A 57,671-nucleotide genomic window follows, 5' to 3' on the forward strand; every position below is an offset into this window, starting at 1 on the left:
AGTTCGGCGAGCGCTTCGGGCTGAGCTTCCAGATCGCCGACGACATCAAGGACGAGGTGGCGCCCACCGAGATCACCGGCAAGCGTGTCGGCGGCGACCGCCAGAGCGACAAGACGACCTATCCCTCCGTGTACGGCATCGAGCGCTCGCGCGAGCTCTTGCGCATCGAGCTCGCTGCCGCGCTGCGGGCCTTGCGGCGGCTGAATCGCGACACGTCCGTGCTCGAGGCGCTGGCGCAGGACTCGGTGTCGCCGGCCATGACGGCCACCGCGCGCGCCGATGCCGCCGGCGGCGGAGCCTGAGCCCTGGCATCGCGCGTTCGTGCCGACGACCGTCTGATCGCGCTCGGGCTGGTTGCCTCGCGCGCCGAGGCCGCGCCGCTCTTTCTCGCCGGCCTCGTCTACGAAGGCACGCGGCGCATCGAGAAGGCGGGCGACATGGTGGCGGCCGGCGCCGCGCTCAGCGTGCGCGAGCGTGCGCGGTTCGTCTCGCGAGGCGGCACCAAGCTCGACGCCGCGCTCGAGCGATTCGGCGTCGACGTGCAGGGAGCCACGTGCCTGGATGCTGGCTGTTCCACCGGCGGGTTCACGCACTGCCTGCTCGAGCGCGGCGCAGCGCGCGTCTACGCAGTCGACGTCGGCTACGGCCAGTTTGCGTGGGAGCTGCGCCGCGATCCGCGCGTGGTGCTGATGGAGCGTACCAACATTCGCTCGGTCGATCCCCAATCGCTCTCGCCGGCGCCGTCCATCGTCGTTGCCGACCTGTCGTTCGTCTCGCTGAGGAGCGTGATGCCGTTCCTTGCCGCGCTGGCGGCGCCGGGCGGCGCGCTGATCATGCTGGTCAAGCCGCAGTTCGAGGTGGAGGCGCGGCATCTGGAGAACGGCATCGTCCGAAGCGAGGAGGCGCGGCGGCAGGCGCTGGCCGACGTCGAGGCCAGCGCCGCAGCGTGCGGCCTGCAGGTGCGCGGCAGCATCCCCTCGCCGATCCAGGGCGCCGAAGGCAACGTGGAATATCTCCTCGCCGCGGATAAGAGTGGGGTCAGGTCTTGCATTTGAGCATTCTGCCGCCCCCGCCGCGGCCGGCGGCAACCGGCAGCGTTCTGCCGCCCCGTCGCGGCCGGCGGCAACGGGTGAGCGTTCTGCCGCGCGGCGGCCGGCGGCAACCGGAGGATGAGATGAGCGTTGCGGTGACCGTCGATGACCTTCGCGCCGAGATCGGCCGCTTCGGACCCACGCCGTACCTGCTGACCGTCTCCGACGACGGCCGCCCGCACTCGGTGGCGGTGACGGTAGCGTGGGGAGGCGAGGAACTGGTCATGAAGTGCGGCCGCCGCACCGCCGCCAACCTTCGCGCACGGCCGCTGGTCAGCCTGCTGTGGCCGCCCATCGAGCCCGGCGGCTACAGCCTGATCGTCGACGGCGATGCACGCATGGAGGGCACGGGAGACGCAGCCGTCGTGGCCGTGGCGCCCACGCGTGGCGTGCTGCATCGGCCGTCGGCCGAAGCCCCCAGGCCCGGCGCCAGCTGCGCCGACGACTGCGTGCGCCTGCGCTGATCGGTCACGCGATGACGTTTCCGATCGAGCCGCCCATCGAGCCCATGCTCGCCAAGCTTGCCGACGACATCCCGTCCGGCGACGCCTTCCTCTACGAACCGAAGTGGGACGGCTTTCGCGCCATCGTCTTTCGCGGCGGTCCCGGCGACGTCTACATCCAGAGCCGCGACTGCCGGCCCTTCGACCGCTACTTCCCCGACCTGCACGATGTCTTTCTGGCGCGTCTTCCCGATGGCTGCGTGCTCGACGGCGAGATCGTGATGCCGGCAGCGGGCGGCCTCGATTTCGACGCGTTGCAGCTGCGGCTGCATCCGGCCGCTTCGCGCGTTGCCAAGCTGGCCAGGGAAAAGCCCGCCTCCTTCGTCGCATTCGATGCGCTGGCCGCCGGCGGCGAGAGCCTGATGGAGCGGCCGCAGCAGGAGCGGCGCCAGCGTCTCGAGAAGCTGCTCGGAGCGATCGAGCCTCCCGTGCACGTGACGCCGGTGACCGGGGATCGCGCGCTGGCCGTGCAGTGGCTCGAGCAGTTCGAAGGCGCCGGCCTCGACGGCGTGATCGCCAAGTCGAAGGACGCGCCGTATCAGCCGGGCAAGCGCGCGATGATCAAGATCAAGCACGCTCGCACCGCCGAGTGCGTCGTCGCCGGCTTTCGCTGGCACAAGCAGGGGAAGGGGCTGGTGGGCTCGCTGCTGCTCGGTCTCTACGACGGCAAGGGCACGCTGCATCACGTCGGCGTCACCTCGTCGTTCACCATGGACAAGCGCCGTCAGCTCGCGCAGGAGCTCGAGCCGCTGCGAAAGAACGCCTTCGACGATCATCCCTGGAAGGAGTGGGCGCAGGCGCAGGAAGGCGTCCAGCGCATGCCCGGCGCGCAGAGCCGCTGGAGCGCCGGCAAGGACCTGTCGTGGGAGCCTCTGCGCATCGAGCGTGTGTGCGAGATCAAATACGATCACCTCCAGGGCGATCGCTTCCGCCACGCCGCGATCTTCCTGCGCTGGCGTCCGGACAAGCAGCCGCAGGACTGCCGCTACGACCAGCTCGAGGTCACGACTCCTTACGAGCTCGCGAAGGTGTTCGGCGCTTCGGTGCGGCGCTAGGCGGCTTTCCCTCCGCAACCTCTTCGTCCGGATCGAGCGCCTCCTGCTTCGGCCGCAGCCCGGGCGGCACATGCTGCAGGTTGATCCGCACGCGCGTCCAGGTCGAGGACTTGCCGCGCATCGCGTCGACCAGAACGTCGGCCGGCTGGAGATACGCAGCGGCCTCGGCATGGCGCTGCTTCCAGCGCTCGAGCCCTTCGAGCGCCGCCTCCTTATTCCAGGCGCGGCCGATCTCGAGGAGCGGATGCCGGGGCGCGCGCCTGCCCGCCGTCGACGTGGCCGACGCGCGGCTCTTGGACGGCTGCACGCGCGGCGGCTCTCCTTCCTGCTTCTTGTAGTGCGGAGGCCACGGGGCATCGCGGAGGCCATCGCGCGCGTGCCGCTCCGACAGCTCGAGCAGCGCATCGAGCGAGCACGGGTGCGCGTCGATGTCGGCATGGCGATCGCCGATGCTCGCGTGGCGTTGCGGCATCGTCTTCAGCGTGAAGTCGGCCGGATCGCAGCTGTCGATCTCGTCCCACGACAGCGGCGCCGAAACGCGTGCGTCGGGACGCGGCCGCACCGAATACGCGGAGGCGACGGTGCGGTCCTTGGCATTCTGATTGTAGTCGAGAAAGACGCCGTGACGCTCTTCCTTCCACCATTTGCTGGTAGCGATGGCCGGCGCGCGCCGCTCGACCTCTCGCGCGAACGCGACCGCAGCACGCCGCACGTCGTCGAATGGCCAGCGCGGATGCAGGCGCACGTTGACGTGGATGCCGCGCGATCCCGACGTCTTGGGCCACCCCACCAGCGAGAAGTCGGCCAGCGTCTCGCGCACGACGCGCGCGACCTCGACGATCTGCGCCCACTCCACGCCCGGCACGGGGTCCAGATCGATGCGCAGCTCGTCGGGATGATCGAGATCCTCGGCGCGCACCGGGTGCGGATGCAGCTCGATGCAGGCGAGGTTCGCCATCCATGCAAGGGCGGCCGCATCGCGCGGCACGATCTCCTCGGCGGTGCGGCCGGACGGGAAGCTGAGCGTGACGACGTCGAGCCACTCGGGCCGCGCCTGCGGCGCCCGCTTCTGGAAGAAGAACTCCTCGCCGATGCCGTTCGGATACCGCACCAGCACGTTGGGTCTTCCGCCCGCTCCGCGAAGCGCGCCGTCGGCGACCGACAGATAGTACTGCACCAGGTCGAGCTTGGTGCAGCCGGCGTCGGGAAACAGGATCTTCTGCGGATTCGTGATCGCGACCTGCCGTCCGCTGACGTCGATGATCTCGGCCTCGGCTTTCTTCGGCACGGGAGCCTCTAGCGGAACAGCCAGTCGTGCAGCTGGTAGAGTATCGTCGACACCACCACGCCCACCGCCAGCGCGATCCACGGCATCTCCGAAGGCACGAATCGCGTTCGTCCCTGCGCGATGGCGACGAACGGCAGCAGCGATGTCTCGGCGAAGAACGCGTCGAGCGTGCCGCGCTCCGTCACCCGCTTGCGTGCATCCTGGTGCATGCAGCCGACGAGGCCGATCAAGAAGACGCTGCCGAAGAACGCCACGTCGGCCGCGAACCCGTTGACGAGCAGGTGTCCCAGCGCCCACAGGCCGAGCGACATGAACAGCGGGTGGCGCGTGATGCGCGTCAGGCCGTACGCGCGCACGTGCTTGCGCGGCCCCAGCGATGCCGGGCTCGGCTGGACCAGCGCGGCGATGACCATCGAGAACATCGCACCCGAGAACAGCATCGACAGCCAGTGGATGGGCGCGGAGCCGCGCAGGCTCCACAGCAGCGGCCCGTCATGAATGTGCGCAAGATATACCGATACCATCGGCACGAACGTCGCCGCCGCCACCAGGGAATACAGGCCGAGGTAGGGCCCTTCGCCCAGCCTGCCGACCAGCATCGGCCGCAGGCGCACCGAAGCGATGGCCATGTGCGTGACGCCGAACAGGAACGCCCACACCAGGATCCACGCCCACGGCGGCATCAGCGCTCCCTCGATGTCTGCTGCATGCGCACTTCCTCCGTTGCCGGCGATGATGTCGGACGCGCCGCGGCCGTGGGCGCGGCGGCTCTCGAGGTCAGGCCGCGCCGACGCGCTCGCTGCCGAGGCCGCAGGCGGCCTCGTGGCCGACGGCTCGCGGGGCGGTCGCCGTATCGACACGCTTCATCCACTCGTCGACGACCGGCCGCTCCGCGCGCAGCGCCGCGCCTTCCTTGGCGCCGCAGATGCACGCGAACTGCGCGTAAACGGCGATGTCGGCGAGCGTCATCGAGGTGCCCACGAGCCACTCACGTCCCTGCAGCATGCCGGTCAGCGAATCGAAATGCCGGCGCACGTCGGCGAACACCTGCTTGCGGCTCTTCCGCCCGAGTCCCTGTTTGACGAGGATCGCCTTCATGTGACGCGGCACGAGGAACCGGCCGGCGCGGCGCACGATCTCGGTGTCCTTGGCGCATAGGATCGGCACCCACTTCTCGGCGTTGTGTCCGAGAGTGAAGCGAAGGAACACTTCGTAGAAGTACAGGCTCTCGTCGGCCCAGTCCTCCAACGCATGGACGAGGCCGCGCTCGCGCGCGTCGTCGGGGATCAGGGGAGGGTCGGGGAATTTCTCTTCGAGGTAGTAGGCGATGTCGGTCGAATCGCCGAGGCTCTTGCCGTCGTGCTCGATGGCCGGAAGCTTGCCGACCTTGTTGACCTTGCGAATCTTGGTCACGGCCTCCTGCATCGAGATCTCGCGCACCTCGTACTCGACCCCCTTGTACTGGAGGATGCGTCGAACCTTGTCGCAGAAGGGAGAGATCTCGAACTGGTAGAGCGTGACCACATGTGCCTCCTGAGCGGCCTCTCCTGGTCGCCACCGCGCGCTTCCCCCGGCGCGATCGCCCGCCGTCTACATTGACTTCCGGCAGGGCCCTGTCTAAGGTCCGCCCGGGTTCAGGCGATGGCAAGAGTAACCGTAGAAGATTGCTTAGAAAAGGTTCCGAACCGGTTCCTTCTCACGACCGTCGCCGTGCGCCGGGCCAAGCAGCTCCTGCGCGGCGCGCGGCCCCTCGTGGAGACCGACAACAAAGAGATCGTCACGGCGCTGCGCGAAGTGGCCGCCGGCACGGTCAAGCAGATCGAGAGCGAGCCCGGGAGCTGACGCCGCGGCAGCGCGCCGCGACCGAGACATCCGCTGCCGCCCCGCGAGCCGGCGCGATCGGCGGTCCGGCCCGAACTCATGGCCGACCGAAGAACGACCGACAGCGAATCCCACGACGGCACCAGCGGTGCCGACGCATCAGCCGGCAAACGCCGCCGTTCCACCGACACCGACAAAGAGGCGCCCGAGGGCACCCACCAGCCCAAAACGCGCAAGCGTTCGTCCCGCGCCGCCAAGGCTTCTGCCAAGACCGTGCCGCCCAAGGACGCGGCGCGCGAGCCTGCCAAGGCCCGCGCCGACGAGGCGGCCACGGACGAGGACGACGCCATCGTCCTGGAGCCCGAGGTGCTGGAGGCCGAAATCCTCGACGACCTCTCCGCGCCCGACTTCGCCGCCGATCCCGACCTGAGCACCGATGCCGAGCCGGCCGGCGAGCCCGTCGTCATCACCGATGATGCCGACGACATGCTGGCGGCCAGCGAGGGTATCGGCGAGCGCAACGTCGAGGTGCAGCTTCCGACGCTTGCAGCCGCGCCGAGCGCAGGCGCGCTCGTGCCGGCCGATGCGCTGTCGCGCTACCTCGCCGAGATCCGGCACTATCCGCTTCTGTCGCGCGAGGAGGAGCACGAGCTTGCCGTCCGCTACGCCGAGGAAGGCGACCGCGACGCGGCCGTCAAGCTCATCACCTCGAATCTGCGCCTGGTGGTGCTGATCGCGCGTGAGTACCAGCGCGCGTTCCACAACCTCCTCGACCTCGTCCAGGAAGGCAACGTCGGCCTCCTCGAAGCGGTCAAGCAGTTCGACCCGTACCGCGGCGTGCGCTTCCCGTCGTACGCGGTGTGGTGGATTCGCGCCTACATCATCCGCTACGTCATGAACAATTTCCGCCTGGTCAAGGTCGGCACGACGCAGGCGCAGCGGCGGCTGTTCTTCAATCTGAACAAGGAGAAGGCGCGCCTGGAGGCCGCCGGCTTCAAGCCCACGAGCAAGATGATCGCCGAGAACCTGGGCGTGAAGGAGCGCGAGGTCATCGAGATGGACCAGCGGCTGGCCTCGTCCTCGGAGATGTCGGTGGAGACGCCGCTGACGCGGGACGAGGACGCCGGGACGATGCTCGACGTGCTGCGCGCCCCCGGCGCCAGCGCCGAGGAAGAGGTGGCCGAGGGAGAGTTCTACGCGCTGATGAAGGAGAAGCTCGGCGAGTTCGCCGAGACCCTCAAGGGGCGAGAGGCGGAGATCTTCCAGGAGCGGCTGGTCGCGGAGAACCCGCTGACCCTCCAGGAGCTGGGTGACCGCTACGGCGTCAGCCGCGAGCGCGTCCGCCAGATGGAGGCGGCGGTCAAGAAGAAGCTGCGCGAGTATCTGGTCAGCCAGGTGCGCGACCTCGACGAAGATATGGTCGTTTGATACGTTTCCACCGTGCGCGAGACTCCGACGGCAGGGTTGGTCGTGATCGGCAACGAGATCCTTTCCGGGAAGGTGACCGATGCCAATACGCCCTTCCTGGCTCGTGAGCTGCGGTCTCTCGGCGTCTCGCTCGAGCGCGTCACGATCATTCCGGACGAGATCGACACGGTGGCAAGCGTCGTCGCCGACTTCGCCGCTCGCTTCGACCTCGTGTTCACCTCCGGCGGCGTCGGTCCCACGCACGACGACGTGACGATGGAGGGAATCGCCAAGGCGTTCGACCGCGAGGTCGTCGAGCATCCCGGCCTGCGCGCCGCGATCGAGAAGTTCGTCGGCTCGCGCGTCAACGACGCGCATCTGAAGATGGCGCGAGTTCCCGACGGCTGCGAGCTCGTCACCGGCGATCACGCGGCCTTCCCGACCATCGTCGTCGGCAACGTCTACGTGCTTCCGGGCATTCCCGAGATCTTCCAGGACAAGATCGTCTCGCTGCGCGACCGCTTCCGCACCCAGCCCTACCACCTTCGCCAGGTTCTGGTGCGGGAGAACGAGACGGGGATCGCCGAGTTCCTCAACGCCACGCTGGCGGCCTTCCCCGAGCTGCTGCTGGGCTCGTATCCCAAGCTTGCGCATCCGGAGTATCGGGTGCGCCTGACGCTCGAGTCCAAGGACGAGAGCTATCTGGAGCGCGCGCTGGCCGATCTGATCGAGAGGCTGCCCGACGGGTACGTGGTTCGAATCGAGCCCTGAGCCGCCGGCGGCGGCGGCGCCAACATGCTGATTTCCAAGGGCAGCGGGCCACGATGCGCGCCGGTGCGCGCTTGTCAGCGCACAGGGGGTCGGGTAGCTTCGGCCCGCTCCCAGCACCCGAGCTGGTCCATCTCCGGGCTTTGTAACGAAAGATCGAGTCGGCGCGCTGCGCCGGGTTCACGAGAGGTCACCGACATGAACAAGAACGTTCGCTCTGTTGCTCTGGCCGCGGCCGTCCTGAGTCTGGCAGGCCTTGCCGGCTGCGACATGATCTCGGGCTACTTCCGCGCCCAGAAGGCCGCGGTCAAGTGGGAGGGCCAGATCGAGGAGATCGCCTTCTCCAAGCTCGAGAAGGACGGGAAGGTGTTCGACATCGAGATGCACTCGCGCATCGACGCTCCGCCCGACAAGGTCTGGGAGGCGATGAAGCAGCCGCAGCGCCTGTCCGAGTTCAGCGACCAGTACAAGAAGAGCGAGGTGCTCAAGGACGAGGGCAACCACAAGGAGCTGGAGCTCCACGTGCTGGCGCTCGACAACCTGCAGACCTTCACGGTCTCGATGGACTTCGACGACGCCACCAAGACGCTGAAGATCAAGACCATCACCTCCTCGATCGCCGACATCGACGGCAGCTATCATCTGGAGCCGTCGCCGGACGGCACCAAGACCGCCTACATCTACAAGGCCAAGCAGACCGACAAGGTCGCGCTGCCGATCTCCGAGAGCGTGCAGGCCAGTGCGATCAAGGAGAGCTTCGTCAACCAGGTGCGCGCGATCAAGAAGCAGATCGGCGTCGAGAAGCCGGCAGCCGCCGGGTGATCCCGAGCCGCCGCAGCGGCGTGTTTTTCGGCGAGGCCGTCTCCACAGAGGCGGCCTCGTCTGCTTCTGCCCCATGAAGATCACACGTGCCGAGTTCCGCGCGGCGGCCACCAGCGTCGCATCGATCCCGCCCGCCCGCCATCCCGAGATCGCGCTGGCGGGTCGCTCCAATGTCGGCAAGTCCTCGCTCCTGAACCGGTTGACCAACCGAAGCTCGCTGGCTCGCACCAGCCGCACGCCCGGCTGCACGCGCGGGCTCCTCTTCTACGACGTCAATGACGCCATCACCCTCGTCGACCTTCCCGGCTACGGCTACGCCAGCCGGTCGCAGGCCGAGCGGCGCCAGTGGAAGGTGCTGGTGGAGCGCTACCTGGAGACGCGCGAGGAGCTGGCCGGCGTGCTCATCCTCGTCGACTCGCGGCGCGGGCCCGAGCAGGAAGAGTCCGAGCTGGCCGAGTATCTTCAGGAGGTCGGCCTGCCGTTCGCATTCGTCCTGACCAAGGCCGACAAGCTGACGCGCTCGGCGCTGGCCAGGCAGACGGCGGCCGTTTCCAAGGCCATGGCGCCGGCCGTGGTGCTGGCCACCTCCTCGCAGAGCGGCGCCGGGATCGACGGCGTCTGGAAATGGATCCGCGCCGCCATCGCGGTCGAGAGCGAGCTCGACGAGAGCGATGGCGACAGCGGCGGCGGCGAGCGCGGCGGCGGCGGCGAGCGCGACGGCGGCGGCGAAGATGGCGGCGAGGACGAGAGCGGCTCGTGAGGCGCCACCTGTTCGAGCTGCTGCGGCCCACGCACTGGGTCAAGAACGGTTTCGTCCTGGCCGCGTTCGTCTTCTCGCTCAATCGCACCAGCGAGATCGCGCTGGTGCGCACCGTCGCGGCATTCGTGATCTTCTGCCTGGCCTCCAGCAGCGCCTACGTCCTCAATGACGTCCTCGATGCGTCGCGCGACCGCCTTCACCCGGAGAAGCGCCTGCGCCCGGTGGCCTGCGGCGCCGTCTCGCGCCGCGACGCGCTGGTGCTGGCGCTGGCGCTGGCCGTCGCCGCGCTCGCCGGCTCGCTGCTGGTCGACCTGCAGCTGTTCCTGTGCACTGCCGCGTTCCTGACCCTGCAGGCCGCCTACAGCAGCGCTCTCAAGCGCGTCGCGGTCATCGATGCGATGGCGATTGCCGGCGGTTTCGTGCTGCGGACCATGGCGGGCGTGATTGCGGCGGGCGCGCAGATGTCGGCGTGGCTGTTCCTGTCCACGTTCCTGCTCGCGCTGTTCCTGGCGCTGGCCAAGCGCCGTCACGAGCTGCTCGAGCTGGGCGATCAGGCAGGCGATCATCGCGACGTGCTCGAGCGCTACCGGCAGACGCCGCTGGATACGCTGATCGTGCTGCTGGCGCTGGCGGTCATCGGCGTCTACGTCCAGTACACGCTCAGCAGCGACGTCGCGGCCCGCCTCGGGACCACCCGCTTGTACGTGACGGTTCCTTTTGTGGTCTTCGGGGTTTTTCGCTACCTATTCCTGGTTTACGGGCACGAGAAAGGCGGCAACCCCACCAACGCTCTGCTCGATGACCACCCGCTGCAGATCGGGGTCGCCTTGTGGGCCGCGACGGTGGTCGTTCTCCTGTACGCGTAGCCCTTCCGCGTCGACGGACGCGACGCCGCATTTCGCGGCACGCGCGATGCGGAAGCCGGAGCGGGCGGGTCGCGGCTCGCCGGCTTGAGTAGCCCGCTCGCCAGAGCGACCCTTGGGACAGAACCGCCGGCAACATGCTCGAACGCATCCGTAAAGTGATTCTGGGGGACATCAGCACGCGCTTCATCAAGCGCCTGCGCCCCATCGTCGTCCGCATCAACGAGCTCGAGCCCAAGATCAAGGAGCTGTCCGACCAGGAGCTGGGCGCGCAGACCGCGCGCTTTCGCGAGCGCCTGGACCGCGGCGAGCCGCTCGACGACATGCTGGTGGAGGCGTTCGCCACGGTGCGCGAGGCGGGGCGGCGCGTCCTCAACATGCGCCACTTCGACGTGCAGCTGATCGGCGGCCTGATCCTGCACGCCGGCCGCATCGCCGAAATGAAGACCGGCGAAGGCAAGACGCTGGTGGCGACCCTGCCCATGTACACCAACGCCCTTCTGGGCAAGGGCTGCCACCTGGTCACCGTCAACGACTACCTGGCGCGCCGCGACGCCGAGTGGATGGGCCGCATCTACAAGTTCCTGGGCATGTCGGTGGGCATCATCTACCACGACATGGACGACGCCGAGCGCGCCCGCGCCTACCGCTCCGACATCACCTACGGCCAGAACAACGAGTTCGGGTTCGACTACCTGCGCGACAACATGAAGTTCTCGGTGCAGGCCTTCGCCCAGCGCGACCTGCACTACGCCATCGTCGACGAGGTCGACTCGATCCTGATCGACGAGGCGCGCACGCCGCTGATCATCTCGGGCCCGGCCGAGCAGTCGACCGAGAAGTACTACGCCATCAACCGCATCATACCGCGGCTGAAGAAGGAAGAGCACTTCACGATCGACGAGAAGCAGCGCTCGGCCATGCTGACCGACGAGGGCGTTGCCGAGGTCGAGAAGATTCTCGGCGTACCCAATCTCTACGATCCCTCCGCCATCGAGATCCTGCATCACGTCAATCAGGGCCTGCGCGCGCACGCGCTCTACAGGCGCGACGTGGATTACATGGTGCACGAAGGGCAGGTGGTGATCGTCGACGAGTTCACCGGGCGACTCATGCCCGGGCGCCGGTGGAGCGACGGCCTGCATCAGGCGGTGGAAGCCAAGGAAGGCGTCAACATCGAGCGCGAGAACCAGACGCTCGCGACCGTCACCTTCCAGAACTACTTCCGCATGTACCGAAAGCTGGCGGGCATGACGGGAACCGCCGAGACCGAGGCCGAGGAGTTTCGCAAGATCTACGGCCTCGACGTCATCGTGGTGCCCACCAACCGCCCGATGATCCGCAAGGACCATCCCGACGTCGTCTACAAAACCCAGCGCGAGAAATACAAGGCGGTCATCGAGGAGATCAAGGACTGCCACGAGCGCGGCCAGCCCGTACTCGTGGGCACGATTTCGATCGAGAAGTCGGAGATGCTCGGCGAGATGCTCAAGCGCGACGGCGTGCGCCACCACGTCCTCAACGCCAAGCATCACGCGCGCGAAGCCGAGATCGTCGCGCAGGCGGGCCGCAAGGGCGCGGTGACGATCTCGACCAACATGGCCGGCCGCGGCACCGACATCGTGCTCGGCGGCAACGCCGAATTCCTCGCGCGAGCCGAGTGCATGCTCGGCGAGGAGGACGCCAAATGGGCCGCCACGCTGGAGCGGCTGCGCGAGCAGTGCGCCGCCGAGCGCGAGGAGGTCGTGGCCGCCGGCGGCCTGCACATCCTAGGCACCGAGCGTCACGAGTCGCGGCGAATCGACAACCAGCTTCGCGGCCGTTCGGGCCGCCAGGGCGATCCGGGCTCGTCGCGCTTCTTCCTGTCGCTCGAGGACGATCTGCTGCGCATCTTCGGAGCCGAACGCATCCAGGGCCTGATGAAGCGCCTGGGCATGGAGGACGACGTACCCATCGAGTCGCGCATGGTCTCGCGCGCGGTGGAGAACGCGCAGAAGAAGGTCGAGGGACACAACTTCGACATCCGCAAGCACCTGCTCGAATACGACGACGTCATGAACAAGCAGCGCGAGGTGATCTACACCCGCCGCCGCGAGTATCTTGCTGCCGAAAGCCTGCGCGACGAGGCGCTGGCCGTCGCGCGCGAGCATGCCGAAGCGCTGCCGCTCAACTACATCGGCGACCGGCCGCGTGCCGAGTGGGACTGGAAGGCGCTGAGCGACGCGGTCTTCGGCCACTTCCACATCCATTTCGAGATTCCCGAAGAGGAGCGCGAAACGATCAAGCCCGAGCAGGTCGTCGAGCGCCTGACCGCGGCCGTGGAGGCGCGCTACGAAGAGCGCGAGCGCGAGTTCGGCGACGACATCGTGCGCCAGCTCGAGAAGGTCATCCTGCTGCAGGCCATCGACCATCACTGGAAGGACCACCTGCTGGCGATGGATCATCTCAAGGAAGGCATCGGCCTGCGCGGATACGGCCAGCGCAACCCGTTGCAGGAGTACCAGCGCGAAGGCTTCCAGCTTTTCGAGGCGATGCTCGAGCGCTTCGAGCAGGACGCGATCTCCAAGCTGTTCTCCGTGCGCGTGGCCACGCAGGAAGAGCAGGCCGCGCAGCGCGAGGCGGAGGCGCAGGAAGAGGCCGCCCCGCGCGAATCGGCCGCCAGCAGCGCCGGCACCAGCGATGCCCCCGCCGCGCGGCAGCCGGCTCCGGCGCAGCCCGCTCTGGACCGGCGCGCAGCCGAGCGCCAGCTCATGGAAGCGCGCCTGAATCAGCAGCGACTCGAAGAGCAGCGACGGCGCGCGGAGCGCCAGATGGTGCTCTCGCACGGCAATGACCGCCAGCCGGCACAGCGTCCCGGACAGACACGCGAGCCGGACAGGGTCGGACGCAACGACCCTTGCCCTTGCGGCAGCGGCAAAAAATACAAGAAGTGTCACGGAAAGGTTGCGTGAGACGGTGAAGATCGAGCCAGCGGCTGCCCCTCCTCCCATTCGCGGCTTCCGTTTCAGCGGTGTCCACGGCGGCATCAAGAAGAAGGGGCGCCGCGACTTCGCGCTCATCGTCGCCGACCGTCCCTGCGCTGCCGCCGCCGTCTTCACGCAGAACGCGTGCGCTGCCGCTCCGGTCGTCGTCGCGCGCGAACACGTGGCGCCCGGCAGGCTGCAGGCGATCATGGTCAACTCCGGCAACGCCAACTGCGCCACCGGCGAGCAGGGGATGAAGATCGCGCGCTGGAGCTGCGATGAGCTGGCGGCGCGGCTCGGAATCGATCCGCACCTCGTGCTGCCGTGCTCGACCGGCGTGATCGGCGTTCCGCTGGACCGGCGCGTGATGGCGCGCGCCATCGCGCTCGGTGTCGATCAGCTGAGCAGGCGCGGCTTCGGCGCAGCCGCGCGGGCGATCCTGACCTCGGACGCGTTTCCGAAGTGGGCGTCGCGAACGCTGCACCTCGGCGGCAGCGAGATCCAGGTGGCGGCCATGGCCAAGGGCGCGGGCATGATCGAGCCGAAAATGGCCACGATGCTGTCGTTCGTCCTCACCGACGCCAAGCTCTCGCCAGCCGCGGCCGCCTCGATGCTGAAGGCGGGCGTAGCGCGCAGCCTCAACCGCATCAGCGTCGACGGCGATACCAGCACCAACGACACCTGCGTCCTGATGGCATCGGGCGACGCCGCCGGCGACGCGATCGAAGGCGAGGAGAGCGAAGGCTACCAGGCGGTGGCCGGCGCCGTGGCCGAGGTGCTCGAGGAAGTCGCGCGCATGATCGTGCGCGACGGCGAGGGCGCCACCAAGATGATCGATCTGGTCGTGGCCGGCGCTGCCGACGACGCGCAGGCCGACCACGTCGCGCGCAAGGTAGTCAACTCGCCGCTGGTGCGATGCGCACTGACCGGCGCCGATCCGAACTGGGGACGGCTGGTGATGGCGCTCGGCAACACCGGCGTCGCCATCGACCTCTCCGTGCTTTCGGTGGACGTGGCCGACGTGCCGCTGGTGCGCAACGGCGTCGTGCTCTCGGAGGATGCACTCAACGCCGCACGCAAGGTGATGAAGCGCGAGGCGTACACGATGACGCTGCGCCTGGGCGACGGCCCCGGGACCGCGACCATGATCACCAGCGATCTCACCGAAGAATACGTGCGCTTCAACTCCGCGTACACGTCGTGATCCTCGCGCCCAGCCAGCGGCCAGACCGCGCTTTTCCCGGCCGGGGCCGGTGCGACGACCTGGGCGGCGTCGCTGCTTGCCGCGTCCTGCACATGCCGCTTCTCCCGCGGCTGACCTGAGCTCGACGGCGCATCCCCGATGCGGCTGCTCATCATCCCGGTCTTCTACTTCCTGTTCACCGGGCTGCTCTGGTTCACCATCGGCGATCGCCTCGACCTCCCCGAGTCGTTCGACGAAGTCGTGCCGTGGCTGCGCTCGTTCCAGTCGTGGGCGTGGGCCGTGGCGATGGCCGTCGTCATCGCCGACTTCCTGCTGCCCATGCCGTCGACGCCGGCGCTGATCGGCCTGGGCGTCATCTACGGGCCATGGACTGGCGGCGCGCTCGGCGGCGTCGCTTGCACCACTGCCGGCATGATGGGCTTCGGGCTTGCCCGCATGCTCGGCCGCCGCGGCGCGCTGTGGCTCGTCGATGAGCGGGAGCTGGCGGCGGTGGAGCGCTTCTACTCGCGCTGGGGGATCTACGCGGTCGTCTTCGGACGCGCCGTCGGCGGCCCGGCCGAATGGCTCGTGCTCACGGCCGGCATCAGCGGAATGTCGTGGCTGCGGGCGCTGCTCGGCGTGATGGCCGGCGGTTTTGCCGCTGCGTTCGTGCACGCGATGCTCGGCGACATTGCCGTGCAGCGGCCGCTGCTGGCGCTGGTCATCGTTCTGACGCTGGCGGGTGCGATGGCGCTGGTCGCGCGCTGGATGATTCGCGCGCGCCGTTGAGCACGGGAGCACGCCCTCTCGTGCGTGCTCCCGCCCAGCCATGCAGGGAAAGGGGCTTGCGCCGATGCGGCCCGGCGGCCACCATCCCTGCGCGATGCCATGAACGAAGCCGCCCTTCGCGAACGCATTCTCCAGATCGCCGATGAGGCCAAGGCGCAGGCGGTCGCGGTCGCCGCCTACGACTTTCAGCGGCGCCGCTCCTGGTCGCTGCACGGCCACCGCTGGTTCCACGCCGCCAGCACCATCAAGGTGCCGGTGCTGCTGGCCGTGTTCGACGCCATCCATGCCGGGCGGTTCGAGCACTACTCGCGCGTGCACGTCCGCAACCGCTTTCTGAGCGCCGTCGACGGCTCCCCTTACCGCGTCGACTCGCGCCGCGACGCCAACGGCGACGTCCACGCCGCGCGCGGAAAGACCATGATGGTGCGCGAGCTCGCCCATCACATGATCGCCACCAGCAGCAACCTGGCCACCAACCTGCTCCTGGACGTCGTGGGCCTGCAGCAGGCGCAGGCGACCATGGCACGGCTGGGCCTGCGCGGGATCGACCTGCTGCGCGGCGTCGAGGACGAGGCGGCCTGGGAGGCCGACGTCAACAACCGCATCACGGCCGAAGGCCTGTGCGACGCGCTGCGCATGATCGAGGAGGGCCGCGCGATCTCGCCGGAGGCCTCGGCGGCGATGCTCGAGATCCTCCACCAGCAGCGCTTCAAGAGCGGCATTCCGGCCGGGCTTCCCGACGACGCGCGCGTGGCCCACAAGACCGGCGAGATGTCCTCGGTCGCGCACGATGGCGGCATCGTCTACCTCGGCGGCCGCGACGCCTACGTGCTCGTGATCCTGACCGAGTGGCGACCGGACACCGACGGACGGCAGAAGACCATCGCGCGCATCTCGCGCGCCGTGTACGAGACGATCACCGCGGGCACCGCGTGAGGGCGATGAACCAGCTGCGCCTGCCGGCCTTCCGCGCCGCCAGCGAGCTGCGCCTGCCGATGGTGCACGCCGCCGAGCTGCCGGCGGACGTGCGCGAGGTCCTGCGGCCTGGCCAGACGATGGAGTCGCGCACCGGCACGCACCACGTGCTGCCTTCGTCGTTTCTGCGCATCGAATCGTGGGAGCAGGCGCGCAGCGTCAACCTCACCGCGCACTTCGGGCTGTGGGAGCTGATCGGCGTCGACCTTCGCGAAGCGCCGGCGGCCAGCGCCTACCCGCGCTACGTACCGTGCGCGCTGCTGCTGCTGGCGGCGGCGCTCGAGCTGCTGCGTATCGAGGTCGGCAGCTACGTCCACATCGCCGCCAACGGCGGGTACCGCTCGCCCGCACACGCGCTGAGCACGCACGCCTCCCGTCACTGCTGGGGCACGGCCGCCAACATCTACCGTATCGGGGATACGTACCTGGAGTCGCGGCAGGACATCGAGAAATACGCAGCCGCCGCCAGGCGTGTCATTCCCGGCGTGTGGGTCCGACCCTGCGGCCCCTCGGTTGGCGAGGCCGATGACCATCTGCACCTCGACCTCGGCTATACGATCTTCGATCCGGTGAATGAGTAGCAGGCCGGAGAGTCCGCATAGGCATGGCAGACCAGAAGAAGCTGGACCTGCCCCATGCGCCCGACCGGCTCACCCTTGCTGCCATGGGCATGGAGGCGGAGTTCGCGCTGATGGTGGACGACCAGCAGCGGCGGCCCGAAGACCTCTTCGGCAGCCCGCGCGACTTCATTCGCGGGAACCTGATGCACCGCCAGGGGACCTCCTACCACCTGCCCACCGGGGGCGCCGTCTACTTCGACACCGGCGTCATCGAGGCCGCCACGCCGGTCATCGAGCTGGAGCCTGGCTGCGCCGCGCGCGCCGGCCGCTCGCTGTGGGAGGCCATCCGGTTCATCCGCCAGGAACTCGACGCCTGGGACGAGCGCACGCGGCATCACACGCGCCTGGTCGGTTTCAGCGCGCACTACAACGTCTCGTTCTCGCTGCCGAACGGCGAGCCGTCCAACGGCCGAACGGTGGAGCGGCTCGCGCATCTGCTGACGTACATCCTGCCCGCGCCGGTGATGCTGCTGGCGACCAACCGCCGCTCCACCGGCGTCGGCGTGCGTCCACGCAGCGACCGCATCGAGATCACAGCCGACTTCACTCCCAGCGCGCCGCTCATGATCGCCACGGGCACGCTGATCGTCGGCATCGTGCGCGAGGTCATGCGCTGGCCGAGCTATGAGCTGTCCGAGCTCGAGCGGCATGACGTTGCGGTGATCGACGGTTTCGCTCCCGTGCCGCACACCTCGCGCAAGGGCTGGCTGGCCTCGCGCGACTGCTACGTGGAAAATCCCTTCGCCTGCAACGTGGACGAGCCGATGTGGCCGACGGTGCGCCATGGCGTCATGAGCCTGCGCGGAATCGCGCAGACGACACTGCGCTTGTTCGAGCAGTCGATCCGGCGAATCTCCGATCCGTTCACGTTCCGCCTGATCGGCTCGGTGATCGGCGGTCGCAGCCCCTCGCTGCTCGACCTCGATGACCGCCCCGCCGAGTACGAGGACGTGGGGCGGCTGTGCATGTGGGACGAGCTGTTTCCGCCCGCCAAGCTCGAGCGCTCGCGCTACGAGCGCGTCCTGATCCGCGCGATCTCGGGCCAGCACCTCCACCTGAACGGCCACAGCCTGCGGCCCGTCGGCATGCGCGGGTGGTCGGCGGTGGTCTTCCGCAGCGACGACGACAACCGCCGCCGCGTCATTCCGATCGACGCTCTCCTCGAGCACCTTGCCGATTGGGAGCGGGGCCGAGTCTGAGCTCCAGCGATGCCGGCCGCGCGTCCGCACGCTGCCTCGCTTCCCTGGTGAGCCGCCCTCAGGGCGAAGCGCAGGAACGGCGCCGTTGGCCGTCACCGATCCGCTTTCTGAGCGTCACGCAGCGCGCCGCAGCGGCGCCGCCGGCCTGACTTCGCCGTCCCGTCCAAGCCCGCGCTACTCGAGAAGAGCCAGGATGTCCTCGCGCGTGACGACGTCGCCGGCGGCGCCCGTTTCCAGCACGGCTTCGGCGATGGCACGTTTGCGCGCCTGCAGCGCGAGCACGCGCTCTTCGACCGTGTCCTTGGCAACCAGGCGGTAGACCATGACCGGTCGTTCCTGTCCGATGCGGTGGGTACGGTCGGCGGCCTGGTCTTCGACGGCAGGATTCCACCACGGGTCCATGAGAAAGACGTGATCGGCGGCGGTCAGGTTGAGGCCCGTCCCGCCCGCAGTGAGCGACAGCAGCATGACAGGGGGACCATCGGCTGCCTGGAACCCGCCGACGACGCCGCCGCGGTCACGCGTGCTGCCATCCAGCCTTGTGAAGTCGATGGACGACTCGCGCAGGTGCGGCTCGATGCGGTCGAGCAGGCTCGTCCACTGCGAGAACACCAGCGCCTTGTGACCATCGGCCACCACGTCCTCGAGCGCATCTCGCAGCGCCTCCACTTTCGAAGAACCCTCGGCGTGATGGCCCGGCACAAGTCCGGCGTGGCATGCGGCCTGGCGAAGGCGCAGCAGCGCCTCGAGCACGGCAAGCGGCGAGGCTCCGTCGGCAAGACGCCGCGCGACCTCGGCGCGCGAAGCGGCGCGCACCGAGTCGTAGACCGCTCGCTCGTGGGGCTCGAGCTCGCAGAACAGCACCGCGTCGGTGCGCGGCGGCAGCTCGGGTGCGACTTCGCGCTTGAGGCGCCGCAGCACGAATGGACGCACGCGCCGCCGCAGCGCCTCTGCGGCGCGCGCATCGCCGGTCAGCATCGGCCGCTCGTATCGCTCCACGAACGCGCTGCGGCCGCCGAGCAGGCCGCGGTTGACGAAATGCATCTGGCTCCACAGCTCGCTCGGCCTGTTTTCGATGGGAGTGCCGGACAGGGCGATGCGCGCGCCGGCGCGCAGCCGGAAGGCCGCGCGCGCGGTCTGGGATTCGGCGTTCTTGATGTTCTGCGACTCGTCCAGGATCACCAGGTCCCAATCGCGCTCGGCAAGGGCGTCGATGTCGTTGCGCAGCGTCGCGTACGTCGTCAGCGTCACCGTGGCCTGCCGCGACGCAGCGGGCGACGATGTCAGCGCGCGGCCGGCACCGTGATAGAGAGTGACGCACAGATCGGGGCGGAAGCGCGTGATCTCGGCGGTCCAGTTGTGGATCACGCTGCGCGGGCACACCACCAGCGTGCTTCCTCGCACCACGGCCAGCGTCTGCACCGTCTTGCCCAGACCCATGTCGTCGGCCAGCACGCCGCCGAGGCCCGCGCTGCGCAGGCGCTCGAGCCACACCGCACCCGCCCGCTGATATCCGCGCAGCTCGCCCCGGAACTCCTCATGCGGCACGGCCTGCTGCGGGCGCTCGTCCGATTCGAGCAGCGCCCGCAGACGCTGCGCATCGGGCGGCGCCGCCCGCTCGAGCGAATCGCACAGCTCGGCAACGAGCGCGGCAGCGGCGCGCGGCGTCTTGCCCTCGTTGGCGGCGCGCGCCGCGAGAAGCTCCGCGACCAGCTCGCCATGGCGCTCGAGCCAGCCGACAGGCAATGCGCCGAAACCGCCGCCGTCCAGCGGCACCACGCCGAGCCCCTGCTGCCACGCATCGACGACCGCTGCGGCATCGGCCGTGCGCACCTTGCCGTCGACGACGGCCTGGAACGACAGCTGAAGATCGCCGTCGTGTTCGGACACGCGCGCGCTCAGCTCGGGACGCGTTGCGCCGGTGACGGCGCGCGCCGCGGAGCGCGGGCGGCCATCGTCGAAACGCTCGACGGCAGCGAGGAAGCGCGCGGCGTCGGTGCCGTGAAACGTCGCGCGCCGTCCGGGCACGAGGTTGAGCTCGTCGCGCAGCCGCAGCACCAGCTCGCGCTCGCGCGCTTCGTCGCGAACCGGCACCGCGCCCTCCAGGTGCACGAGCCTGCCGGCATCGATGCGTGCGACCGGCGGATCGCCATAGACCAGCTGCGCAAGCACGTCGACGTCACCGCCGACGACGTCGACCTGGAAGCGAAGCCACGGCGGCGACGATCTGGCGCGGCCCGGAACACGCCGGCTGCGAATGTCCACGCTGACGTGACGCTCGAGCTCGGGAAGCAGCGTCCCGGCCAGCTCGCCGACCTCACTGATGCGGAAGTGGCGGCGAAGCGGCAGGCGCTGCCAGCGCGTGCCGAACTCACTGGCGGCGCCGGGCGGGCGAAGCGTATCGCCGGCCAGCACGACGCCGTCGCCGATCACTTCGACGCCGCTGCCCGTCTCCACGACGAGCGCGACATCGGCGCCGGCGTCCTCGACGAATGCGTGCGGAAATATCGGCTCGGCCGAAACCGAGACCTTGCGATCTTCGAGCCACACGTCCTCGACGGTGACGAGCGCGCGCAGCGTGAAGACGGCGCGGTCGAAATCGAGCGGCGCATCCGGCTCGCGTGCCAGGCGCCGGTCCAGCTCCAGATCGGCATGGGTGGGGACCAGAGCGTCGCCGCCGGCGGCGATCGCCTGCAGCAGCGCTCCGCGCACCGGCTGCGGCGGAGCGCCGGGCGTGCACAGGAAGCGGCGCAGCACGACGCCGTTGCCGCTTCGCTCGAAGCGATAGCGCAGCGACGCCGCTCCGGCCTGCGCGGCGAACAGCTCGTCGAGCGCTCGAGGGCTGGCGGTGACTGCGCTGATGCAGGCAGCGACGTGCTCGCAGGCGCGCGCGGCATCGCAGTCGCAGTCCCAGTCGGCGTCTTGCGGATACAGGTGCACCGTCGGCGCCACTGCCCGTCCCGGCACCCGCACGCGAAAACATAGATCGTCGCTGCTGCGCGACTCACCCTGCACCGCGCCTTCGCGCGCCAGCGTCTGCCCGCGCGTCCAAAGGCCGACGGGGCAGTCGGTGCGCACCGCATCGAGCAGCTCTTTCCATGAGATCGCGCTGGTCACGGAGACGCGCACCCTAGCCCAATCGCGCGCATGGCTCGACCCGCGCAGCGGCGCTCGCGTCCGTGCGCGATCGTCGTGACCGTCGCTCCCGCGGTGCTTCAGCTATGGACGAACCGGTAGATCCACGGGCGCGCGTCGTCCTGTCGGCCTGCGGCGAAAAAAGCTCGCGCCATGGCCACGCTTCTCGCTCTCCGGCTGCTTGAACGATGGATCACGGACCGCTCTGCTCGTTCCTTGCCATTCGCTCGGGGGAAGGCGGGGACAGGTCGCCGAGCGCCAGCTCGACGGCCTTGGCGTTTCGCACCTCGTCCAGAAAGAGCTCCGAGACCGGACGCTGCTGGAAGCTGCCGAAGCTGTACTTGCTCAGCACCTCGATGCCGCCCGAGTCCAGGTAGAGATCCGTGCCGGTCGTGTCCTCGATCGTCACGGCCAGCCCGGTGGCGCCAACGGTGCCGCTGACGGTGACACCGCCCAGGATTCGGACGGCCAGGCTTCCGCCATGCTCGATTCTCTGCGTCGTGCCTAGCCAGGTTGCCGCGCCGTTACGAAAACCGGCCTTGACCACGACGATGCGGGAGTGGAGGACGGCGTCGGCACCAAACCGCTCCGCGATCTGTGCCAGTGCCTTCTTGCGCGTTGCGTCCTCCTTTTCCGCGTCGAGCTCACCGGTAACGGGGTCGTAGGTGCCGCCCACTTCGCTGCGTACGCGTTCGAACACCTCTGCCGTCTGCCCGGACGGAATGGTGGCAAAGCCGGCCTGGCCCAGCCGCGCGGTGATGAGGCTTTCGAACTTCGCTCGGATCTGATCGACGTTCTCGGCATCGTTCGGAACCACGGTCGGCATCAACGCGATTGTGTGCACCTGCTGCCGGAACACGTCTTTTTCGATCCGGAACGGATTGTACGGCTCGCGTGCCGCACAGCCGTATGCTGCCAGCGCCAACACGACGACCGGCCACTTCCCTACGCCCGATCTCATTCTTTCAACCCCCACGGTTTCTTCGCGCGCACGGTGTAGGTGTCCGGCACGCGCAAGGCAAGGCGCAGGACGGATGCGCATGCCGGCCTACACAGCCAGGCACGCGCGTGCGAGGACGGGATGTGATGGCTGCCACGTCCACGGACGCCGTCTGCCAGTCCGACCTTCGGGCCGGCGCACTTCGATGCAGACGGGGCTGCCATGCGACGAGCGCACGCAGCGGCCTTCTCCGCAGTTGCCTGCGCATCCGGGAAGCTGACCGCACAGCGGCTCAGCCGGTGATCCGGCGCATCCCGGGCCCACGCGGCCGGCACGTTCGCGCGGCGACACTACCGGCGTCGCCGCACCAGCAGGTCGAGCTCCGACTCGATCTCCTTCACATAGCGTTCCTTCGAGAATCTCGCGCGCGAGTCGCTGCGAGCGAAGTTGGCCATTCGCAGATACGCAACCTCGTCGTCGAGGACTTCGACCAGAGCGTCCGCGAGAGCGGCCGCGTCTCCAGGGCGCACCAGACGGCCGTTGCGGCCGTCGAGGACGATTTCGGCAACTCCGCCCGATCGAACTGCCACCGCGGGAATTCCCTCGCCGAAAGCTTCGACGATGCTGCGTCCGAATGACTCGGCGACCGAGGTGACGGCAAGAATGGCTGTGCGGCTGTAGATCGAAGCGAGATCCTCGACGAAGTCGGCGAATTCGACCTGAGGATTCAGCCCGAGCGCCGTGCAGAGGTCCGCGCGCTTGCGAGCGTAGTCGGCGGAGGCGCCGCCGACGAAGCAGAAGCGGACGGATCTGCCCCGCAAGACGAGCAGCCGCAGCGCCTCGAGCGCCAGCTCGTGGTTCTTGACCGGGCTGGCCTTGCCGACGAACAGGACGGACGGGCCTCCGGGCAGCTTCACTCGCCTCTCGTAGTCCCTCGCCGTCAGCTCGCCCTCCTCGCACGGCGGAAAGTCGAACCCATTGTAGATGGTACGTGCATGCGGCAGACGAACACGCATCTGATAGCTTGCAGCAATGAACTTCGAGTTGAAGATCACGGTGGCGCTGTATGCGCGAAGCACCGAGAGCGTCAGCGCCGGACCGAATCGGGAGCAGGGGGCGTCGGGCACGTCGAACAGCTCGCGGACGTGCCAGACGTGGGGAACGCCGAGAATGCTCGCGAGAATCGCTCCGAACGGCGACGCCATCGTATTGGAATAGACGACCGCCGCTCCCGCCCGGCGCAGGCTTGCGCGAAGGCGCAAGGCACCGATCACGCACTGCGCGAGCATCGCGATTGCCAGGAGGCGATCGAACCGTCGCTCTTGCCAGCGTAACCAGTACCCGAACCGGCGGATTCGAACGTCGACGCCGTGGTGGCGCAGGAGGTCGACCAGCGGGCCCGGCGTCGGCGTGATGACTATCGGCCGGAACCGCCAGGCGCGCTGCTGCTCGAGCACGAGCGTGGCCAGCGAGCGCTCGGCTCCGTAGAGCTCGGCGGTGTGGGAAACGTAGACGATGCAGGTCGGTTGCATGGCTCGTGGGGCCGGCCTGCCACCGCGCTCCTCGGGCTCGGAAGCAGATCCGGCAAGCCTGGGCACTCGTTGCCGCCGCGTCGCATCGCCGAGGGAGCGGGCGAAGGCAAAGCCTGCGGCGGCAGCGCGCTGCCTTCAGGAGCACGGCGAAGAGCACCAATTTCCACGAACTTTCCAGGTTCTTTCGAGACGCCGACGGCCGCGGCGGGGCAAAGTGCCATCATGAAACGACTCCAGCCCTCCGTCCGCCTGCTGGCTCACTCGGCTTTCGCGATGGCACTCTCGCTCAGCGTTCTGCCCTCCGCCGCCTTGGCGCGGTGCGGCGACGGCGTCCAGGAGGCTGCCGAAGAATGCGATGACGGCAACAACAGCTCCGGCGACTGCTGCTCGAGCACCTGCACCTACGAGGAAGCCGGTACCCCCTGCTCCAACTTCGACGCCTGCCACGTCACCGGCGTCTGCGACGACGGTGAATGTGCCGGCGGCGAGCCGCTGGCCTGCGATGACGGCAATCCTTGCACGGTCGACTACTGCAACGCCGACGCCGGCGGCTGCCAGGCCAACGCCATCGCCGGCTGCTGCACCGAGGACGACTCCTGTGACGATGGCGTCACCTGCAACGGACAGGAAACCTGCGTCCTGGCGCCGATGGCAAGCTCGGGAAGCTGCCACGCCGGTACACCCGTCGCCTGCGACGACGGAGACGCATGTACGGTGGATCAGTGCGTCCCGGCACAGCGCGGCTGCCAGCACACGCCCTCCGCAAGCGCGCCCGGCTGCGTTGCCGAAGACGTCGACGGAGACGGCGTCTGGGACCGCTTCGACAATTGCCTGGACACGCCGCCGGGCATGCTTCCCACGCTCGACGGCTGCTCATCCGGAGACATGTCGGAGAACCCGCTGAACCTGATCCGGCAGTCGGATGCAGCCTACGCCAAGCTCATCAGTACCTTTCTGGCCGACGAGACGGTGCGTCGCGAGCGCAAGCTTGCGCAGAGGATGCGCAAGACCATGGAGCGAGGTGCCTATCAGGTCGGCGCGGGACGCTCGTGCACGGCGGTCAAGACGTTCTTCAAGGCCGAAAAGCTCAACGACAAGATCCTCTTCTCGCTCAACCAGCGCCTCCGCAACGTCTTCCTGCTGGCAGCCAGGCGCGCGACCGCCCCGCCGGTCCCTCGGCCCGGCGACCACCGCGCCGAGGAAGCCGAGGCGAGCTACTTCGAGCTGACGACGTCGCAGGTACAGAAAGCGGCAACGCCGTTCCTGCGCTCGGTCGATGCGGTGGCGCAGACTTGCGCAGCCTCGGTGCCGGTCAGGCTCGACGCCACCGTCAGCAGCGTCACTTCGGGCCTGGGTCGGCTGCTGCTGAGCGATGGCACCCTGGTTCGCGCCGCTGGCGCCCAGGTCGCGGGTTTGGTGATGCCCGGTGCGCGCGTGGTCGTCACGGGCGAGAGGGTGGGGCTTCAGGACGTCGTCGGAGGCTCGGTCATCAGCACCAAGCCGAATGTTGCGCTTGCCCCGTTCGACATCACGCAATGCTACAAGCTGCGCATCGCCCCGGTGCAGCCGGCCGAAGCGCTCGACACCGATCCTCTCCTGCATCCGTTCGACGGTTATCGCGCCGAGGGCGCGCCGGCCGGCCAGCTCTGGCTGGAACGCGGCATGGCCATCTATGTCGAAGCGATCTGCACGCCGCCGGGAACGACCCCAGATCCGTCAACCGGCAAATATCTCCGCTATACCGTCAGGCTCTCGGGAAGCACGAAAGCCTTTCTCAGCAGCACGACGGCCCACGCGTCGAACTGGGAGATGGAGGCGGGCGACTTCTGGAAGCTGCCGGACCAGTTCAACGGCAAAGGCCAGCTGAAGGCCGAATGGTACTCACGCGAGTGCGACGCCGACCTGCCGAATCCGTGCGGCAGCGCCGTCAACGGTACCGTCCGGCTCATCCGCACGGAGATCTTCCCGATGTCGGTCACCGGCCCTGGTGGCTATTGTCACACGCAATACGAGGAGACGGAGTTCGCGCTGCCCGACCGCGATCCCTCCCTCGACGACGGTCCGGACTCCCTCACGTTCGGTCCGCTCTATAACGTCTTCGAGCCCACTTCGGTGGTTTCCATGGTCGGGCTGAACAGCCTGCTCGGCGGCACGCGCTCATTTCACGCGCTCGCCTACAAGGTCACGGGACCGGACACGTCGACGTATCCCGATCTCGAAGAAGTCGCGGAGAACGAGGACTTCGCGATCTATCCCACCCGCGATCCGTACTGGGAAAGCTACGACGAGATCGGCGTCGACCATCCGGCAGGCGTGGCGTGGCCGACGGTGCGCGGCGTGCGCAACGGGGCGAGCTATCAATACGCCTGCATCGTGCCGCCCGTGGTGCGCGACGTGGTCGACTTCTGCCCCACCGCGCCCGACAGCTACTACAAGCTGCCGTACAAGCCGGAGCTCGGCCTGGTCAAGACGGGGCAGGGCAACGATACCGACTTCACGCACTGCGGTGCGGGATATCCGTACAAGTGCGCACAGAAGTATGCATTCGATTTCAGCATTCCCAATGGCAAGCCGATCGTGGCGGCGCGTGGCGGAACGGTGATCTGGGTGCGTGAAAACGCCAAGAACAGCTGCTCGAGCACCAGCGCCTGCAAGGAGGAGGATTACTTCTGCTGCATCGAGTCCAGCGGCGGCGGGATTTGCGTTCAAGGAGACATGGCCAAGCTCGGCAACGTCTGCCACGCCGATAGCGAGTGCGATTCGGCGTCGCCAGGAGGCGACGGCGATTGCCGTTGCACGGGCAACAGCGTCTGGGTCGAGCACAGCGATGGTTCGGTCGCTCTGTATGCCCACATGCAGGAGGACAAGGTGGACGTCGAGGAGGGAGACCGCGTCTACCGCGGCGATCCCATCGGCATCACCGGCAACACCGGATGCTCGACCGGGCCGCACCTGCACTTCCATGTGATCGGCACCACGGGTCAGGGCGATGCATGGCAGAAGGCGACCAGGCAGGTTCGCTTCGAGCACGACGGCGGCGACTGCTTCATCCCGCCCTCGGGAAGCTCGAGCGAGTCGACGAACAGGAACTGGCTCGCGCAGTAGGCGCGCCTCGAGCAGATGGCGCGGCGTCCGTGACCCCGGGAATCCCGGCGCCTCAGGCCGACCGCGCGCGGCAGCCGTGAGAGGCGAGGCAGCCGTGAGAGGCGCGGCAGCCGTGAGAGGCGAGGCAGCCGTGAGAGGCGAGGCAGCCGTGAGAGGCGAGGCAGCCGTGAGAAGCGAGGCTTGACTCGGTTGGGTCGCCGGCCGAGTTTCCTGCCTCGGACGTGCCCGCCGCACCGCGACCACCGATACGCATCGATCATGCCGGCGAGCGCCTGTGGCGAGGCGAGGAGCCGGTCGCCCTGCGCCCGAAGACATGGGCGGTGCTCGGCTATCTGTCGGCTCGGCCGGGAGCGCTGGTCACCAAGGCCGAGCTTCTGGATGCGGTCTGGGCCGACACGGTGGTCAGCGAGGGGACGCTGAACAAGTCGATAGGCGAGTTGCGCACCGCTCTGGGCGATGACCGGGGCAGGCCCCGCTTCATCGAGACGGTCCCGAGGCGCGGCTTTCGCTGGATCGGCGAGGCGGCAATTGCCAGCGTTTTCGGCGGCCCCGCCACCGCCGGTCGCAACGGCACAGGCGCCACCGCCGACGCAGCTGCCGGCCCCGCGTCTCCAGAGGTGGACGCGCACGACGCGCATCTGATCGGCCGCGGCCGGGAGATGGACGTGCTGGACGGATGCTTCGCCCAGGCCGCATCCGCAGCCCGGCGCCAGGTCGTGTTCGTCACCGGCGAGGCGGGCACCGGCAAGAGCGCGCTGGTCGATTCCTTCCTGGCGCGTCTGGACGCCGGCGGTGCAGCCATCGCGGCACACGGCCAGTGCATCGAGACCCAGGGCGCGCACGAGCCGTACCGCCCGATCCTCGAAGCGCTCGAACGTCTGGCCGAGCACGTGGAGCTCGGTGACTCGGTGACGCGGGCACTCGCGCGTTACGCACCGAGCTGGCTGCGGCGCATGCCCGGCCTTCATAGCGAGCCCCTTTCCGCCGGCGAGGAGCTGCCGACATCGAGCAGCATGCTGCGCGAGCTGGCATCGGCGATGGAGGCCATCGCACGCGAAGTGCCGGTCGTGCTGGCGATCGAGGACGTTCACTGGGCCGACCTCGCCACCTGCGACGCATGCAACCTGCTGGCGCGGCGCCGCGATCCCGCTCGCCTCCTGCTCGTCGTCACCATGCGGCTCGCCGATGCCATGGTGGCGCGCCACCCGATGCTCGACGCCAAGGCCGAGCTGCTCCATCGCAGGCTGGCCTCCGAGATCACGCTCGCCCCGTTCGATGCCGGGGCAGTCGCCGATTACCTGGCCCGGCGCTGTCCCGGCGCATCGCTGGATGCCGCTCTCTGCTCCTGGATCCGTTACCAGACCGGCGGCAATCCGCTGTTCGTCCGCATCGTCGTCGACGACCTGATCGAACGTGGCCTGCTCGCCCGCTCCGGCGAGCGCTGGCATTCGCATGCGACGGCGGCCGTGTTGCGCGACGTCGTGCCCGACAGCCTTCGCGAGCTCGTCGATCGGCAACTCGCAAGGCTGTCTCACCGCGAGCGCAGCATCGTCGAGGCGGCGTGCGTCCTGGCCGACGGCTTCGAGCCGGCATCGGTGGCGGCGGCGGCGGGAATGACGCCGGAGGAAGCGGAAGAGGCCTGCGCCGAGCTCTGCCGCCGCGGACAGATCCTGCGCCGCGACGCGAGCCGCGGCAGGCGCGATCATGGGGAGCGGTTCGCCTTTCTGCATTCGCTCGTGCGCCGCATTCTCGTCGAAGGGCTGCCTTCCTCGCGGCTTCGCCGCTATCACCTGGCTGCCGCGCAGCAGCTCGAGCGCGAGCACCCCGAGGGCACCGACACGGTGGCGCTCGATCTGGCGCTGCACTACTCGATGGCAGGCGACGCAGCGGCGGCCGTGGCCAATCTTCGCCGCGCCGCCTCGCTGATCTATCAGGTGCCCGCGCCCCGCGAAGTCGTCGTCATCCGCGAACAGATTCTCCAGATCGTCGAGCGCAATCCGCTTCTGCCCGACTACCGGCGCGAGCGCATCACCGCGATCTTCGACGTGGCGACGGCGCGCTACATGGTCGACGGCTTCGCCGACGCGGAAACGACCGAGCTGTTCGAGCGCGTCGTGGCCCTGGCCGAGGAAGAGGATTCGTTCGAGAAGGCCATCGCCGAAAATTGCGTGCTCTGGGGACGGCTGGCCGCCGGCCGCTATGCCGAAGCCGCCGAGATCGCCGGCCGCATCCACGCGCGCGCGCAGGCGGACGGAAACGCTCTCATGATCACGCTGACACGCTGGTCGCTGGCAAGCGTGTGCCTGGCGACCGGTCGTCTGGAGGATGCGGAGAATGTCTGCCGGTCACTCATCGCCGAAGCGCCCGGCCCGGGCACGACCTTCGGGCGCAATCTCGGATCGCTCGCGCGCGTCCAACTCGCGACATGCGCCATCCTTCGCGGCAGGTGGAGCCTGGCGCGCGAGCTGGTGGCGCAGGCCGACGAGACCAGCCGCCGGGACGGTTTTCGGCGCGACGCGTATCTCTTCCCGTCCCTCGCGCACGCGCACGCCCTCATGGGCAACGATGAGGAGGCGCGCACGCTGGTGGAGGAGTCGCTGTCGCGCTTCGACGCTTCCTCCGGATACCTGATGATGGAACGTGCGCGCTTTCTTCAGGGGCTCCTTCTCTCGCGCCGCGACGGCGGCGGCGAAGGCGTCACGATGATGCAGGAGTCGATGCGCCGTCTGGGCCGCCGCTCGGGGTTCGAGCGGACATCTCAGTGCTGTCTGCTCGCGGGCGAAATGCTGCGTTTGGGACTGCCGGGTGCCGCCGAGGTCGTGGACGACGCGGTCGCGTACATGGAAACGTCGGGCGAGAGATACTTCGAGGCCGACCTGTACCGGCTGCGCGCCGCGACGAGACTGCAGACCTCACGCGATTCCAATGCCGAGGCGCAGGCCGAGCGCGATCTGCGCAGCGCCATCGACGCGGCCCGCGCCCGCTCGGCGGGCTGGCACGAGATGATGGCCGCCAACGATCTGGCGCGCCTGCTGCACAGGCAAGACCGGCGTGGCGAGGCGCGCCTGGTCCTGGAGACCAGCATCGAAACCTTCACGGGAGACGATGGACTTGCCGAGCTTTGCGAAGCGCGTTCCCTTCTGGGAGAGCTGCGCTGACCCACCGCAGGTCCTCTCGCGCTCCCGGTGACGCAGGCCCGCGACTGCCAGAGCGGCGGCGACAGTCAGGCCACCTCGAAACGAGATCAAACATCGACAAGGGAAATAGGGCAGGACGGCCGGAGTGGTCCCGGCTCAGCGCGCAGTCGTCACCGTGCGAACGTCCGGCGCCGGCGACGTGGCGGAATTCGAGAGCTGCTCGCGACGCCACTCGATCCGGCCGCGCGCCCGCTCGATGCTGCGCTCGTCTTCGCTGCGGAGCGGGCCGCAGCGCGCCAGTGCCTGCGCCGCCAGCCACTCGGGAAGAGCGGCATCCTGCTCGTGTGCGATGCTCATCGCGCTGCGAAGCATGGTGCGGGCGTCGCGCATGCCGCCGCCGCCGCGGTGCACGAAGATCCGCGCACGCTGGCGCCAGACGTCCGACAGAAAGCAGCGGTCGCCGTTGCGCTCGGCCGATGTGATCGCGTCCTCGTTGATCTGCAATGCCTGATCGACATCGCCCGCGCGCAGCCAGGCGTCGGCGCAGAGCAGGGAATAGACGACGTCGTCCCATGCTTCGCCGCTTGCGCGCCGTCGCAACTGCAGCGTTCTCATCTTGTCGGCGACGGCCGGCGCCATCCTGACGCGTGCCCAGTCGCGCACGATGGACGCGCCGGTGACGTAGCTGGGGAAGCCGTGCTCGGTATCGATGGCGAGAACGCGGCCGCTCCACGCGGCGGCCGACTCGCGGTCCTCACGCCGCACCGCCTCGATCATCCGGTTGTGGGCGAGGTCGATGACATCGACGAGATTGCCTTCGCTCTGGGCTACCCGGGCGCCGCGTTCGAAACACTCCTGTGCCTGCTGCAGGTAGCCGCGCGCGGTCAGCACCAGGCCCTGGTATGTGGCCGACATTCTCTCCACGTTGACGTCGGCGGGGATTTCCGCGTCCTTCGGCAGTGCCAGCGCGCGTTCGAGCAATGCGCTCGCCTGCACGAACCTTCCGCTGATGCCCTCGGCCAGTCCATGGAAGCAGTACGCGGCGGATCGGAGCGTCGGCTCGTGCTCCTCGGCAATGGCAACCAGGCGCTCGCAGTCGGCAAAGCTCTCGGCGACGCGGCCACGGCGCATCAGATAGCCGGCGTTGATCATGTGGGATTGGAAGGTCGTGCGGTGATCGCCCACCTCGGCTCCGAGGGCACAGGCCTGGGCGGTCAGCGCCTCGATGCGTGTGTCGGTGGCGCCGACGCCGAAGAAGCGCGCTGCCGCGCTTCGCATGATGAGGACAGCCTTGGTGGCGCGTAGCGACGGCGACTCGGGCAGTCTCGCCGCGGCCGCCAGTGCCTGCTCGAGCCGGTCGGCGGCGGCGACGAAGCTCAGGCGCCGCGCAGCGGTGCGTGCCGCTGCCACTTCGTATTTGAGGATGCGCACGAGGTCCCCGAGCTCGTGTGCGTGCGCCAGCAACCGCATCAGGACAGGGGACGGATCGTCGAGGTAGCCGCTTTCCAGGCGCTCGCAGACGAGGCGCTGCCACTGCGCCCGGCGTGCCGGCGGAATCCGGTCGCGAAGCGGCGCGCGAAGCAGCGCGTGGCGGAATGCGTACGTGCGAGCGCTCGTGCCGTCAGGCCAGGTCTCGACCTCGCCCGACTCGATGAGAAAGTTGCGCCTGGCCAGGTCGAAGAGACCGTCCTCGGCGCATCCGTCGCCGGTGGCGGCGACCACTTCCCGCACATCGAAGCGGTGACCCGCCAGTGCAGCTGCCTCGAGCGCCTGCACGGTACGCTCGTCCAGAAGCTCGAGACGATGCTCGATCAGGTGCTGCACGGCCTGCGCCCGAGACGGAGCCAGGGCCGTGGCGATGTCCGGTTCGAGATGGCCGGCGGCGATGCCGTCGATGAGTCCACGATCGTTCCAGTCGTCGATGAGGCAGCACGCCAGCAGCGGGTGGCCTCCGGAGAGCGAGTGCAGTGCACGGCGTAGCCGCGGCGAGGCTGCGCCGACGACGCCGTGCGCCTCGAGGAGGGTCGTGATGGCCTCCGGCGACAGCGGCGACATATCTATGGACACCACGCGCGCTGCATCCACGCTCGCTCCGGCAAGGATTCCGGCGGGGCACCCGCGAATGCTCAGCTCATGCGGCCGCGCGGCGCACACGATCAGCAGCGGAGCATGGTCGCGGCCACGGCTGAGGGCATCGACGACCGAGATCGTGCCGCTGTCGGCCCAGTGCACGTCGTCCAGAAAGATGAGCGTCGGTCGCTGACGCGCCAGCGCGCCGAAGAGCGCGACGCCTTCGCGCGGCATGCGCTGACTGCTGCCCATCTGCTGGCGGTCGAAAGGCTGCGTCTGCAGACCCAGCTCGGCTGCCCAGGTCGGAGCGGTGGTCGCCAACAATTCGGCAAGACCCTCTTCGCCGGACGCGAGCCATGCTTGCAGCACCGACAACAGCGCACCGTAGGGCTCGGGATCCGGCCCGGCGTCGAGGCAAACCGTGCGGCCGATGCGCAGGTCGGGCGCCGGGCCCGGGTCGCGCGCGAAGCGGTCGAGCAGCGTGGTCTTGCCCATGCCGGCATCGCCGAGGACGAGCGCGACGCGCACCGAGCTGGCGAGGCTTTGCGCAAGCAGGCGTCGGAGCAAGAGCAGCTCCCTGTCGCGGCCGACGAAGGCTTTCGCATGGGCCGTTGCGTCATCCGGAACGTAGGTGACGGGGGCGACGAAGCGGTAGCCGCGCCCGTGCACGGATTCGATGTACAGCGGCGGCGAGGAGGTGTCGCCGAGAATGGAACGAAGGCGCCGGATGGTGCGGCCGACGGTTTCGGAGCTCGCCGCTCCTTCAGCCCATGCGGCCGTGGCCAGGGCATCGGCCGCAATCAGCTCGCCCGGCTTTTCCAGGAGGCAGCGCAGTACAGACCAGAGTTGGCCCGTGATCTTGATCGGACGGCCCCCACGGCGGAGCTCGCCGTTGGTGCTGTCGAGATGAAACGCCCCGAAAATGAAGCCCGCCACCGGCCGCCCCCCGAAAGGGATGATGGCCGCCGGCAATATCCGATCGCCATACTGATGCCAAGGTCAATGAGAAGATTTTCCGCCATGACGCGGTGCGAACCCTCCCATGGAAGGCTCGGGAGGATCCGCACCGGTCGTGCCCGCGGAGCCGGTATAGGGCGGTTTTCGGCGTGGCAGCTCGGGCGAGGGGCAGTCGGCCCGATGCCTTCCGCAGGCGACGGACCCGCGGCGATGGCGGGACCGGGGCCGCACATTCCTTGTGCGACCCCAGCCTGGTGAATCGCGGCGATGCCGGCGTGTACTACGCGCAGCGCCGCCAGCGTCTGCCTTTCAGAGCCCGCCGCGGACCGCCCGCACCGGATTGGCGAACCCCTTCGATGTCGTCGACACGCCGCCGTCGGCAAAGTGGACATACCACCAGTTGACTGGCCCGGTGTGCTGGGTCGTCGAGGACCAGTGCGCTTGGAATGGTGTGCAGCTGCAGCCCGGGTCGAGGAAGCTGCAGCCGACGCTGCATAGATTGAATGCGCCGAATGTGGCCGGGTGGCTGGTTCCGAGGTTGACCAGCGTCAGGAGCTCGGCCCTGTTCGGCAGCCGCCAGTCGGTGTAGCCGGCGAAGCTCGCGCCATTCAGCGCCGTGATTTTCGAGAAGGGATCCGTGCCAGGATAGGTATTGTCCTTGTCATGCACGGTACCGTCATCGGACAGCTTCTCCCACATCAGGCCGGTGATGTTGTCGGTGATCGTGCCGTCGCCGTTGTCCGTGAAGCTGTGCGCCACACCGGCCTGGTACTCGCCATCCTGTCCCGTTCCCGCGCAGGGAATGATCGTGCCGGCGTTGGTGTAGCAGTTGGTCTGCCCCGTCTTCAGCGCGCCCAGTTTGCCCGCGCAGGTGCCGAGATCGTCGTCGCAATCGCCGAGATCCTGGTTGCAGGTCGACAGGTCGCCGGCACAGGTCACCGGATCGGATAGCAGCGGCGCGCCGGCGAGGGCGTCCTCCACCGATGTGATGCAGGCATCGAGGAAGTCCTGAACGTCGCTCTCGTCGCCGTTGCTGGGGCACGCGCCGTCGGCCTTGCCCTCGAGCGACTGCCACTTGTGCGAATACTTCTCCGTGCAGACCAGCACCGCCTCGTCGTAGCCGGCGGTGTCGATCTGCCCTCCCGCGACGAACTTCTGCTGCGCCTTGTGCATGCAGGCCGCGTATTTGCCGGCAGTGCCGTTCTTGCCGGCCTCGCACTTCTCGGCCGCGGTGGCGGCGATGGCCGGAGCGGCGGCTACGGTCAGAGCCGCCATGGCCGCCGCGACGATCCCCCAGTGCCGCGTGCGACCAACCAATGAGTTGCCCCTGCAGTTCGATTCCATATCTCTCCTCGCCCTTGTGTTTTCCCACACGCGACGGCCTTCGGGCACGGACCGTCGTCGCTGCGGCGGAGGCGCGGTTGCGCGGCTCCGATGCAACGCGCGCACCTTAGCGAGCCGCCGCCGCAGGCATTTGCGCGGTTTGGAGCTTGTCCGGAATTTGTCCGGATTTTGTGCGCCGGGCCTGTCGACCACGGCGTCGGGCATGGGAATGGAGGCGCGACCTGGCGGGACCGCCGGGACGTAGTGACAGCCCGACGGGCCGAACCGGTCTGTCGAGGCCGTCCGCTACGCCGGACAGCTCAGCTCGATGTTCTGGCCCACCGCGGCCTTCAGGATGCGAAGGGCATCGCTGGCGGTGGTGCCGCCGGCGGAGTCGACGTTGCAGACCTGCGGAACGCAGGTTGCCTGACCGACCGCGGCGCGCAGCGTGAAAAGCGCGTCGCTGGCGGTGGGGTTGTTGCCGGGCGAGTTCGTCGGCTTGCCGCACGGCACCAGCTCGCAGTCGGCCGCGCAGCGCTCGCCGGGCGAGAAGGCGACGTTGCCGTCGTCACATTCCTCGGCGGCGCCGACGCTCCCGTCGCCGCAGACGTTGCAGTTGCCGCTGCCCAGGCACACGCCCTGCGTACAGGAATCCTCCTGCGTGCAGATGTTGCCGTCGTCGCACGGATCGCCCTCGTTGCCGGGGATGGAAACGCACTGGTCTTCCTCCTCCTCGCAGGCCCCTTCGAGGCAGGTGCCGTTGAAGAGGCTGCAGTCGCGCGGCGATCCCTCGCAGGCGCCTTGCGTGCAGAACGTAGAGACGGTGCAGAACAGATCATCGTCGCACGCCTGCCCTTCGTTGGCGGGCACCGAGACGCAGGCGTCATCCTGCTCGTCGCAGACGCCTTCGCCGCACGGTCCGTCGAGCCCGTCGCAGTCGACCGGCTCACCGGGCAGGCAGCCGGCATTCTCGTCGCACCGCTCCTGGCCGTTGCAGAAGAGGTTGTCGGCGCAGGCGGCATCGTTCTCGCTTGCCGTGCACGCATTGGCCTGCTCGTCGCACGAGTCGGTGGTGCAGGGGACGCCGTCGTCGCACGCGCGCGGCGTTCCGGTGCATGCGAAGTTCGTGCAGACGTCGTCGACGGTGCAGAACTGGCCGTCGTTGCAGCTCTCGGTCGTGGGCAGCTCGGTGCAGCCTTCCTGAAGGTCGCAGACGTTCTGCGTGCAAGGGTCGTCGTCGGCGCATTCGCCGTCATCGGCGGCATGCTGGCACGCTTCGTCGAAGCAGGTATCCAACGTGCAGTCGATCTCGTCGTCGCAGCAGCGTGGGTCCTCGACGGTCTCCCATCCAAGATCCGCCATCACGTCCAGCGTCAGCGCCAGATTCTGGTTCACGCCGACCAGGAACGGCTCCATCAGCTGGTTGGGCGTGATGTCGGTGTCGAAATGCGCCACCGAGGAGCCCGCCTCGTAGACGGCGGGTGCGTACATCTGGAGGCGGCCGTCGTTGCGGCGCCCGCTCGTGATGCTTCCGCTGCCGTGGCGCACGTTCGGGCCGAACCACAGCAGGTTGCCGTCATCGCGCATGGCGATCTTGCGCTGCGCATCCGACATCTGCGACACGCGCCTGGGAGTGATTTGCGGGTCTTCCAGCCACAGGGTGAAGGCATCGTCCAAGCCATGAAACTTGCTGCCGGTGTTCGGGTCGAGCAGATCGAGAAAGCCGAGGCCGTGGCCGATCTCGTGAAGCACGACGCTCAGGAAGTCGACGTCGTCTCCGCTGTTGCCATCGAGGCCGTAGTAGAAATCGCGCGCACCGAGCACCGTCGGGTTGTCGACGGCGCTGTTGAATTGGGCGTCGATCTCGGGGTCGGGCGTGCCCAGGCTGTCGAGGTCGATGCCTGCCATCTGGTTGGCCAGTGCCGAGGGATACCAGGTCGACGGGCGCTCGGCGCCGGCGAAGTCGCGCCACACCGACCATGGCGAAGCGCTGCCGAGAATCGCCGACATCGCGGTGCCGCCGAGGTTGTCGAACCTGGCCATGATCTGCACGGGGACGGTGCCGCCGAGCCTGTCGCCCCAGAGATCGGCGCCGTGCTGAAACGCGATCAGCCGCTGCGCGCCGCGCGTGGTCCCGGTGTTGCCGCCGACGGGGGCGACCACCGTGGCATCATTGAAGCCTTCGCCGGCACCGTCGCCGTTGACCACCGTGATGTTCAGCGCATGGGCTGGAGCCACGAGCCAGACGCAAAAGGCGAATGTCAGGACGGAATTCCATCTCACGTGGCTCCTACCTCCAGGACTGCAGCGACCTCTATCGCAGTCGAAGAGGCGGGCACAAGCGGCGGGAAGGCGTCGACCGCACCCGTGTCAGGTCTTGTGCCCGAGCGTGAAGTAGATCGTCGCGCCCTGATCGGCCGCGCCTTCGGCCCACACGCGTCCGCCGTGGATGCCGACGATGCGCTTGACGGTGGCCAGCCCGACGCCGTGCCCCTCGAATTCGCGCGGTGAATGCAGGCGCTGGAACGGCGTGAACAGGCGGCTGGCCTGCGAGGGGTCGAAGCCGACGCCGTCGTCGCGGACGTAGAACACCCGCTCGTCGCCCACCTGCACCGATGCCAGCTCGATGCGCGCGCTGTCGTGCGTGCCCGTGAATTTCCAGCTGTTGCGCAGCAGGTTGTCGAGCAGCACCTCCAGCAGGCGCGGCTCGCCTTCCACGCGCAGGTCGGGCTCGATGACGAACTCGACGCGGCGCTGCGGCTCCGAGGCCGCCAGCGCATCGGCCAGCGAGCGGGCGATGGCGCTGAGGTCGACGCTCTCGCGGCGCGGCTCCGAGCGCGCGATGCGCGACAGCGTCAGCAGTGCGTCGATCAGCTCGCCCATGCGCTGGCAGGTCGCACGCACGCGCTCGAGCACTGCGCGGGCTTCGGCGGACAGGCCTGCCGCATGATCCTCGACCAGGATGCGGCTGAAGCCGTCGATGCCCCGCAGTGGCGCGCGCAGGTCGTGCGAGACGGCATGGCTGAAGGCCTCGAGCTCGCGATTGGCGGCCTCCAGCTGCGCCGTGCGCTGCACGACGCGCTGCTCGAGCTCCTCGTGCGCGTTGCGGCGCCGCTCCTCGGTCCGCCGCCGCTCGATCGCCGCTGCGAGGATCTCGCCGACCATGCGCAGCAGGCCGACGACCGAGTCGGGCCACTCGCGGCCCCGCGAGCTGTCGACGAAGGAAGCGAAGCCCAGCACTCTGCCGCCTTGCAGGAGCGGGACGGCCACACCGCTGAGCACGCCGCGCATCTGCAGGTATTGTCTTTCGGCCGAGTCCTCGGGCAGGTCGGCTCCGCCGTTGCGAACGACGACGGGTTCCGCGAGCTCGAATGCCTTCATCCAGCGCGGGAACGAAGGCCGCACCAGCTCGCGCGACTCGGCCACGTTGGAGTCGTCGTTCTTGTGCCAGCGATGCACCAGGCGCGTGGAGTCGGGCCTGTCCTCGGCCTCCATCCACACCCCGCAGCGATCCACGCCCAGCACCTCGCCGACTTCGCGCAGCGCCTCATCGATCGCCTTGTCGATGCGGGCGGCCGGAATCGCGATGAAGCGTGTGGACAGCAGCGTGATCAGTCGCGACAGCCGGTTGCGTTCGGCGAGCTCGGCCTCGGCCCGCTTGCGCTCGGTCACGTCGACCGCGAAGACGAGGAACCGGTCGTGCTGACCGTGAGCGAGCGCCAGGCCGAGCAGCACCGAGATGCGCGAGCCGTCGCGCCGATACATGTCCTGCTCCCAAGGATCGCAGTGCCCGGTGCGCTCGAGCTGCTCGACGGCCGCCGCGGTCAGCGGCTGGTACTCGGCCGGCGTCATCACGTCCCAGCGCATCCTGCCGCGCTCCAGATCCTCTTGGTCGTAGCCCGACACCGCCAGAGCCACATCGTTGGCCTCGTGCACGCGCCCGGTGCGATCGGCCACGAGCAGGCCGAGCACGCCGGCCTCGAGCAGACGGTTCAGGCGCGCCTCGCTGCGTTCCAGATCGCGCTGATGGCGGCGCCGCTCGAATGCATTGCGCAGCATGTCGGCGGCGAGCTGGAACAGCGGTATGAGGTCCTCGCCCCAGCTCGCCTGGAAGCCGTGGGTGGCAAAGCCGGCCCAGCCGATCAGAACGCCATCGCTGTCGCGCACCGGAAACGCGGCCAGCGAACGGACTCCGTAGCCGCGCCAGATTTCCGCTTCACGGCGGGCCTCGGGCGGCGCGGCCGACACGTCGGGCAGCCACAGCGACTCGCCATGCTCGAAGCGCGCCTTGGACCAGGAGGAGTTGCGGCTGTGCGTGATGCGCGAGCGGATCGATGGCAGGCCTGGCGCAACCCATTCGTGCGTCACCAGCCATTGGCCGGTCTCCGGCTGCAGGCTCGACAGGATCGCGCGCTCGGCGCCGGCGAATGCCGCGATGCCCTCCAGCGCGCGCTCGATCCCGGCGTCCATCTCGTCGGTGGAGAGGCCGATGAAGTCGGTGCACAGCTCGGCCATCAGTTCCTGGAAGGCCAGGTGGCGGCGGATCGCTTCCTCGTTTCCGCCGGTGTGCTCGAGCACCCGGCGGACCCACGCGCGAGTGGATTCGAGCACGCCCGTGATCGGCGTCAGAACGGTGTCGTGGTCGTTCACGCCGCCGACCCGTGAGGCTTGCCTAGCGTGAAGAAGACGATCGCGCCGCGATTGAGCTCGCCGTCGGCCCACGCCTGCCCGCCATGCATGCGGACGATGCGCTGGACGGTGGCAAGGCCGATGCCGTGGCCCTCGTACTCGTCCATGCCGTGCAGGCGCTGGAAGGCGCCGAAGAGCTTGTCGGCATACTCGGCATCGAAGCCGACGCCGTTGTCTCGTACGAAGAACGGGCCTTCGGGAGCGTCGCCGAAGCGGCCGACCTCGATCATCGTCTGCGCCCTCTGGCGCGTGAACTTCCAGGCGTTGTCGATCAGCTGGTCCAGCGCGATGCGCAGAAGGCGCGGGTGGCCCTTGACCATGATGGCCTGCGGAACGCGCACCTCGACCTTGCGCTCGGGCTCCGCGGCGGCGCGCTCGACCAGCAGCTCCCTGGCCAGCGTGGCCAGATTGACCTCGTGCCATTCGAGTTCGGTGCGCACCACGCGCGAGAGCTGCAGCAGCCCGTCGATGAGATGTCCCATGCGCCGCGTGGCGTGCATCATGCGGTCGATGAGCCGGCGTGCCGTGGCGTCGAGCTCGTCGCCGTAGTCTTCCAGAAGCACGTGGCTGAGACCGTCGATGGTACGCAGCGGTGCACGCAGATCGTGCGAGACCGAGTAGGCGAACGCCTCGAGCTCGGCGTTGCTCGCCTCGAGCTGACTGCGGCGCTGGTGAACGCGGCGCTCGAGCGCGGCTTCGGCGGCGCGAATGTCCTCTTCGGCGCGCCGGCGCTCCAGCGCGTTGGCGACGATGTCGCAGAAGACGCGCAGCAGCGCCAGCTGCTCGTCACTGATGCGTCGCGGCTCGATCGTGACGAACACGATGAGGCCGCGCAGCGCTCCGCCCGGGTTGAGCGGAATGGCCACGATGCCCTCGATGTTGTGTTCGCGCAGGAGCGCGCGCTCGGCTTCGGCCTGCGGCGGCAGTGCCGACGGCGTCGGCGTGTAGACCGTGCGGCCCGAGCGCAGGCGGTCGCGCCACCACGGCAGCCGTGCCAGCGCCAGGCCGTGCACCGCCAGGATCTTCTTCTCGGTCGGATCGCGCTTCCATGCGCTTCGGAGCGAGGCCGCATCATTGGGCCCGCTCATTTCGTAGAGGCCGATGCGATCGAAGCCGAAGACGCTGCCGACTTCGGCCAGCGCCTCGGTGACGGCGTCCTCGATGGCGGCGGCCGGCAGATTGATGAGGCGCTGCGAAAGGGAGGAGTGGAGGCGGTCGAGCTGGTTGCGCCGCTCCAGCTCCTGCTGCGCGCGGCGGCGGCCGCTCAGATCGATGCACAGCGAGAGCAGGTCCGAGGAGTAGGGCTCCAGCGACGCCAGCGTGGCCAGGATCGGAATCCGCGTGCCGTCGGGCTGCACGACCTCCTTCTCCCAGGGCAGCACGCGTCCGGCGCGCTCGATGATGCTCAGCGCCTTCAGGTCGAAGGACTGATGCTCGGGCGCCGTCACGTCGGCCGACAGGACCGTCCCGGCCGCGACCTCCTCGGCCGTGCGCCCGAGCATGCGCAGTCCCGCCTCGTTGCTCTCGCGGATGCGGCCGTCGCTGCGATCGACGACGAAGACGCCGACGACGTTGCAGTCGCAGAGGCTGCGCCAGCGCGCCTCGTTGATGCGCAGCGTCTGCTGCGACCTGTTGCGGCTCAGCGCGTAGGCCATCATGCGGCCCGGCAGCTCCATGAGCGCCTCGAAGTCGGTGGGCCATCCCTGGCTGCGCGGCTCCCGGGACGCCACGCCGGCAAAGCCGAGCAGATCACCGGCGACATAGATCGGCAGCAGGTAGACCGCGTTCAGGCCGATGCTGCGCATCAGTTCCTTCTCACCCTGCGCGGAGGCGGGAAGACGGTCCAGACTCGGGATGTTCATGGGGCGCCGCTGCTCGAACTCGGCCACGGCCCACGGAAAAGGAGAGATGTGCTCGAGCTGCCCGCGCAGCGGCCAGAGCTCCTCCGCGAACCACTCGTGCGTCACGCTCCAGCGGCGGTACTCGTCCTCGAACAGGCAGAGGACCGCGCGGTCGCTACCGGCGAAGTGCCCGATGGCCGACAAGGTGTCGTCGACGGCGGCATCGACCTGGTCGGGCGACAGCGCGATGAAGCGGGTCCCGAGCGCAGCGAGCAGGCTGCGCAGCTCGAGCTGACGCTCGAGCGAAGCGCTGGCGGACGGCGTTGCGCCCTTCATGGATGCTTCCAGGGACATCGTGACGGCGAAGTCTGCCCGTGTACTCTTCGAAGCCGCATCCGTGAGGCCAGACCGGCGCGCCACGACCTCTCCCAACGGCGTGCGATGGTCGCGACGAGATCACGGAATAAACCTTCACGTGCCACCCGACACAAGCCGAAATGGGCGGCGGGCCTGCGAAATCGGCGGCATCGGCGGCAGCCGATCGGGCAGCCGGCGCACGGCCGCCGGCCACGCCGCCGACTTTCCTTTCTCCTCCCGCCCCGGTATCTAGCGCCGCATGAAAGCAGCCCTCTTCGTCGCCAACAACGAGCCTTTGAGCGTGGAAGACGTGACCCTGGACGCGCCGGCGCAGCCCGGCGAGGTTCATGTCCAGTGGAAGGCGAGCGGCGTATGCCACTCCGACCTTTCGATCTGGGAGGGCAAGCTTCCCATCCCGCCCGGCTGCATCCTCGGACACGAGGGCGCCGGCGTCGTCGTCTCCGCCGTCGAGAGCAAGACCGGCCTCAAGCCCGGCGACCACGTCATCGGCAGCTTCGTACCGACGTGCGGCGAGTGCTTCTTCTGCAAGAACGGCCAACCGTTCGTCTGTCAGCAGGGACAGATGATCGGCATGAGCCGCATGCCGTTCGTTCGCAGTGACGGCCAGCGTTTCTTCGGCGCGGTGGGGGGGCTGGCCACGTTCGCCGAAGAATCGGTGGTTCACGAGGCCGCGCTGGTCAAGATTCCCAACGACTTTCCTCTGCAGCAGGCCTGCCTCGTCGGATGCGGCGTGACCACGGGCGTCGGCGCGGCTTTGAACGCTGCCAAGGTCACGCAGGGATCGACCGTGGCCGTCATCGGATGCGGCGGCGTCGGCACCTCGGTCATCCAGGGCGCTCGCATCGCCGGCGCATCGACGATCATCGCCATCGATCTCAACGAGGCCAAGCGTGCCTCGGCCACGCGCTTCGGCGCCACGCACTCGGTCGACCCTGCCGTCAACGATCCAATCGCCTTCGTGCAGGAGCTGACCGGCGCGCGCGGCGCCGACTTCGTCTTCGAAGTGGTGGGCCATCCCAAGCTCCAGCGGCAGGCGTACGACATGACGCGCCCCGGCGGCGTCTGCTGCCTGGTCGGCGTGCCCAACCTGACCGACGAGGTCAGCTTCCCTGCCGCCATGATCGCGCTGCAGAACAAGAGCATCGTCGGCACCATCTACGGCAGCGCCGACGTGCGCACCGATTTCGTACGCTTCGTCAACTTCGCCAAGAACGGCGACCTGGACCTCTCGAGCATGGTGTCGCGCACGATCAGGCTGAGCGACATCAACGATGCGTTCAAGGAGATGAATTCGGGGGATGCGATCCGGTCGGTCATCCTCTACGACTAGAGAGTGGCGTTGCGGGTCGATCACCGACGGCCGCCGCTAGCGGCGCATCCGCTGCGTTGCGTGGCTCGTCCTTCGCTCCAGCGGGCCTCCAGCCCGCTTACGCTCATTCCTCGCCACGCGCCTTGCATCTCGCCCACTCTCGACGGCCGCGCTCGGATGTTGGAGCGTGCGGTGCGGGGCCGCCTCTGATGGACGTCGAAGAGGTCCTGGCTTCGTTGTCGATCGCGGTCGTCGTGCCGGCGTATCAGGCGGAGCGGTCGATCGAGGAGGTTCTCACTTCGATTCCTGCATACGTCCGGTCGGTCGTGGTCGTGCTGGATTGCTGCTCGGATCGTACCGCCGAGATCGTCGATCGGGTGGCGGCGCGGGATCGGCGCATCGTTCGGGTCGATCATGAGCGAAACTGCGGCGTGGGGGCGGCGATGCGCACGGGCTACCGGCGCGCGCTGGCCGACGGCGCCGAGATCGTGGCCAAGATCGACAGCGACGGGCAGATGGATCCCGAGCAGCTTTGGCGGCTGCTGCTGCCGATCGCGCTGGGGCGCGCCGATTACGCCAAGGGCAACCGCTTCCATCATCCGCGCGAGATGCGCTCGATGCCGCTGGTGCGGCTGATCGGAAACGCGGCGCTGTCCTTCCTGTCCAAGCTCTCGACCGGCTACTGGAACCTTCTCGATCCCACCAACGGCTATACCGCAATCTCTCGCGAGGCGTTGCAGTCGATCGACCTGGCCAGGCTCGATGACCGCTTCTTCTTCGAGTCGAGCATGCTGTGCGAGCTGGCGCTGGCGCGCGCGGTCTGCGTCGACGTGCCGATCCCGGCCCGATACGGCAGCGAGGCCAGCCACCTGTCGGTGACGCAGAGCCTCTTCGAGTTCGCTGCCAAGCACGCGCGCAACCTGCTGCGCCGCATCTGGCTGCGTTACCTGATCCTGGACTTCTCGGCGGCCTCGCTGCTGCTCGTTCTGGGCGTGCCGCTGGCGCTGTTCGGCGTGATCTTCGGCCTGCGCAGCTGGGCGCATTCGAGCTTCTACGGCGTGCCCGCCACCGCCGGCACGGTCATGCTCGCGGCCTTCACCACCGCGGCGGGCTTGTTCGGACTGGTCCAGGCCCTGATCTACGACATCATGTCGGTGCCGCAGGTGCCGTTGACGGCGCCGCGAACCGGCCTGCAGGTGCCGAACACACTCGCACAGGCACCGGCTCCTCCGGTACGATCCGTCTCGCGCTCCATGTAAAGCTCCCTTCCGCCGTCCGGATGCCGACTACGATGATGCTGCCAGTCCTCTCCCTGATCCTGTGCCTGCTGGCCACGCCCGCCGCCGCCGACATCATCGCCGACGATGCGCTCGACGTCTGCACCGCGACCGCCGATCCGTGCACCATCCACCAGCGCATCGAGATCGTGAACGGCAGCGTCCTCGATTTCGGCACCCGTGGCCTCGTGGTGGGCGCCGGCGGGCTGCTCGACTTCGGCTCCGGCGGCGCCTCCGTGCTTGCAGGCAACATCGTCGTCGGCGGCCTGGGCATCGACGTGCAGGGTCCCGAGTCCGGCGGCCTCGTCACCATCGCCGCCGACGGAACGCTCGTCATCCAGGCGCTCGTGAACGGGCGCACGGTCGATCCCGGCACGATCTTCCTCGAAGCCACGAACAACGTGGTGATCGCATCCACGATCGACATGCGCGGCAGCACGCTGGACTCGGATGGCGGCTCGGTGTGCATCGAATCCTACGAGGGCTCGGTCGCCATCCACGGTCTGATCAAGACCGACGCCGGCCGCTTCGGCCTCGGCGGCGACATCGACCTGACGGCCGTCAAGGACGTATCGGTGCAGGCGGCGCTGACGGCGCTCGGCGGCGACACCGACGGCGGCGACATCACCATCTACGCCGACCGCGACGTGCTGATCTCGGCGGACGTCTCGGCCACGGCGGTGGGCGGCGCAGGCTACGGCGGCGACATCGACATCGAAGCGGTGCGCGACATCATCATCTCCGGCGGCACCGACGCCGACCGTACGGTGGTGGAATCGCGCGGCCACGAGGACGAGGACAGCTTCTCGGGCGACGGCGGAGACATCTCGCTGGCAGCCGAGCGCAACATCGTGGTCGGCCAGTTCGCTGTCCTGGTTTCGGAGGGGTCGGCCCCTGACGGCTACAGCGGCTACCTCACCGTGGAGGCCGAAGGGGCCGTTACGCACAACGGCAGGATCGAAGCCGTGGCCGACGGCGGAGAGGGCGAGGGCGGTGACATCGAGCTGACGGCCGTGGGGCCGATCCAGGTCGGCTCGACGGGATTCCTCGTCGTCGACGCGGCCAACGTCGGCTCCATTGCGCTGGATTCGGAAGGGTCGGTCACGCTCGACGGAACGTTCAGCCTGATCGGAAAGCCGGGCGGCACCGGCGGCACGTTCGAGGTCGATGCGCTCGGCGACATCGATGCCGGCGGCGACGTCATGGCCAATCGTCCCGAGACCGAGGTCGACTGGATGGCCTGCCGCATCCGACTCGAGCCCACAGCCGCCATCGACAACAACTCGGTCGATGGCCTCAACCTCTTCGTCGTGCGCGAGAGCATGCGGCTGGCCGCAGGAAGCTCGCTGCTGACCAAGCCCAGCGGCCAGAACAAGCTCGTGTACCGCGACGAAGGCAAGCCGCCGGTGATGCTCGGCACGGTGACGCCCGCGCCGCAGCTCGTCGTCGACACCACGCTCCAAGGCTGTCCGGTATGCGGCAACGGCGAAGTCGATGCAGGCGAGCCGTGCGACGACGGCAACAGCGTCGACACCGATGCCTGCCTGACCGGCTGCATTGCGGCCAGCTGCGGCGACGGTCTGGTCGAGGAAGGCGTCGAGGAGTGCGACGACCAGAACGCCAACGAGACCGACGGCTGCTCGGTGACGTGCGATACGCTGACGTGCGGTGATGCCACCGGCGACGAGAACGTGGTGGCGACCGATTCGCTGCGCATCCTGCAGAGCGCGGTCGGACAGCCGGTGGCGTGCCATGCCTGGGCATGCGACGTCGACAACAACGGCCGGGTCCTCGCCAGTGACGCGCTGATCGTGCTGCGCTTCGCCGTCGGCCTTCCGGTGGAGCTGATGTGCGCGCCGCTCGTGACGACGACGACGACGACGACGTCCAGCTCGACCACCACGACGCAGCCGGCGCCGACCACGACGCAGACGACCACGACCACCTTCGTCCTGCCCACCACGACAACACTGCCGGCGCCGACGACGACGATCGGCGAGCCGACCACGACGCTGCCGACCGCGACGACCACGCTGCCCGAGCCGACGACGACGCTCGCAGAGAGCACCACGACGCTGCCGACTCCGACGACCACGCTCGCATCGCCGCCCACCACAACCATTCCGCAGTGAGCGCAGAGGCGGTGCGCACCATCGCCGCTTCGCCTCGCTGCCTCGCTGCTGTCACGGTCCTGGTGCTGGCCTGGGCGCTGTGGGACCGCGTGTGGGCGCTCGGGCGCTGGCCCGGCATCAACGGCGACGAGGCGTGGTACGCGGTTCAGCTCTTGCGCATGGAGCAAGGCGCGGCGATTCCGCGCACTCCCACCGGCAACCTGCCGGGGCCCCTGCATCTGGCGTTGCTGTGGAGCGCGCTTGCGGTGCTGCCGCGCGAGCTGTGGGTGCTGCGCGTGCCATCGGTGGTGACGAGCGTGGCGGCGATGGCGGTGACGTACGTGGCGCTGCGGCGTCACTTCGGCAACGAGACGGCGCGCGTCGGCCTGCTGCTGCAGGCGTGCCTTCCCGTGGGCATCGTCTATGCACGCCTTGGCTGGGACACCAGCCACGGGCCGCTTCTCGGCGCGCTCATGGCGTGGGCAGCGCTCGAACGGCGCTGGCTGCTTCTGCCGCCACTCGTTGCCTTCGCGCTGTGGAATCACCCGACGAACGTCTTTGTCGTGCCGTTTCTCGCTGGGATCATCCTGGCAACGGCGGATGCGTCCGCATCGCTGGCGCAGGCGGCACGTCGCGTCGTGCCGCCGATGATCGCATTGGCGGCAGCACTGCCCGTGCTCGTGCTGACTTCCTCGGCGGCGTCGGTCGTGACGCCGTCGCAATGGGTCGAGCGCGCGCTCTCCTGGCAGCACTGGGCGCGCTTTGCCGCTGCACTCGGCGATTTCCTCGCCGGCGCCGCGCCTTTCGCGTACACGGCGGGTCCGCCGCTGGCGCGGCCCGGCACGATTGCCGGCTGGCTCGTGCTCGCGATGGCCACCGCCATCGCAGTCGCCGGCGGGCGTGCGGCCATACGCTCGTCGCGCGCGTTTTCCGGAATGCTTGCCGGGCTCATCGGCACCCTGGCGGGCTTCGCGATCGTTGCCGGAACGCGCGCGTTGGAGCCGCACTCGGAGCGCTACGCCATGGTGCTGGTCACGCCGGTGGTCCTATGCGCTGCCGTGCTGCTGGGCCGCCTTTCCACGCGCCCGCTCGCATCTCGGACGGGACTGGTCCTATCGCTGGCAATCGGCATCATCGCCCTCGGTCATACGCACGTGGGCTACTTCCGTGAACTGGCGCTTACCGGGTCGACGTCTCACCGCACGTTCTGGACCGGCGACATCGAGCCCAAGGCAGCCGCGTGGCAGAGCATACGCGACGAAATTGAACGGCGGTCCACCCGCACGCCGGTGCGCGTGATCGCCGAGGACTGGTGGACGCTGCAGCCGCTTCTGTATCTTGCGCACGGCACGCCGGGCGTGACGGTGCGGCGCCTGCACGGCGGCGAGCGGCTGCGCCCGGGCGAGACGGCCTTTCTGGTGGGCTTTCCCGGCGGTCCGGCGGGGAAGCTGCGGCGGGCGCTGGCAGCGGACACGCAGCAGGTCCGATGGTCGATTCCCGGCACGGCACGGGCTGAAGTGCTCGAGGTCGTGCAGGTGGAGAAACGCGAGCGGCGTTCGCGCTGAGCGCCCGCCTGGCTGACGCCATGCGCCGCCCGCCTCGCTGAGCGCCATGCGCCGTGCGCCTCGTGAGCGCCATGCGCCGCGCGCCTCGGTGAGCACCATGCGCCGCCCGCCTCGGGAGCGCTATGCGTCCGCCTTTTGAAGGCGCTCGCTCTCCTCCATCTTGTCCAGGACCTTCTCGGGCGCGACGTCCTGCGCGAGCTCCGAAAGCTCGGGATCACGCGACGCTTCGATGTCCATCTTGCGGGCGATCTCGGTGACCAGCGTGACCAGGCGCGTGATCTCGTGCTCGGCCAGCAGGCTGACCTGAAGATCGAGATTGGCGCGCTTGTCGGCCATGGCGGCCATGCGGTTCTGGCTGATCAACACGAACGTCGAAAGGAAGATCGCCTCGACCGATGCGATCATGGCCAGCACGACGAAGGTGGCATCGAACGGCTCGATCGGCAGCCAGCCAAGGTTGATGACGATCCACGCGCCGAAGATCAGCACGTGCAGGTAGACGAACACCATGCTGCCGGTGAAGGCCGTGATGGTGTCGGCGATGCGGTCGCCCGGGCGCTTGTTTTGCTCCTCCTGCTCACGCCGGCGAAGAAGCGCCTGGATATTGCGTTCGAGGATGCCGCCTTCGGTGGGGCCCCGGCGGGCTCTCGTCGGCGCTGCGTAGGCACCATTCACGGTGCCGACTGTGCGGCCTCCGTGCGACCGCTGCCAGGGCCATCGTCCATGCGCGGTGCCCGGCGGCGCCAAACGTTTGCAGATTTTGCGCGGTGGGGGTGGCGCGGCGGCCTCGGAGGGGTTGCGCTCGCGCGCGCCTGCGGACGCGGAGCTGCGCGATGTTCACTCGCCTCGCGAGCGCGCGAAGTCCGCGAACGAGGCGCGCCGCGTGCGAAGGAATCTTCGCACGCGCTCGGCCGCTCGCCGGTCCGCTCGCCGCAGATCGCGGCGAAGCTTCCACGCTGCGCCGAGCAGGCGTGCGCTATCGCTCCATGCCCGCAGCACCGTTCGCACCAGCTCGCGCGGCGGCGCCTCGCTGGCCAGGCCGGCGCCGGCGCCGCGTCCGCGCGCAGCATCGAGTCCCAGGCGCCCCAGGCGCACGATCGTCCACAACGGCAGGCACGCCAGAGTGGCCAGCGGAGCGGAATGGACCATCGTCAGGATGTGATTGCGCTCGACGTGGAAGGCCTTGAACATCGAATGGGCGCCGCTGCTCGAGGAGAGCTCGTGGCGCACCACGACCTGCGGCGCCGACACGAAGCGGTAGCCGAGCGCGATCATGCGCAGGCCGAGATCGCCGTCCTCGCAGTAGCAGAAGAACTCCTCGCGCATGCCGCCCGCTGCCCGCCACGCATCCGTGCGGTACAGGGCGCATGCGCCGGAAGGCACGCCTACTTCCTCTTCGGCCAGCGCGTCGTACTGCCCGCGGTCGGCCTCGCCGAAGCCGCGCGGAAAGCCGATGCCGTCGCGCGTGAACAGCAGCCCCCCGACGCTCTGGATGGTGCGGCCGTCCAGCCCGAGCAGCTTCAGGCACGCGCCGCCGGCATCGGGCGGCATCGATCCGGCTACCGCGAACAGCCTGGCCGCGGCGCCATCGTCCAGGACGGCATCGTTGTTGAGCAGCAGCACGAACGGCGTCGTCACCGTCGACACCGCGCGGTTGCATGCGGCGGCAAAGCCTATGTTGGAATCGGTCTGGATGCGGCGCGTGACGACCGGATGCGCGCCGAAGCGCGTCGGCGGCTGGTCGACCAGGACCACGGCCGGCAGCTCCGAGAGGCTGTCCAGGCATCGCCTCGTTGCGGCGGGATCGCCGTAATGGACGACGATGCAGGTTATGAGCGAGGAAGGATCGGCGGCGGACTCATCCAGCAAAGTAGCCGTTGCAGAGGCCATGGCCGGTGTCGCAAGCCTCGGCTGCCGGCGGGCCGGTCAGCCGCCGAGGCGCTCCTTGAGGATGCGGTTGACGGTTGCGGGATTGGCTTTGCCGCCGCTCTCCTTCATCACCTGGCCCACGAAGAAGCCGAACAGCTTGTCCTTGCCGCCGCGGTACTCCGCGACTTTGTCGGGATTGGCGGCAATGATCCTGTCGATGATGCCGGCGATCGCGCCCTCGTCGGTGACCTGCACCAGCCCTTCACGCTCGACGATCGCGCGCGGGGCATCGGTCGTGCCGACCATCTTCTGGAACACGACCTTGGCGATCTTGCCGCTGATGGTGCCGTCGTCGATCAGCGACACCAGCTCGGCCAGCTGTGCCGGCGTGATGGGAAGGCTGGTATAGTCGGCTTCGGCATCGCCGGCCGCTTCTGCGGCGATGCGGATCACGTCGCTCATGATCCAGTTCGACAGCGCCTTGGGGCTGCGATGCAAGGCCACCGCCGCTTCGAACCAGTCCGCCAGCTCCTTGCTCGCCGTCAGCACCGCCGCGTCGTAGTCGGGAAGGCCGTATTCGGAGACGAAGCGGGCACGCCTCGAATCCGGCAATTCGGGCATCTGGCATCGCACCTGCGCGATCAGCTCTTCCTCGATCACCAGCGGCAGCAGGTCGGGCTCGGGGAAATAGCGGTAGTCGTGCGCCTCTTCCTTGCTGCGCATGGAACGCGTGACGCCGCGGTCGGCGTCCCACAGCCGCGTCTCCTGCACGATGGTGCCGCCGCCGAGGAGAATCTCGGCCTGCCGCTCGATCTCGTAGGCGACGGCCCGCTCGATGGAGCGGAAGCTGTTGAGGTTCTTGATCTCGGTGCGCGTGCCCAGCTTCTCCTCGCCGCGCCTCCTGAGCGAGACATTGGCGTCGCAGCGCATGCTGCCCTCGTTCATGTTGCCGTCGCTGATTCCGAGGTAGCGCACGATCGAGCGCATCTTGCGCATGTAGGCCGCCGCTTCGGCACCGCTGCGGATGTCGGGCTCGCTGACGATCTCGAGCAGCGGCACGCCGGCCCGGTTCAGGTCCACCAGCGACCACGCCGCGTGCGCGTCGTGCACGTTCTTGCCGGCATCCTCCTCCATGTGGATGCGCGTCAGGCGCACGGTCTTTTGCTGGCCGTCGATCTCGAACGTGACCCTGCCGTGCTCGCAATACGGCTGCTCGTACTGCGTGATCTGATAGGCCTTGGGCAGGTCGGGATAGAAGTAGTTCTTGCGCGCCCAGCGGCTGGTACGGTTGATGGTGCTGTCCGTGGCCAGCGCGGCGGCGATCGCGTACTCGACCGCGCGCCGGTTCAGCACCGGAAGCACGCCCGGCATGCCGAGGCACACCGGGCAGGTGTGCTCGTTGGGCGAGCCGCCGAACGCGGCCGAGCACCCGCAGAACAGCTTGCTGGCGGTGGCGAGTTGGCAATGCACCTCCAGCCCGAGCACAGCCTCGAAGCCGCCGTCCTCGTAGTAGGAGCGGGGGCTCATTCGGCCACCTGCGGCATGCGCCGGTGCCAGTCGGTGGCGCCTTCGTAGGCTGCCGCGATGCGAAGCAGCGTAGCCTCGTCGAGCGGACGTCCGATCAGCTGCATGCCTACTGGCATGCCGTCGGAATCGAAGCCGCACGGCACCGACATTCCTGGAAGGCCGGCAAGGTTGACCGAGATCGTCAGGATATCCGACAGGTACATCTTGAGCGGATCGTCGGTGCGAGAGCCGACCACGAACGCCGTCTGCGGTGCCGTCGGCGTCACGATCGCATCGCAGACCGAAAACGCGTCGTCGAAATCGGCGCGGATCAGCGTGCGCACCCGCATCGCCTTGAGGTAGTAGGCGTCGTAGTAGCCGGCCGACAGGACGTAGGTGCCGAGCATGATCCGGCGCTTCACTTCGGCGCCGAAGCCGGCATCGCGCGTCTGCCCGTACATCTCCCGCAGGCCGCCTTCCTCGCCACGACGCAGGCCGTAGCGCACGCCGTCGTACCGGCCGAGGTTCGAAGAGGCCTCGGCCGTGGCGACGATATAGTAGGTGGCCACGGCGTATTCGGTGTGCGGAAGGCTGACCTCGACGAGCATGGCGCCGAGCTCCTCCAGTCTCTTCATGGCCGCGCGCACCGAAGCCTCCACGCCGGCATCCAGGCCTTCGATGAAGTACTCGCGCGGGACGCCGAGGCGCACTCCGGCCAGATCGGTCGTCATCGTGCCGATGTAGTCGGGAACCGGCGCGGCGATGGAGGTGGAGTCGAGCGGATCCTTTCCCGCGACCGCCTCCAGCAGCAGCGCCGTGCCGCGCGCGCTGGCCGCCATGGGCCCGACCTGATCGAGCGAGGAGGCGAACGCGATGACGCCGTAGCGGCTGACGCGGCCATAGGTGGGCTTGAGTCCGGTGATGCCGCAGAACGATGCCGGCAGGCGGATGGAGCCGCCGGTGTCGGTGCCGAAGCTGCCGAGCACCTGCCGCGCGGCCACCGACGTTGCCGAGCCGCCCGAGGACCCGCCGGGCACCCGCTGCGGATCCCACGGGTTGCGCGTGCGGCCGAGCGCGGAATTCTCGCAGGAGGAGCCCATGGCAAACTCGTCCATGTTGAGCTTGCCCACCAGCACCGCGCCCGCGCGCGCCAGGCGTGCAACGACGGTGGAATCGAAGGTGGGCACGAACGGCTCGAGGATCCTGGAGGCGCACGTCGTGCGAATGCCGCGGGTCAGGAAGATGTCCTTGAGACCGATGGGAATCCCGGTCAGCGCGGTAACGTCATTGCCGGTGCGCAGGCGCGCGTCGGCGGCGTCGGCCTGCGCGAGCGCATGCTCGGCGGTCACTTCGAGAAAGCTGCCGATGGCGCCGTCGGTGGCCTCGATGCGCGCCAGGCAGGCCACCGTCAGCTCGCGCGAGCTGATCTGACGCTCGCGCAACAGGCGCGACGCCTCCTCGATCGGCAGCTCGTTCAGAGGCCCGCCGCTGCTCATTCGATGATTCGGGGGACGACGAAGTAGTGATCGTCGCGACGCGGAGCATTGGCCACGGCCGAGTCCGGATCGCCGCCGGTGGTGACGGCATCTTCGCGAAACGGCGTGCTCATGGCGACGACGCTGGAGGTGGGCTCGACGTGAGTGGTGTCGAGCTCGCCGAGCTTGCCGACGTACTCGAGGATGCGGCCGAGATCCGTCGTCAGACGATCGACCTCTTCTCCCGTCAGGTGCAGCCGCGCCAGCACGGCCACGCGCTCGATGTCGGCTCGTGTGATGGACATTGGTCGCGATTAACACGCCGCGCCATGCGGCGCAAAACCTCGCAAGGACGAGCAGAAACGGTCGTCGCAGCCATGCGATGCAGCGCGGGGCGCGCGTGCTGCGGCCGTCGACGGCTGAGGCCGCGATGCGATCGGTGGCCGCCTGCGCATCCTATGACGGTCATGACATTGGCGAACGCTGCCATCGGGGCGATGGTGCGACATGGCCCACGATGGCAACCCAACCATTCGACGCGCCGCCGCCGGAGACGCCTCCCCGCCGCCGCGTACGAACCCGCGCCGCGCGCTCGGCATTGCCGGCGAAGAGGCCGCGGCTGCCTTCCTGCAGCGCCGCGGCTACCGCATCGTCGCGCGCAACGTGCGCAGCCCGCTCGGCGAGCTCGACATCGTCGCCATCGACGGAGAGGTGGTCGTATTCGTGGAGGTCAAGACGCGCCGCAACGGAGGAGCGCTCGAGGCCGTCGATCCTCGCAAGCAGCGCCGGCTGACGCGCCTGGCGCGAGCGTTCCTGGTAGGCGCTGGCTGGAGCCGGTGCCGCGCGCGCTTCGACGTGGTGGCGGTGGATGGTCACGGCATGGCTTGCACGCACGTCGTGAATGCCTTTGACTGCCCCTCCGACTACTGAATCCCGCCTCGAGGTCAGCGCGCGCTGCGGTAGCCGACCCGGCGACACAGGACGCCCGCATGCTCGACATCCGACTTCTGCGTGATCAAACAGACATGGTACGGGCCCGCCTCGCGCTGGTCGGCTGCCCCGACGAGGAGCTCGATCGCGTGCTCGAGCTCGACCGCCGCCGCCGCACGCTTCTGACCGAGGTCGAATCGATGCGATCGGAGCGTAAGAGCTCCTCACGGCAGATCGGCGGCATGAAGCCGGGGCCCGAGATGGAGCTTGCCAAGATCGCGGTGCGCGCGCTCGGCGAGAAGCTGGCGAGCGCCGAAAAGGAGCTCGAGCAGGCCGAGTCCGAGTTCGGCCGGCGCATGCTCGAACTGCCCAACCTTCCCCATCCCGATGTTCCACCCGGCCCCGACGACAGCGCCAACGTCGTCGTACGCACCGAAGCCGCCACGCGCACGTTCGAGTTCGAGCCGCGGCCGCACTGGGATCTCGGCGAGGCGCTGGGCATCATCGACTTCGACCGCGGCGTGAAGATTTCGGGATCGCGGTTCTACGTGCTGCGCGGCGACGGGGCGCGCCTGCAGCGCGCGCTCATCACGTTCATGCTCGACCTTCACACGCGCGAGCACGGCCACGTCGAGGTGTATCCGCCGGCGATGGTGCGCGAGGAGTGCTTGTACGGCACCGGCAACCTTCCCAAGTTCGGCGAGAACCTCTACCGCGACGCCGAAGAGGACTTCTACTTCGTGCCGACGGCCGAAGTGCCGGTGACCAACCTTTATCGCGACGAGATCCTCGACGGGGCGTCGCTGCCGATCCGCCACGTGGCCTACTCACCGTGCTTCCGCCGGGAGAAGATGTCGGCGGGGCGCGACGTGCGCGGCATCAAGCGCGGGCACCAGTTCGACAAGGTCGAAATGGTCAAGTTCGTCCATCCCGACACCTCCGACGCGGAGCTGGAGAGTCTCGTGGCATGCGCCGAGGCGGTCTGCCGGAGGCTCGGCATCCAGCATCGCATCATCCAGATGTGCGCCGGCGACCTGTCGTTCACCGCTGCGATGAAGTTCGACATCGAGGTGTGGGCGCCCGGCTGCAAGGAGTGGCTGGAGGTGAGCTCGTGCTCCAACTTCACCGACTTCCAGGCAAGACGAGCCAACATCCGTTTCCGCGATGAGAACGGCAAGGTGCGCCTGGTGCATACGCTGAACGGATCGGGCCTGGCGCTCCCGCGCGTGGTGATCGCGGTGCTGGAGACGTATCAGCGCGCCGACGGCACCGTGGAGATTCCCGAAGCGCTGCGGCCGTACATGGGCGGACAGACCGAGATCCGCCGCGCCTGACGCCGGCCTCGGCTGCCCGCGCGAGGCCAGCAAAAAGGCCCGCGGCGCATGACGCCGCGGGCCTTTCTTTCGCAAGTGCCGGTCGTGCTACTCGGCGGCCGGCAGCACGAATTCGGGACAATTCAGCTCGCCCGGCAGATCGACCGCGAACTGCAGGTCCTTGAGGGCATCGGTTGCGTTGATGCTCCCGTTGTCGTCGACGTCGCAGACGCAGGGCAGGCACTCGAGAATTTCGACCGCGACGTTCAGGATGAAGCCGGCATCCACCGCAGTGATCACGCCCTCGTCGTCGGCGGGGTCGCCGCAGTCACGCGGGCAGCCGCACAGGTCGTCGTTGTTCGTGCAGGCGCCGGTCTCCAGGTTGCAGGTGTCGACGGTGCAGGGCTCGCCGTCGTTGCAGTCGGAGTTGCTGTCGCAGCCGCAGGTGCAGCTGTTCAGGCAGCTCTCGGGAGCCGAGCAGCCCGTGGGGACGGCGGCGGGATCGCACTCCTCGCCTTCGTTGATCGTGCCGTTGCCGCATGGCGCCGCGCCTGCGGCGAGATCGATCATCGTCACCACAAGACTGTGACAATCGTTGATGTAGGTCTGCGCCAGCGACAGCGAATAGGTTCCCGGCTCATTGAAAGCGCCGGTGATGTCGAAGGTGTGCAGGTCCCAGAGCGACCCGTTGCTGGCGCGGTCGTTGCCCGCATCCGGCACGCTGTTCCCATCGAACAGGTTGGCGGTGTCATTGATGGTGACCATACCTTCCGCCGAGGTGAACGTGACCGGGTTGTCGTCGCCGGGACCGAAGGCCTGGCCGTCGGCGACATGGAGCTGAGCGAGGACGGAGCCGCCGCCGTAGTTGATGTCGTTGAGGGTGGCCTGCCAGCCCGTGGGATCGCCCACGGAGCCGCCGGCATCCGAGTCGTTGCCTTCGAAGAAGACGAGGTCCCGGTTGTTGCTGCCGTTTCCGTCATTGAACAGCACCACCAGGGTGGCGCCATTGGTGTCGTGGCCGGTCTTCAACTCCGGAAGAAACGTGTAGGTGCCGTTGCCGTCCACGATATCGGTGACGTCGGCGAAGAAAGCGCGGCTCGAGCCGCTGCCCCAGCAGTTGGTCGAGGCGTCCCCCAGGCTCTGGCCGGTGACCTCCTCACCGTCGAGCGTGACGTTCTGGGCGTCGTAGATGCCGTCGCCGCCGGAGCCGGTAAGGTCCACGCCGTGCCAGTACAGAAAGGCCTTGCGGACGTTGCCGGTCAGGCCGCTGACGGTGATGTCGGCCGGCCCGTCGCCGACGCCGCCGACGGCGAAGGACATGTAGTCGGTGTTGTTCTCCGAGCGCGCGAACGTCACGGGCGTCGCTTGCGCGCTGGCGGCGAGGAAAATCAGCGGTAGGCCGAGCAGAGCGGCCGCTGCCACACGTGATCGATGCATTTCTCCCTTCTCCTTTTGATGCCCCCCAGCAGAAAGCCGGGTGTGGCCCCGATGGTACGGTTAACGAGGCGGCGCGCCAAGACGGTCGGGCAAAAAATGCACGGAAGAAGCGCTGCGGCCGCCTGCTGAACGGAGCGGGTCTCGGGCCCAGACAGAAAAACGGCTGCAAATGCACGACGGCCCGCGAGGAGACCTCGCGGGCCGTCGTTTCGATCCGGTGCGGATCGCCGGCGGCTATTCGTCCGGCGGCAGGTCCGGGCAGACCAGAGGCACCGGCAGGCCGACCGCGTGCCGGAGGTCGTCCAGTGCGTCGTCGGAGAAGATCACGCCGCTGCTGTCGACGTCGCAGACGCACAGCGGGCACTGCACCAGCTCCACGACCGTGTTCAGAATGTGCTGCGAATCCACGGCGGTGACGCGCTCGAAGTCCTCGCGCGGGTTGCCGCACTCGGCCGGACACACGCACGTCTCCGCGTCGTGCAGGCACTGGCCGTTGATCAGGTTGCAGCTGTCCGCGGTGCACTCGATGCCGTCATTGCAGTCGGCCGCCGTATCGCAGCCGCACTCGCAGCTGGAGGTGCAGGTGAGCGAGCCGCCGCAGGTGTTCGTCGGAGCATCCGGATCGCACTCCTCGCCGTCGTCCACCACACCATTGCCGCAGCCGGCGGCGCGTTGGGCCACGTTCACGATCGCCACGACCAGGCTCTTGCAGTCGCGCGAGTCATCCATGCCGTCGACCTCGATATCGTAGTCGCCGGACTCGCCGAACGCGCTCGTGATGTGGAACGTGTGGATGTCCCACAGCGCGCCGTTGTCGGCGCGGCTGTTCTCCGCGTCCGGCACGCTCTTGCCGTCCCAGCGGCTCCCGGAGTCCGGGATGATGGCCGTGCCCTCGTTCGACGAGAAGACCAGTTCGTCGTCGTCCTGGCCGGGACCGAAGTTCTGGCCATCGGCGACGTGCATTTCGACGGAAACCGGCCCTGCGCCGTAGTGGATGTCCTGGAGCAGGAAGTGCCAGCCGGCCGTGTCGGTGTCGGTGCAGATTGCGCCGCAGTCCTCGTCGTCGTCGCAGGCCGGATTGCACTGGCCGTCATTGTCTTCGCAATTCGGGTCGCAGTCGTCGTCCTCGCCATCGCACTCTTCGTCGCACTGGCCGTCGTCGTCGTCGCACGGCTGCTCGTCGCAGTCGTCGTCGTCGGCGCACTGCTCATTGCACACGCCGTCGTCGTCGTCGCAGACCTCGTCGCAATCGTCGTCGTGGTCCTGACCCTTGCAGTCCTCGTTGCAGATGCCGTCGTCGTCGTCGCAGTCTTCGTCGCAATCGTCGTCGTCGGCGCACTGCGGATTGCAGATGCCGTCGTCGTCGTCGCATGAGTTCGTGCAGTTGTCGTCTTCTCCTGCGCAGTTCGGCTCGCAGACGCCGTCATCGTCATCGCACTCCTCGCAGTCCTCGTCGTTCACGCAGACCGGGTTGCAGATGCCGTCATCGTCGTCGCACGCGGTGTCGCAGTCGTCGTCGTCGGCGCAGTTCGGGTTGCATACGCCGTCATCGTCGTCGCACGTGTTCGCGCAGTCGTCGTCGTTCTTGCAGCGCGGGTTGCAGATGTCGTCCTTGGGATTGCACGACATGTGGCAATCCTTGTCGTGCGGGCATTCCTCGTTGCA

The 57,671-nt window shown here is 68.4% G+C and carries 42 protein-coding genes (2 of these 42 cut by a window edge); 24 read left to right on the forward strand and 18 right to left on the reverse strand.

Translation table 11 applies throughout. The features are described from left to right. The 4 genes from VEC57_16080 to VEC57_16095 form a co-directional block, all read left to right on the forward strand. On the forward strand, nucleotides 1-302 hold the 3' portion of the coding sequence (locus VEC57_16080) for a farnesyl diphosphate synthase (protein ID HYC00654.1). 700 nt of this gene lie to the left of the window's left edge; only the last 302 of its 1,002 coding nucleotides appear in the window; its start codon lies off the left edge, out of view; the stop codon is at nucleotides 300-302. Nucleotides 303-338: 36 nt separating this feature from the next. Further along, on the forward strand, nucleotides 339-1,055 hold the full coding sequence (locus tag VEC57_16085) for a TlyA family RNA methyltransferase (GenBank protein HYC00655.1): 717 nt from the start codon (nucleotides 339-341) through the stop codon (nucleotides 1,053-1,055). Nucleotides 1,056-1,174: 119 nt separating this feature from the next. Further along, the gene (locus tag VEC57_16090; GenBank protein HYC00656.1) at nucleotides 1,175-1,555 is read left to right on the forward strand and encodes a pyridoxamine 5'-phosphate oxidase family protein; all 381 of its coding nucleotides are present in this window, start codon (nucleotides 1,175-1,177) and stop codon (nucleotides 1,553-1,555) included. A gap of 11 nt (nucleotides 1,556-1,566) precedes the next feature. Next, nucleotides 1,567-2,649 carry an ATP-dependent DNA ligase gene (locus tag VEC57_16095; protein HYC00657.1) on the forward strand — a complete coding sequence of 361 codons (1,083 nt, stop codon included), beginning with the start codon at nucleotides 1,567-1,569 and terminating at the stop codon, nucleotides 2,647-2,649. On the opposite strand, the gene ligD is transcribed toward VEC57_16095, so the two are convergent. The 3 genes from ligD to VEC57_16110 all read right to left on the reverse strand — a co-directional run bounded on the left by ligD (nucleotide 2,597) and on the right by VEC57_16110 (nucleotide 5,461). Then, nucleotides 2,597-3,937, reverse strand: a complete 1,341-nt coding sequence (gene ligD / locus VEC57_16100) for a non-homologous end-joining DNA ligase (protein ID HYC00658.1) — start codon at nucleotides 3,935-3,937, stop codon at nucleotides 2,597-2,599. The genes VEC57_16095 and ligD overlap by 53 nt on opposite strands. Nucleotides 3,938-3,945: 8 nt before the next feature. Continuing rightward, a complete protein-coding gene (locus VEC57_16105; protein HYC00659.1) occupies nucleotides 3,946-4,620 on the reverse strand; it encodes an NnrU family protein in 675 nt (224 codons plus the stop codon). A gap of 94 nt (nucleotides 4,621-4,714) precedes the next feature. After that, the gene (locus VEC57_16110; protein HYC00660.1) at nucleotides 4,715-5,461 is read right to left on the reverse strand and encodes a glutathione S-transferase family protein; all 747 of its coding nucleotides are present in this window, start codon (nucleotides 5,459-5,461) and stop codon (nucleotides 4,715-4,717) included. Between the two features lie 117 nt (nucleotides 5,462-5,578). Between VEC57_16110 and rpoZ the strand changes: the two genes are divergently transcribed. The 12 genes from rpoZ to VEC57_16170 all read left to right on the forward strand — a co-directional run bounded on the left by rpoZ (nucleotide 5,579) and on the right by VEC57_16170 (nucleotide 18,107). Next, nucleotides 5,579-5,779 carry a DNA-directed RNA polymerase subunit omega gene (rpoZ, locus tag VEC57_16115; protein HYC00661.1) on the forward strand — a complete coding sequence of 67 codons (201 nt, stop codon included), beginning with the start codon at nucleotides 5,579-5,581 and terminating at the stop codon, nucleotides 5,777-5,779. 78 nt (nucleotides 5,780-5,857) lie between these two features. Then, nucleotides 5,858-7,186: an RNA polymerase factor sigma-32 gene (locus tag VEC57_16120; protein HYC00662.1), complete on the forward strand. Its 1,329-nt coding sequence runs from the start codon at nucleotides 5,858-5,860 to the stop codon at nucleotides 7,184-7,186. A gap of 12 nt (nucleotides 7,187-7,198) precedes the next feature. Further along, the gene (locus tag VEC57_16125) at nucleotides 7,199-7,936 is read left to right on the forward strand and encodes a molybdopterin-binding protein (GenBank protein ID HYC00663.1); all 738 of its coding nucleotides are present in this window, start codon (nucleotides 7,199-7,201) and stop codon (nucleotides 7,934-7,936) included. 195 nt (nucleotides 7,937-8,131) lie between these two features. After that, nucleotides 8,132-8,755, forward strand: a complete 624-nt coding sequence (locus VEC57_16130; protein ID HYC00664.1) for an SRPBCC family protein — start codon at nucleotides 8,132-8,134, stop codon at nucleotides 8,753-8,755. 73 nt (nucleotides 8,756-8,828) lie between these two features. Continuing rightward, a complete protein-coding gene (yihA, locus tag VEC57_16135; protein ID HYC00665.1) occupies nucleotides 8,829-9,515 on the forward strand; it encodes a ribosome biogenesis GTP-binding protein YihA/YsxC in 687 nt (228 codons plus the stop codon). Further along, nucleotides 9,512-10,381, forward strand: coding sequence for a decaprenyl-phosphate phosphoribosyltransferase (locus VEC57_16140; GenBank protein ID HYC00666.1), 870 nt, complete (start codon nucleotides 9,512-9,514; stop codon nucleotides 10,379-10,381). Before yihA ends, VEC57_16140 begins: the two co-directional genes overlap by 4 nt. 134 nt (nucleotides 10,382-10,515) lie before the next feature. Further along, entirely contained in the window at nucleotides 10,516-13,329 is a 2,814-nt protein-coding gene (gene secA / locus VEC57_16145; GenBank protein ID HYC00667.1) for a preprotein translocase subunit SecA, read from the forward strand. Between the two features lie 4 nt (nucleotides 13,330-13,333). Continuing rightward, on the forward strand, nucleotides 13,334-14,545 hold the full coding sequence (argJ, locus tag VEC57_16150; GenBank protein ID HYC00668.1) for a bifunctional glutamate N-acetyltransferase/amino-acid acetyltransferase ArgJ: 1,212 nt from the start codon (nucleotides 13,334-13,336) through the stop codon (nucleotides 14,543-14,545). A 138-nt stretch (nucleotides 14,546-14,683) separates the two neighbouring features. Then, nucleotides 14,684-15,313, forward strand: coding sequence for a VTT domain-containing protein (locus tag VEC57_16155; protein ID HYC00669.1), 630 nt, complete (start codon nucleotides 14,684-14,686; stop codon nucleotides 15,311-15,313). Nucleotides 15,314-15,412: 99 nt separating this feature from the next. Further along, nucleotides 15,413-16,249 carry a serine hydrolase gene (locus VEC57_16160; protein HYC00670.1) on the forward strand — a complete coding sequence of 279 codons (837 nt, stop codon included), beginning with the start codon at nucleotides 15,413-15,415 and terminating at the stop codon, nucleotides 16,247-16,249. Nucleotides 16,250-16,254: 5 nt separating this feature from the next. After that, on the forward strand, nucleotides 16,255-16,869 hold the full coding sequence (locus VEC57_16165; protein ID HYC00671.1) for a hypothetical protein: 615 nt from the start codon (nucleotides 16,255-16,257) through the stop codon (nucleotides 16,867-16,869). Nucleotides 16,870-16,892: 23 nt separating this feature from the next. Continuing rightward, entirely contained in the window at nucleotides 16,893-18,107 is a 1,215-nt protein-coding gene (locus VEC57_16170; protein ID HYC00672.1) for a hypothetical protein, read from the forward strand. A 174-nt stretch (nucleotides 18,108-18,281) separates the two neighbouring features. Here the strand turns inward: VEC57_16170 and VEC57_16175 are convergent, their stop codons facing one another. From VEC57_16175 to VEC57_16185, 3 genes are all read right to left on the reverse strand, one after another. Beyond that, the gene (locus tag VEC57_16175; GenBank protein ID HYC00673.1) at nucleotides 18,282-21,224 is read right to left on the reverse strand and encodes a DEAD/DEAH box helicase; all 2,943 of its coding nucleotides are present in this window, start codon (nucleotides 21,222-21,224) and stop codon (nucleotides 18,282-18,284) included. A gap of 211 nt (nucleotides 21,225-21,435) precedes the next feature. Next, nucleotides 21,436-22,203, reverse strand: a complete 768-nt coding sequence (locus tag VEC57_16180) for a hypothetical protein (protein ID HYC00674.1) — start codon at nucleotides 22,201-22,203, stop codon at nucleotides 21,436-21,438. Between the two features lie 329 nt (nucleotides 22,204-22,532). Then, nucleotides 22,533-23,714 carry a glycosyltransferase family 4 protein gene (locus VEC57_16185; protein HYC00675.1) on the reverse strand — a complete coding sequence of 394 codons (1,182 nt, stop codon included), beginning with the start codon at nucleotides 23,712-23,714 and terminating at the stop codon, nucleotides 22,533-22,535. A gap of 222 nt (nucleotides 23,715-23,936) precedes the next feature. On the opposite strand from VEC57_16185, the gene VEC57_16190 reads away from it, so the two are divergent. After that, nucleotides 23,937-26,819 (forward strand): peptidoglycan DD-metalloendopeptidase family protein, encoded by a 2,883-nt coding sequence (locus VEC57_16190; protein ID HYC00676.1) that lies wholly within the window; start codon nucleotides 23,937-23,939, stop codon nucleotides 26,817-26,819. Nucleotides 26,820-27,040: 221 nt separating this feature from the next. Beyond that, nucleotides 27,041-29,977 carry an AAA family ATPase gene (locus tag VEC57_16195; protein HYC00677.1) on the forward strand — a complete coding sequence of 979 codons (2,937 nt, stop codon included), beginning with the start codon at nucleotides 27,041-27,043 and terminating at the stop codon, nucleotides 29,975-29,977. Between the two features lie 135 nt (nucleotides 29,978-30,112). On the opposite strand, the gene VEC57_16200 is transcribed toward VEC57_16195, so the two are convergent. From VEC57_16200 to VEC57_16220, 5 genes are all read right to left on the reverse strand, one after another. Then, a complete protein-coding gene (locus VEC57_16200) occupies nucleotides 30,113-32,962 on the reverse strand; it encodes an AAA family ATPase (protein ID HYC00678.1) in 2,850 nt (949 codons plus the stop codon). 330 nt (nucleotides 32,963-33,292) lie between these two features. Then, the gene (locus tag VEC57_16205) at nucleotides 33,293-34,258 is read right to left on the reverse strand and encodes a DUF1566 domain-containing protein (protein HYC00679.1); all 966 of its coding nucleotides are present in this window, start codon (nucleotides 34,256-34,258) and stop codon (nucleotides 33,293-33,295) included. A gap of 354 nt (nucleotides 34,259-34,612) precedes the next feature. Further along, nucleotides 34,613-36,589 carry a hypothetical protein gene (locus tag VEC57_16210; protein ID HYC00680.1) on the reverse strand — a complete coding sequence of 659 codons (1,977 nt, stop codon included), beginning with the start codon at nucleotides 36,587-36,589 and terminating at the stop codon, nucleotides 34,613-34,615. An 87-nt stretch (nucleotides 36,590-36,676) separates the two neighbouring features. Next, complete coding sequence (locus VEC57_16215) at nucleotides 36,677-38,956, reverse strand: GAF domain-containing protein (protein ID HYC00681.1); 2,280 nt, start codon at nucleotides 38,954-38,956, stop codon at nucleotides 36,677-36,679. Then, the gene (locus VEC57_16220; protein HYC00682.1) at nucleotides 38,953-41,190 is read right to left on the reverse strand and encodes a GAF domain-containing protein; all 2,238 of its coding nucleotides are present in this window, start codon (nucleotides 41,188-41,190) and stop codon (nucleotides 38,953-38,955) included. The genes VEC57_16215 and VEC57_16220 overlap by 4 nt, the downstream gene beginning before the upstream one ends. A 262-nt stretch (nucleotides 41,191-41,452) precedes the next feature. On the opposite strand from VEC57_16220, the gene VEC57_16225 reads away from it, so the two are divergent. The 4 genes from VEC57_16225 to VEC57_16240 all read left to right on the forward strand — a co-directional run bounded on the left by VEC57_16225 (nucleotide 41,453) and on the right by VEC57_16240 (nucleotide 47,476). Continuing rightward, on the forward strand, nucleotides 41,453-42,544 hold the full coding sequence (locus VEC57_16225; protein ID HYC00683.1) for a Zn-dependent alcohol dehydrogenase: 1,092 nt from the start codon (nucleotides 41,453-41,455) through the stop codon (nucleotides 42,542-42,544). Between the two features lie 188 nt (nucleotides 42,545-42,732). Further along, nucleotides 42,733-43,782: a glycosyltransferase family 2 protein gene (locus tag VEC57_16230; protein HYC00684.1), complete on the forward strand. Its 1,050-nt coding sequence runs from the start codon at nucleotides 42,733-42,735 to the stop codon at nucleotides 43,780-43,782. A gap of 32 nt (nucleotides 43,783-43,814) precedes the next feature. Next, nucleotides 43,815-45,932 (forward strand): hypothetical protein, encoded by a 2,118-nt coding sequence (locus VEC57_16235; GenBank protein HYC00685.1) that lies wholly within the window; start codon nucleotides 43,815-43,817, stop codon nucleotides 45,930-45,932. Next, the gene (locus VEC57_16240; protein HYC00686.1) at nucleotides 45,929-47,476 is read left to right on the forward strand and encodes a glycosyltransferase family 39 protein; all 1,548 of its coding nucleotides are present in this window, start codon (nucleotides 45,929-45,931) and stop codon (nucleotides 47,474-47,476) included. Before VEC57_16235 ends, VEC57_16240 begins: the two co-directional genes overlap by 4 nt. 120 nt (nucleotides 47,477-47,596) lie before the next feature. On the opposite strand, the gene VEC57_16245 is transcribed toward VEC57_16240, so the two are convergent. From VEC57_16245 to gatC, 5 genes are all read right to left on the reverse strand, one after another. Next, a complete protein-coding gene (locus VEC57_16245; protein ID HYC00687.1) occupies nucleotides 47,597-48,151 on the reverse strand; it encodes a DUF1003 domain-containing protein in 555 nt (184 codons plus the stop codon). Nucleotides 48,152-48,313: 162 nt separating this feature from the next. After that, nucleotides 48,314-49,366, reverse strand: a complete 1,053-nt coding sequence (locus VEC57_16250) for a glycosyltransferase family 2 protein (protein ID HYC00688.1) — start codon at nucleotides 49,364-49,366, stop codon at nucleotides 48,314-48,316. Between the two features lie 36 nt (nucleotides 49,367-49,402). Then, a complete protein-coding gene (gene gatB / locus VEC57_16255) occupies nucleotides 49,403-50,872 on the reverse strand; it encodes an Asp-tRNA(Asn)/Glu-tRNA(Gln) amidotransferase subunit GatB (GenBank protein ID HYC00689.1) in 1,470 nt (489 codons plus the stop codon). After that, the gene (gatA, locus tag VEC57_16260; protein HYC00690.1) at nucleotides 50,869-52,347 is read right to left on the reverse strand and encodes an Asp-tRNA(Asn)/Glu-tRNA(Gln) amidotransferase subunit GatA; all 1,479 of its coding nucleotides are present in this window, start codon (nucleotides 52,345-52,347) and stop codon (nucleotides 50,869-50,871) included. The genes gatB and gatA overlap by 4 nt, the downstream gene beginning before the upstream one ends. Continuing rightward, complete coding sequence (gene gatC, locus VEC57_16265) at nucleotides 52,344-52,631, reverse strand: Asp-tRNA(Asn)/Glu-tRNA(Gln) amidotransferase subunit GatC (protein HYC00691.1); 288 nt, start codon at nucleotides 52,629-52,631, stop codon at nucleotides 52,344-52,346. The genes gatA and gatC overlap by 4 nt, the downstream gene beginning before the upstream one ends. Before the next feature lie 202 nt (nucleotides 52,632-52,833). Between gatC and VEC57_16270 the strand changes: the two genes are divergently transcribed. Both VEC57_16270 and serS read left to right on the forward strand, forming a co-directional pair. Next, nucleotides 52,834-53,256 (forward strand): YraN family protein, encoded by a 423-nt coding sequence (locus VEC57_16270; protein ID HYC00692.1) that lies wholly within the window; start codon nucleotides 52,834-52,836, stop codon nucleotides 53,254-53,256. A gap of 59 nt (nucleotides 53,257-53,315) precedes the next feature. Further along, on the forward strand, nucleotides 53,316-54,590 hold the full coding sequence (gene serS / locus VEC57_16275) for a serine--tRNA ligase (GenBank protein ID HYC00693.1): 1,275 nt from the start codon (nucleotides 53,316-53,318) through the stop codon (nucleotides 54,588-54,590). Nucleotides 54,591-54,677: 87 nt separating this feature from the next. Here serS and VEC57_16280 read toward each other — a convergent pair whose 3' ends face one another. After that, nucleotides 54,678-56,006 (reverse strand): hypothetical protein, encoded by a 1,329-nt coding sequence (locus VEC57_16280; GenBank protein HYC00694.1) that lies wholly within the window; start codon nucleotides 56,004-56,006, stop codon nucleotides 54,678-54,680. A 234-nt stretch (nucleotides 56,007-56,240) separates the two neighbouring features. Further along, nucleotides 56,241-57,671, reverse strand: the 3' portion of a protein-coding gene (locus VEC57_16285) for a hypothetical protein (protein HYC00695.1). The gene runs 1,080 nt beyond the window's last position; the window shows 1,431 of its 2,511 coding nt (coding positions 1,081-2,511); its start codon lies off the right edge, out of view — the gene reads right to left on this strand; it ends in the stop codon at nucleotides 56,241-56,243.

The sequence above is a fragment of the Candidatus Limnocylindrales bacterium genome (assembly GCA_035626395.1).
GTDB lineage: Bacteria > Desulfobacterota > Binatia > UBA1149 > CAITLU01 > DASPNH01.

Excerpts from the sequence above, each read along its gene's own strand:
- VEC57_16090 (HYC00656.1), top strand. The coding sequence starts at position 1,175 with ATGAGCGTTGCGGTGACCGTCGATGACCTTCGCGCCGAGATCGGCCGC.
- VEC57_16095 (HYC00657.1), top strand. The coding sequence starts at position 1,567 with ATGACGTTTCCGATCGAGCCGCCCATCGAGCCCATGCTCGCCAAGCTT.
- VEC57_16105 (HYC00659.1), bottom strand. The coding sequence starts at position 4,620 with ATGCCGCCGTGGGCGTGGATCCTGGTGTGGGCGTTCCTGTTCGGCGTC.
- rpoZ (HYC00661.1), top strand. The coding sequence starts at position 5,579 with ATGGCAAGAGTAACCGTAGAAGATTGCTTAGAAAAGGTTCCGAACCGG.
- VEC57_16120 (HYC00662.1), top strand. The coding sequence starts at position 5,858 with ATGGCCGACCGAAGAACGACCGACAGCGAATCCCACGACGGCACCAGC.
- VEC57_16130 (HYC00664.1), top strand. The coding sequence starts at position 8,132 with ATGAACAAGAACGTTCGCTCTGTTGCTCTGGCCGCGGCCGTCCTGAGT.
- yihA (HYC00665.1), top strand. The coding sequence starts at position 8,829 with ATGAAGATCACACGTGCCGAGTTCCGCGCGGCGGCCACCAGCGTCGCA.
- secA (HYC00667.1), top strand. The coding sequence starts at position 10,516 with ATGCTCGAACGCATCCGTAAAGTGATTCTGGGGGACATCAGCACGCGC.
- VEC57_16155 (HYC00669.1), top strand. The coding sequence starts at position 14,684 with ATGCGGCTGCTCATCATCCCGGTCTTCTACTTCCTGTTCACCGGGCTG.
- VEC57_16160 (HYC00670.1), top strand. The coding sequence starts at position 15,413 with ATGAACGAAGCCGCCCTTCGCGAACGCATTCTCCAGATCGCCGATGAG.
- VEC57_16165 (HYC00671.1), top strand. The coding sequence starts at position 16,255 with ATGAACCAGCTGCGCCTGCCGGCCTTCCGCGCCGCCAGCGAGCTGCGC.
- VEC57_16170 (HYC00672.1), top strand. The coding sequence starts at position 16,893 with ATGGCAGACCAGAAGAAGCTGGACCTGCCCCATGCGCCCGACCGGCTC.
- VEC57_16180 (HYC00674.1), bottom strand. The coding sequence starts at position 22,203 with ATGAGATCGGGCGTAGGGAAGTGGCCGGTCGTCGTGTTGGCGCTGGCA.
- VEC57_16185 (HYC00675.1), bottom strand. The coding sequence starts at position 23,714 with ATGCAACCGACCTGCATCGTCTACGTTTCCCACACCGCCGAGCTCTAC.
- VEC57_16190 (HYC00676.1), top strand. The coding sequence starts at position 23,937 with ATGAAACGACTCCAGCCCTCCGTCCGCCTGCTGGCTCACTCGGCTTTC.
- VEC57_16205 (HYC00679.1), bottom strand. The coding sequence starts at position 34,258 with ATGGCGGCTCTGACCGTAGCCGCCGCTCCGGCCATCGCCGCCACCGCG.
- VEC57_16220 (HYC00682.1), bottom strand. The coding sequence starts at position 41,190 with ATGTCCCTGGAAGCATCCATGAAGGGCGCAACGCCGTCCGCCAGCGCT.
- VEC57_16225 (HYC00683.1), top strand. The coding sequence starts at position 41,453 with ATGAAAGCAGCCCTCTTCGTCGCCAACAACGAGCCTTTGAGCGTGGAA.
- VEC57_16230 (HYC00684.1), top strand. The coding sequence starts at position 42,733 with ATGGACGTCGAAGAGGTCCTGGCTTCGTTGTCGATCGCGGTCGTCGTG.
- VEC57_16235 (HYC00685.1), top strand. The coding sequence starts at position 43,815 with ATGATGCTGCCAGTCCTCTCCCTGATCCTGTGCCTGCTGGCCACGCCC.
- VEC57_16250 (HYC00688.1), bottom strand. The coding sequence starts at position 49,366 with ATGGCCTCTGCAACGGCTACTTTGCTGGATGAGTCCGCCGCCGATCCT.
- gatB (HYC00689.1), bottom strand. The coding sequence starts at position 50,872 with ATGAGCCCCCGCTCCTACTACGAGGACGGCGGCTTCGAGGCTGTGCTC.
- gatA (HYC00690.1), bottom strand. The coding sequence starts at position 52,347 with ATGAGCAGCGGCGGGCCTCTGAACGAGCTGCCGATCGAGGAGGCGTCG.
- gatC (HYC00691.1), bottom strand. The coding sequence starts at position 52,631 with ATGTCCATCACACGAGCCGACATCGAGCGCGTGGCCGTGCTGGCGCGG.
- VEC57_16270 (HYC00692.1), top strand. The coding sequence starts at position 52,834 with ATGGCCCACGATGGCAACCCAACCATTCGACGCGCCGCCGCCGGAGAC.
- serS (HYC00693.1), top strand. The coding sequence starts at position 53,316 with ATGCTCGACATCCGACTTCTGCGTGATCAAACAGACATGGTACGGGCC.
- VEC57_16280 (HYC00694.1), bottom strand. The coding sequence starts at position 56,006 with ATGCATCGATCACGTGTGGCAGCGGCCGCTCTGCTCGGCCTACCGCTG.